This window comes from Allobosea sp. P4_E12, from assembly GCF_056401655.1.
In genome coordinates, this window is record NZ_JBFUIY010000012.1 from 110,387 (window position 1) to 166,862 (window position 56,476).

The following is a 56,476-nucleotide window of genomic DNA, read 5'->3' on the forward strand; positions in this document are numbered from 1 at the left end:
CGAAGTCCGTCGCCCAGGTGCTGAAGGAAGCCGAGGGCAAGGTCGGTGCTCCGGTCAAGCTGACGGGCTTTGCTCGCTTCGCGCTCGGCGAGGGCATCGAGAAGGAAGAGACCGATTTCGCTGCCGAAGTCGCTGCGGCTGGTGGCACGACGGGCTGAGAAGCCGGTTGATAGGATCTGAAAAAGGCCGCGCTCTGCGCGGCCTTTTTTGTAAGAAGACGATGTTGGTGCCGAATCGCGCCGTCCCAGTCCATGGAGAAAGCCGGTGAGACCCAAACGCGTTCTTGTGAAGCTCTCCGGCGAAGCCCTTGCGGGGAAGGCCGGATCCGGCCTCGACGGTACGACGCTGACTGCGCTCGCCGCCGATATCGCAAAGGCCGCGCATGAAGGTGTCGAGATTGCGATCGTCGTCGGCGGCGGCAATTTCTTTCGCGGCGTCCAGGGCTTGAACAAGGGCCTCGACCGACCAAGCGCCGATTCGATCGGCATGCTCGGCACGGTGATGAACGCTCTTGCGCTAGAGCATGCCATCGAGATCGCCGGCGCCCCGGCCCGCGCCATGTCGGCTGTGCCCATGCCCTCGCTCTGCGAGAGCTACGCTCGCCGGCGCGCGCTCGACCATCTCAGCCACGGCAAGGTCGTCATTCTCGGGGGCGGCACGGGCAATCCCTATTTCACCACCGATACCGGAGCTGCCCTTCGGGCGGCCGAGCTCGACTGCCAGCAATTGCTGAAGGCGACGCAGGTCGATGGCGTCTACACCGCCGATCCGAAGAAGGATCCGAACGCCAAGCGCTATGAGAGCCTGACCCATGCCGAGGCGATCAGGCATGATCTCAAGGTGATGGATACGGCTGCTTTTGCGCTGGCGCGCGACGCCGGGCTGACGATCGTCGTCTTCTCGATCGCCGAAACTGGCGCGCTTGCGGCCGTTCTGCGCGGCGAGGGCAGGGCAACCTACGTGACGCCCTGACCGCCGGATTCCCTCGCGGTTGCAAGGCTCAGTAGTTCGGCCAGATCCCCGGCGTCATCAACTCAAGCAGATGGCCGTCGGGGTCACGGAAATAGAGGCTGTTTCCGCCGCGATCCCAGCTCATCCGGCCCTCGATATCGATTCCATGCTGCTGCAACCGCTCTTCCCAGGCTGTGAGTTCGCTGGTGTCGATCGCGAAGCAGATATGGAGGGGGCCGCTGCCGTCATGCGGTGGAATATTGCCCTTCGCAGATGATTGGGTGAGGAGAGATTGCCCCCGAAGGAAGAGCAGAAGGACACTCTCTCCGCCAACATCATAGGCGAACAGCGTCCTCGTCTTCAGCATCGGCTTCAATCCGAGCTTCGTCTCATAGAACTCCTGCGCGCGATCGAGATCGTCGATGTAGAGCGCAGTTTCAATGATGCGGTTCAGACGGGGCAAGGGGCCTCCTCGTGGTTCGGTTGTGCTCGGCCGTGACGTCTCGACCGAGGCCCGACCTTAAAGCTAGGAAGCGGCGCCCGGTCTTGCCACCRTTCCGGATCACCCGTCCGCCATGCCCGGCCTGCCTCAGGCGTTTTTCCCTTGCAGATTGTCCCGGGAAGGTGCTGTTGGAACATGAAATCCTTGACCCTGAGCGGGGCCGCGGCCATGGTCGCGCCGGTTTTCGATTATCTGCAAGGTCTTGACTAAAATGGCCCAGACGACATTCGACCTCGCCGACGTGAAGCGTCGGATGCAAGGCGCGGTGCAATCCTTCAAAGGCGATCTCGCCTCCCTGCGCACCGGCCGCGCCTCCGCCAACGTTCTCGATCCGATCCAGGTCGAGGCTTATGGTGCACGTACACCCTTGACTCAGCTTGCCACCGTCAGCGTGCCTGAAGCACGCCTGCTCAGTGTCCAGGTCTGGGACCGCAGCATGGTCCAGGCGGTGGAGAAGGCGATCCGCGAATCCGATCTGGGCCTCAACCCCCAGACGGAAGGGCAGGTGCTGCGCATCCGAATTCCGGAGCTGAACGAGCAGCGCCGCAAGGAGATGGTCAAGGTCGCGCATAAATATGCCGAAGAATCCAAGATCGCTGTGCGCCATGTCCGCCGCGACGGGATCGACGTGATCAAGAAGCTCGAGAAGGACGGTCACCTGACCAAGGATGACGTGACGCGCGAGTCGGATCAGGTCCAGAAGGTCACAGACCAGCATATCGCCGAGATCGATCAGGCGCTGGCGACGAAGGAAAAGGAAATCCTGCACGTCTGATCCTGTCGCCCGGCGGGTTTGAGCCGCTGGCTATGATCCGGGACGCAACGCCGAAAGAGGCACGAGAATGTCAGCAGGCCAGCGTCCGGAGGTCCAGGCTGCAGGGCCCTCCCATGTCGCAGTGATCATGGACGGCAACGGGCGCTGGGCTCAGTTGCGCGGCCTGCCGCGACATGAAGGGCATCGGCGCGGGCTGGAGGCCTTGCGCCGGACCGTCCGCAACGCCAGCGATCTCGGCATCGAGATTCTGACGGTCTACAGTTTCTCGACGGAGAACTGGCGCCGGCCTGCTGCCGAAGTTTCGTTTCTGATGACGCTGCTCAAGCATTTCATCGAGAAGGATCTTACCGAACTCGGTGCGGCTGGGGTCCGGGTCCGGGTCATTGGCGGCAGGAGCGATCTGGCGCCCGATCTGCGCCGTCTGGTCGAGCACGCCGAGGCGACCACGCGCAACAACACGGGAATGACGCTCGTCGTCGCCTTCAACTATGGCTCGCGCGACGAGATCGTCCGAGCGGCGCGCCAACTGGCCTCGGATGTTGCGGCAGGCCTTGTCGACGCAACCACCATTGACGAGAGCAGCATCTCTGCGCGGCTCGATACCGCAGATCTGCCCGACCCCGAGCTCGTCATCCGCACATCGGGCGAGACACGGATCTCGAATTTTCTGCTTTGGCAGGCCGCCTATGCGGAGTTCGTCTTCACCCCGGTACTCTGGCCCGATTTCGATCGCGCGGCGTTGGAAGAAGCGCTGGCCGAGTATCGCCGCCGCGAACGCCGTTTCGGCGGCGTGTCGGAGCCATCCGGCCGCAATGTGGGCGTAGCGTGAGTGACCAACCTTCCGGCGGTCCGGCCGCCGGCCCGAGCGAACTGAAGCTGCGTATCGCATCCGCGCTGGTGCTGGCCGCGGGCATTGTGGCTGCGACATTTGTCGGGGGCTGGCCGTTCAGGCTCATCTGGGCGCTGGCTGCCGGATTGGTCGCCTATGAGTGGCTCGCGATCGTGAGCCGCCGGAACGCGGTGCCCGCAGGTATCGGCGTTACGATTGCCGGCCTGGCGCTTGGCTTCGCCCCGATCAGTCCAGTGGCGCTCGCCGGTGTTTCCGCCTTCGCTGCGTTCTTCGGGGCGCTCCTGACCCCGGTTCTCGAGAAGCGGAACTGGCTGGAGGCCTGCGGTGTCGCCTATGCGCTCGCCTTTGCCCTGATCACGCCGGCGCTGCGTGCACTCCCGGATTTCGGGTTTGCTGTGATCATCTGGACCTTTGCGGTCTGTTGGCTGACCGATATTGCCGCCTATTTTACGGGGCGGGCTCTTGGTGGGCCGAAGCTCATGCCTGCGATCAGTCCGAAGAAGACCTGGTCCGGCGCACTCGGCGGAACCGCTGCCGGCACACTCGGTGGTTATGTCGTCTGGGTGTTGACCCCGGGGGCGGCCGCAGTCGTCGGTCCGGCCTTTGTGATCGCCGCCTCGCTTTCGGCCTCGATCGTGAGCCAGGCTGGCGATCTCTTTGAATCGGCCGTCAAGCGTCGCTTTGGCACCAAGGACTCAAGCAAGTTGATCCCGGGCCATGGTGGCTTTTTCGATCGGCTTGACGGCTACTGGGCCGTCCTGGTCCTCGCTGGTGCTGCACTGTTCCTGGCGCATCTGGAGTTCTGAAGACGTCATGCGCCGTCTCGTCACTCTTCTTGGAGCCACAGGCTCCATCGGCCGGTCGACGCGCGACGTCGTGTCGGAGAATCCTGAACGCCTGAAGATCGATGTCGTGGTTGGCGGGCGGGACGCTGCGAGCCTCGCCCGGGTGGCGGTCGAAACAGGTGCCCGCTTTGCCGCCTTGGCGGACGAGGCGGGAGGCGAAGCTCTGGCGCAGGCCCTGGCCGGTAGCGGTATCGACAGCGGGGCGGGGCGGCAGGCCGTTCTCGATGCCGTCGCGATGCCAAGCGACATTGTCGTCAGTGCCATAGCAGGAGCTGCAGGTCTGGAAGCGACTTTTGCCGCGCTGACACCTGGCCGCGTGATTGCCCTCGCCAACAAGGAGAGCCTGGTTTGCGCCGGTGCCGCCGTGATGGCGCAGGCCACGGCCGTGGGCGCGCGCATCCTGCCGCTGGATTCGGAGCATAATGCTCTCGTCCAGGCTCTTGGAGCCGAGCCGATCTCGGCGATCCGATCCATGACGCTGACGGCATCGGGGGGGCCCTTCCGCACCTGGTCGGCAGAACGAATTGCGGCGGCCAAGCCGGAGCAGGCTCTGGCCCACCCGAATTACGCAATGGGCGCCAAGATCACGGTCGACTCCGCCAGCATGATGAACAAGGGCCTTGAGCTGATCGAGGCCTGTTTCCTGTTCGGGCTGAAACATGATCAGCTCGATGTTCTGGTACACCCCCAGCAGATCGTGCATGGCCTCGTCACCTTCCGCGATGGCTCGGTCACTGCAGGCATGGCAATTCCGGATATGCGGGTTGCGGCCGCGCATTGCCTCGGCGTCGACGGCCGGCTCGATGCGCCGGCGACGCGCTTCGTCGATCTCGTCACGACCGCGCCGCTGGCCTTCGAACGCCCTGATCTTGCCCGCTTTCCGGCGCTTGCTCTGGCGATGGCAGCGTTGGAGACCGGAGGAGCGGTGCCGGCGATCCTCAATGCCGCCAATGAAGTCGCGGTCGAGGCCTTTCTTGCCGGACGGATCGGCTTTCCCGGCATCCCGGCTCTCGTCGATGCCGTCTGCAGCGGGCTCGGTGCTGACATCGCGGCACCGGTCGATATTGAAGCGGCCCTTGCCATTGACCATGAGGCGAGAAACCGCGCTCGCCTGCTCTTGTCGAAGGGCACCTTCACTGTCACGTAAGGGGCAGGAATCGGGAGAATTTTATGGATATTGCAGCGACCGTCTGGAACTCGGGCAGCTTCCTGCTCAGTTACCTGGTGCCGTTCCTGTTTGTCCTGACCATCGTTGTTTTCGTGCACGAGCTCGGGCACTTCCTCGTCGGTCGTTGGTGCGGCGTCGACGTGAAAGTGTTCTCGATCGGCTTCGGCCGCGAGATTTTCGGATTCGTCGACAAGCACGGCACGCGCTGGCGCTTCGCGCTGATCCCGCTCGGCGGCTATGTGAAGTTCTCCGGTGACGCGGATCCCTCGAGCTCCGCAGCCGATAGCGCTGAAGTCGAGCGCATGACGGAGGAACAGCGAGCGCGTTCCTTCCCGGCTCAATCGATCGCTGAACGGGTGGCGATCGTCGCGGCCGGCCCGATTGCCAATTTCGTACTGGCCATCCTCATCTTTGCCGGGACCGTCTACGCCTTCGGTCGCCCGGTCCTGACGCCCCGGGTCGAGCAGGTGATTGCCGGGAAGGCCGCTGAGCGCGCAGGTCTGCTCGCCGGGGACGTCGTCCTGACGATCGACGGCAAGCAGATCCGCAGCTTCAGCGACATGCAAAGAGTGGTCTCGACACATCCGAACGAGACCCTTTCGGTGACGGTCGATCGCGCGGGCACCATGGTGACCCTGCCTGTCACGCCTGATCTGAACGAGACATCGACGGCTCTCGGCAAACAGCGCATTGGCGTTATCGGGGTCCAGGCTTCCCGCCGGGCCGAGGACTGGACGACCCAGCATTACAGCCTCGGTGAAGCCGTGAAGGTTGGATTCTCCGAGACCTGGTTTGTGGTCGACCGGACCTATGACTATCTGTCCAAATTGATCAGCGGGCGTGAATCGACGGATCAGCTTTCGGGGCCGATCCGCATCGCCCAGGTTTCCGGGATGGTTGCTTCCAATGGAGGCCTGCTCGCGCTGATCAATCTTGCGGCGATTCTGTCGGTCTCGATCGGCCTGATGAACCTGTTGCCGGTTCCGATGCTCGATGGCGGACATCTGATGTTCTATGCGATCGAGGCTCTCCGCGGCCGCCCCTTGAGCGAGCGCGCCCAGGAAATCGGCTTTCGGGTCGGTTTTGGGCTGGTCCTGATGCTGATGCTCTTTGTGACCTGGAATGACATCGTCCACGTCCACTCGCGTCTGTAGACTCCGACTGGCAAGCCCACGAATGCTGTGACCTGCGGCAAGGTTCGTTGCCGATAGGCCCAAAAGCTGCGTCGAATCGGGCGCTTTGCTCAGGGCGCGTGGCCTCCTGGCAACGACGAGGTTAAAAATAATTTGTTAACGACAATGTTCGTTTGCACCTCGTCGGAAACTTTGTAGAAGCGATTGGTCTGCAATGTCGCCATGCACCTGCCCAAAGGCAGGTGTCCCCGGTTGGGGTGGTGACCTACTAAATGGAATAGGCGACCCGATGACGTCGACCCCAAAGAGCCGGTCTTTCAAAATGCGGCTCTCTCGATCAGTCGGACTTTCGGCCTTTATGTTGGCCGTTAGCGGTGGCGTTGTTTTTGCGCAGGCCGTGATTGTCCAAGGCAACCGCCGCGTCGACGCGGAGACCATTCGGTCCTATGCAGGGCAGGGTGGTCCGCAGGAGGTTCGGCAGAGCCTGATGGCGACCGGACTGTTCTCGAACGTCCAGGTCAGCCGCCGCGGCAACCAGACTGTGATCTCTGTTCACGAGAACGACACGATCAATCGCGTCGCCTTCGAAGGCAACAAGCGCCTCAAGAGCGAGATCCTGCTGCAACAGGTCGAATCGAAGGCGCGTGGCCCTCTGAGCCAGGCGCTGATCGACTCCGATGTGCAGCGCCTGAAGGAGGTCTATCGCCGGGCCGGTTACGGCACTGCGACGATCTCCGGGCGTATCGCGCCATTGCCCAACGGTCGTTCGGACGTGGTCTTCACCATTGTCGAGAGCGGCAAGACCGGCATCAAGGAAATCAATTTCGCGGGTAACGGCGCCTATTCGGCATCGCGTCTGCGCGGGTTGATGAGCTCGACGGAATCGAATTTCCTCAGCTTCATCAAGACCTCCGACGTCTATGATCCCGACCGTATCGCGTCCGATCTCGATCTGGTTCGCCGCTTCTACCTGAAGAACGGCTATGCCGACTTCCGGGTCGTTGCGAGCGACGCGCGCTTCGATGACGCCAAGGGTGGCTGGGTTATCGACGTCACGGTCGATGAAGGGCCGCAGTACAAGGTCGGCAACGTCGCGGTGGATTCGCAGCTCAGCGATATCGACTCGGCGACGATGCAAAGGCTCCTCGCGACCTCGGCTGGCGATACGTACAATGCCGAGGCGGTCGAAAAGTCGCTCGTCAACCTCACGACCGAGGTGTCCCGCCGTGGTCATCCCTTTGCGCAGGTTCGCCCCCGCGGTGAGCGTGACGCCGCTGGCCGCCTGATCGGCATCACCTATGTCGTCGAAGACGGTCCGCGGGTCTATGTCGAGCGCATCAATGTGCGCGGCAATACGCGGACCCGCGACTATGTGGTTCGCCGGGAGCTCGATCTGGGTGAGGGCGATGCCTACAACAAGGTGATGGTTGATCGCGCCGAGCGGCGCCTGAACAATCTCGGCTTCTTCAACAAGGTTCGCATCACCAATGAGCCGGGCAGCGCGCCTGACCGGGTGATCATGAACATCGACGTCGAGGACAAGGCCACCGGCTCCTTCTCGATCGCGGGCGGTTATTCGACGTCTGACGGTGTCATCGGCGAAGTCTCGCTGTCGGAATCCAATTTCCTTGGCCGCGGCCAGTTCGTGAAGATTGCCGGCACGCTGGGGCAGCGGACCCAGGGCATCGATTTCTCCTTCACCGAGCCCTATTTCCTCGGTCGCCGTATCGCGGCCGGTATCGATCTGTTCTCGAAGTACAACGACAACTACAATATCGGCCGCTACGAAAGCCGTGTGACCGGCGGTCAGCTGCGGTTCACCTTCCCCATTACGGAAGAGTTCTCGATCACGCCGCGCTACTCGCTCTACACGACCGAGATCAAGATCCCGAATACGTCGAGCCGTCCGTATAACGACTGCTCGTTCCCGATCCCCGGGATTACGCCTGGAGCGCCCGGCTCTGGATTTGCAGCAACGCAGAACTTCAACTGCGTGACGAATGGCGAAGCGACGCTCGCGGTCAAGGAAGCCCGCGGCGAAACGCTGACCTCCCTTGCGGGCGTGACGCTGAACTACAACTCGCTTGATAACTACCAGACACCGCGCAACGGCTTCATTGCGGAGTTGAAGCCGGAATTCGCGGGCCTTGGCGGCGACTCGAAGTTCCTTCGTGTCGCGGCGGATGCGCGCTACTACCGCGAGATCTTCGACGATGTCGTCGGCTTCCTCCGGGTCCAGGGCGGTCACGTCCAGGCGACGGAAGGTACCTTGCGCATGGTCGATCACTACTTCCTCGGCCCGAGCCTGGTGCGTGGCTTCGCTCCGTCGGGCATCGGTCCGCGCGACGTGCTGAACGACCCGACGGCCAACGCTCTCGGCGGCCAGTCGTATTTCGGTGGCTCGGTCGAAGTGCAGTTCCCGATCTGGGGCCTGCCGCGTGACCTTGGCCTGCGCGGCGCGATCTTCGCCGATGCCGGTACGCTGTTCGACTACGATGGCGGCTCGAAGGTGATCACCAGCCCGATCCCGACGACGAACGGGCTTTGCCCGGGCGGGTCGGAGCCCCGGCAGTTCAATGTCCCGAGCACGTCCCAGTTCCAGAGTAACGTGGCCTGCGTTCGCGACAAGAACGTCATCCGCTCCTCGATCGGCGCGAGCCTGCTCTGGCAGTCGCCGCTCGGGCCGATCCGGTTTGACTATGCCTATGCCCTTAGCAAGGATGAGGGCACGCGCGATCCGATCACCGGCGTCCGTTACGGCGGCGACCGTCTGCAGGCCTTCCGCTTCTCCGGCGGCACCCGCTTCTGACGCGGCGGGGCGGCAACGCCCCGCACGGATCCATTGCATGTCAGAACCTCAATTCTTCCCGATCGCGACCTCGCTGAGCTACGGCGAGGTCGCTGCCATTTCAGGGGCTGCTCTGCCTGAGGGCGTGGAGCCCACGCGGCTCGTTACCGGCGCGGCCGCACTCGAGGCCGCCGGGCCCGATGACATCGCCTATATGGACAACCCCAAATATACGGATGCGCTGGCGGGGACTTCGGCGGGGCTGTGCCTGGTTTCTTCCCGGTTCGCTGCCCGTGTTCCCGCGGGCACTGTCGCGCTCGTATCGCCCGCGCCCTACCATGCCTTTGCCCGGATCATGGCGCGCTTCTATCCCGATGCGCTCAAGCCACGGTCGGTCTTTGGCTCGCAAGGGGTCGCGCCGGGCGCCTTCGTCCACGCCACGGCAAGGATCGAGGATAACGTCACGATCGATCCGGGTGCCGTGGTCGGCCCCGGTGCCGAGATCGGCGCCGGTTCCGTGATCGCCTCGCATGCCGTGATCGGCCCCCAGGTCCGGATCGGGCGTGATTGTGCGATCGGCGCTGGCAGCACCTTGCAATCGGCCCTGGTCGGAAACCGGGTCATCATTCACCCGGGTGTCCGGATCGGCCAGGATGGCTTTGGTTTCGCGATGAGCCCGAAGGGCCATATGAAAGTGCCGCAGATCGGGCGGGTCATCATTCAGGATGATGTCGAGATCGGCGCCAATAGCTGCATAGACCGGGGCGCCAGCCGCGATACGGTCATCGGTGAAGGTACCAAGATCGATAACCTCGTTCAGATCGGCCATAACTGCGTCATCGGCCGCCATTGCGTGATCGTTTCGCAGGTTGGCATCGCCGGCTCTACGACTTTGGAAGATTTCGTCGTGCTGGGTGGCCAGGTTGGCCTCGCCGGCCATCTCACGGTCGGGATGGGCGCGCAGGTTGCCGCCCAGAGCGGCGTCGCCGGTGACATCCCTCGCGGCGCGCGCTATGGCGGTTATCCCGCGCAGCCGGCGCTCAGCTGGGCGCGCGAGACAGCGCTTCTCAAATCTCTTGTTGCAAAGCGCGGCAAGTCTTCGGGCGGTTCGGAGAGCTGAGGATACGCGAGAGCGCGAGGCAGCCTTCGCAATCCATGCGAAGAGTGGGCCTCGTGTCGAATTCGCTTGATCGTCCGGTACCATTTCCGGCAAACGGGCATAGAAGCTGACAGGAACCCGGCGCCAGCCGCAACCTCCTGTTCCGGCATCGATTTAAACGATACAACTTTGCGGGCGAAGCCGGCAGGCCTGCGCGGGAGACGGGAGAGCATGACCGACGCGACGACATCGCTGGGTGTGGCCGATATTCAGAAGATCATGGCCTGCATTCCCCACCGCTATCCGTTCCTTCTCGTCGACCGTGTCATCGAGATGAATGGCGACGAGTCCGGCATTGGCATCAAGAACGTCACCGCCAACGAACCCCAGTTCACCGGACATTTTCCTGGCCGTCCGGTCTTTCCGGGTGTGTTGATGATCGAGGCCATGGCGCAGACCGCCGGCGTGCTCGTCGTCAGCGCGCGGGGAATTGACGAGGAAGCGGTACAGTCCGTCCTCTTCACCACGATCGACAAGGCCAAGTTCCGCAAACCGGTCGTGCCGGGCGATACCCTGCGTTTCCACCTCACCAAGGTCGCCCGCAAGCGCAATATCTGGTTCTATCGCGGTGAGGCGAAAGTTGACGGCGTGCTTGTCGCGGAGGCCGAGATCTCTGCGATGGTGGCTTAAGGCCAGCCGCTTTCCGTCGAAATCAGGACAGAACTTTCATGAGTGCGACTATCCATCCGATGTCGGTCGTCGACCCGGCTGCGCAGCTGGGCGAGGGGGTCGTTATCGGTCCGTTCTGCACGGTCGGCCCCCATGTCGTTCTCGGGGACGGCGCTGAGCTGTTGAGCCACGTTGCAATCGCCGGCCGAACCACGATCGGCCCCCGGACCAGGATCTACCCCTTCGCTTCCATCGGCCACCCGCCGCAGGATCTCAAATATCACGGCGAGCCGTCGACGCTGACGATTGGCGCGGATTGCATGATCCGCGAAGGCGTGACGATGAATCCGGGCACCGAAGGCGGCGGCATGAAGACGGTCATCGGCGACCGCTGCCTGTTCCTTGCCAATTCGCATGTTGGCCACGACAACGAGATCGGCAACAACGTCATCTTCTCGAACAACGTGATGAGCGCCGGCCATGTCAAGGTTGGCGACTATGTCATCGTCAGTGGCGGGACGGGGCTCCACCAGTTCGTTCGCATCGGAGAGCATGCCTTCATCGGCGGCGGCGCCGGCGTGATGAATGATGTCATTCCCTTCGGCATGGTGCGGGACAATCCTGCGCATCTGGCCGGGCTCAATCTGGTCGGGCTGAAGCGGCGTGGTTTCTCGCGGGAGCAGATTCATGAGCTGCGGCGCGCCTATCGCCTGCTGTTCGCCGATGAAGGCACCTTGGCCGAGCGCGTCGAAGACGTGGCGACGGAATTTGCGTCGCACCCGCTGATGCTCGAGATCCTCGATTTCATCCGCTCGGGCAGCGACCGCGCCATCTGCATTCCGCGCGACGTCAACGCGCCCGACCGGTGAGCACGGGCAGCGACGCAGCGACCGGCGCCTTTCCTCTCGCGATCATAGCCGGAGGCGGCGAATACCCGCCGCATCTGGCCCGGCTGGCGACAGCGCGGGGGCATCAGCTTTATATCGCGGCGATCGACGGTGCAGCCAACCCCAGCGATTTCGATCCTGAATCCTCGCGTGTCTATCGCCTGGGACAACTCGGGCGATTGCTCGACGAGCTCAAGCGACGCGGGATCGTCGATATCGTCATGATCGGCGCGCTGCCGCGGCCGAGCTTTGGCTCGCTGATGCCCGAGCCCTCGACGCTGAAATACCTGCCCCATTTCGCTCGCGCCTTTCGCGGCGGAGACGATCATTTGCTCAAGGGCGTGGTCCAGTTCTTCGAGGGGCGGGGTTTTCGCGTTCATGGCCCAGCCGAGATCGCTCCGGGCTTGACCGCGCCGCTCGGCCCACTGGGGCGCCGCAGCGTCTCGGCCGTGGCGCGCGACGGCATCGAACATGGCTTCTCCTTGCTGGCGGCTTTGTCGCCCTTCGATGTCGGTCAGGCCGCAATCGTTGCCGATCATCGTATCGTGGCAATTGAGGCTGCAGAGGGTACCGACGCCATGATCAGGCGCGTCGCCGAGCTGGTAAGCGCAGGGCGTCTCAAGATCGACAAGGGCGACGGCGTTCTGGTCAAGGCCCCCAAGGACGGCCAAGACCTGCGCGTCGACATGCCGGCGATCGGACCTGAAACCCTGCGGAACGCGGCCAAGGCTGGACTCTCCGGCATCGCACTTCGCGCCGGCAATGTGCTTGTCGGAGACAGCGTTCGATTGGGCGCACTGGCCGACGAGCTTGGCCTGTTCGTCGAGGGCGTCGCGTGATCCGGCCCTTCCGGCTCGCCGTCATTGCGGGCGAAGCGTCTGGAGATGCTCTGGCGCTGCGTTTTCTCACCGTCCTGCGGCAGCGGTTGGGGGATCGCCCGCTCGAGATCGTGGGCGTCGGCGGCGAGAGCCTGATCGCGCAGGGGCTGCGGCCGCTCTTTCCCCAATCCGATATCGCCGTGATGGGGTTTGGTCCGGTCCTGGCTCGGCTGCCCCTGTTGCTCCGGCGCATGTCTGATGCGGCCAAGGGGGTCGTTGCTTTCGCGCCTGATCTCCTGCTCACCATCGACAGCCCGGATTTCTCGCTGCGCGTCGCGAAAAAAGTCCGGCGGGCATCGTCCGCAATCCCGATTGCGCATTGGGTTTGCCCCAGCGTCTGGGCCTGGCGTTCTGGCCGCGCCCGCAAGATGGCGCCACATGTCGATCGCATCCTGGCGCTGTTACCCTTCGAGCCCGCTGCGCTGGAAAGGCTGGGCGGACCGAAGACGATCTATGTCGGTCACCCCTTGATCGAGCGGCTCGCCGAGCTACGGCCAAGCGCCGAGGAACAGGTGCGGCGCAACGCTCCTTCAACGCCGGACATCCTGGTCCTTCCCGGCAGCCGTCGCTCGGAGATCAGCCACCTCATGCCGGCCTTCGGCGAGACGGTCGCGCTCATCGCGAACGAGGTGCCCGGCGCGCGCTTCGTGCTGCCGGCCGTGCCGCATCTGCGCGGCATGATTGAAGAGGCTGTCTCGACCTGGTCGGTGAAGCCCCGTCTCGTCGATGGCGAAGACGCCAAGCTTGCCGCTTTTCGCACGGCGCGCGTAGCGCTCGCGGCCTCCGGGACCGTGACGCTCGAGCTCGCCTTGGCACAGGTACCGCTGGTCGCTGCGTATCGCGGCGCGGCCTGGGAGGCGATGCTGGCGCGCAGGCTGATCAAGCTACCGACTGTGATCCTGCCCAATCTCGTCGCCGGCACGCGCATCGTTCCCGAGTTCATCCAGGACGAGGCCTCGCCCGAAGCGCTCAGCGCAGCTGTGCTGGCGGTCCTCAGCGAGGGGCCTGCGCGCGAGGCCCAGCTTGCGGGTTTCGCAGATGTCGAGCGCATCATGAAATCGGCCGGGGCGAGCCCGGCCGAGAACGCGGTCAATGCCGCCCTGGGACTGCTGGCAGCTTGATCAGCGCGGTGCAGCGCTCATTCAAGCGCCGCACCGGATGCCTTGGCGATGGGCCCCCATTTCGCGAATTCGACTTTGACGTGTTCGCCCAGCGCCTCCGGTGTCGAGCCGACGATGACGGCACTGACATCGTTCAGGCGCTGCTTCACATTGGGGTCTGTCAGGGCCTTGTTGGCTTCGGCGTTCAGGCGCTCAACGACTGCCCTTGGCATATTCGCCGGGCCAAACAGCGCGTTCCACGTATAGGTTTCATAGCCGGCAAGACCGCCTTCGGCGATGGTCGGTATCTCCGGGAATGAGGGCACGCGCTCCTTCGTGGTAACGCCGATCGCGCGGAGCTGGCCGCTGCGAATGAACTGCGCGGAGGAGGGCAGGTTGTCGAACATGATCGGCACGGCGCCAGCCACGACATCGTTCAGAGCCGGGCCAGCGCCGCGATAGGGCACATGGTTCATGCTCACGCCGCCCAGCGACTTGAACAGCTCGCCCGAAAGATGCAGCGGCGTACCCACTCCCGATGAGGCGTAGGAGTATTTGCCGGGATTGTCCTTCAGGACCTTGACGACCTCCTGGACCGTCTTGGCCGGAAAGCTCGGGTGCACGACCATGACGTTGGGCACCACGGCCAGCAGGGAGATCGGCGTGAAATCCTTGACCGGATCGAACGTCACCACCTTGAGGATCGCGGGATTGAGGGCATGGGTCGAGATCGTGCCCATCAGCACCGTGTAACCGTCGGGTGCGGCGCGAGCGACCGCGGTCGAGCCGACATTGCCGCCTGCGCCGGCGCGGTTCTCGATCACCACTTGCTGGCCGAGCGAATCCGCCATCTTTGCCCCGACGAGGCGGGCAACGATATCCGTCGAGCCGCCGGCTGCGAACGGCACGACAAGCATGATCGGCCGGGTCGGGAAGTTCTGAGCCCGCGCGGGCCCGCTGCCGGCTACGAGGGCGGATGCCCCGGCCCCAGCGATGAAGGCGCGGCGGTTCGGTGTCGTGAGGCGGTCCATCTGGCGTTTCCCGTCATTGCTCTGCGAAACGCGAGGTTATGGCAGCGCACCATATGATAAACCCCACCGGATTGTTTAATCCGGTGGGGTTCGACCTGCGTCATAAAGACTGTGTCAGATTGTTCTCAGCGACGGCCGATCGGCGTGTAATCGCGCTTCGGCGAGCCGGTATAGAGCTGGCGCGGGCGGCCGATCCGCTGGGACGGATCCTCGATCATTTCCTTCCACTGCGCGATCCAGCCGACGGTGCGGGCGAGTGCGAAGAGCGCGGTGAACATCGAGGTCGGGAAGCCCATCGCCTTCAAGGTGATGCCCGAATAGAAATCGATGTTCGGATAGAGCTTCTTCTCGATGAAGTAGCTGTCGCTGAGCGCGATGCGCTCGAGTTCGATCGCGACATCGAGGAGCGGATCGTCCTTGATGCCGAGCTCGTTCAGCACCTCATGCGTCGTCTTCTGCATGATCTTGGCGCGCGGGTCGTAGTTCTTGTAGACGCGGTGCCCGAAGCCCATCAGGCGGAACGGATCATTCTTGTCCTTCGCCTTGGCGATGTATTTCGGGATGTTGTCGACCGACCCGATCTCCTCGAGCATCTTGAGGGCCGCCTCGTTGGCGCCGCCATGCGCAGGGCCCCAGAGGCAGGCGATGCCGGCTGCGATGCAGGCGAAGGGATTGGCGCCCGAGGAACCGGCAAGACGCACGGTCGAGGTCGAGGCGTTCTGCTCGTGGTCGGCGTGCAGGATGAAGATGCGGTCAAGCGCGCGCGACAGGACCGGATTGACCTTGTACTCCTCCGCCGGCACCGCGAAGCACATGCGCAGGAAATTCGAGGTGTAGTCCAGCGAGTTCAGCGGATACACGAAGGGCTGGCCGATCGTGTACTTGAAGGCCATCGCAGCCAGCGTCGGCAGCTTGGCGATCATCCGCATCGACGCGATCATGCGCTGCTGCGGGTCCGAGATGTCGGTCGAGTCGTGATAGAAGGCCGACATCGCGCCGACCGAGGCCACCAGCACCGCCATCGGATGCGCATCGCGTCGGAAGCCCTGGAAGAAGCGGGCCATCTGCTCGTGCACCATGGTGTGGCGCGTCACGCGGTAGTCGAAATCCGCCTTCTGCGCCGCGGTCGGCAGGTCTCCGTAAAGCAAGAGATAGCAGGTCTCGAGAAAGTCGCCATGCTCGGCAAGCTGCTCGATTGGATAGCCGCGATGGAGCAGAACGCCCTCGTCGCCATCGATATAGGTGATCTCCGACTCGCAGCTCGCGGTCGAGGTGAAGCCGGGGTCATAGGTGAACATCCCGGTTTGTGCGTAGAGCTTGCTGATGTCGATGACGGATGGGCCGATCGATCCGGTCTTGACCGTCAGGTCGACGGTCTTGCCGTCCACACTCAGCTGGCTGTTGGTTCCGCTCATCGATACCGATCCTTTCAGGCTCGCTGCTGATCAATCTTCGTTCCATCCGAGCCGGCACGAATGGGTGCCGGAACGGCAATCATCATCCGAGTGGCTCTGCGTAACGGCCATGTGACGGGATTGCAGGCAAAGGAAGGTACATCCGACTGATATTAAAGCAATATTCATACCGGGGCGCCGCTTCGGACACCCTCGGCATATGCGGCGTCACTAGCCCATTTGCCCTTGGGGTTCAACCAATCACAAAGGCGGGGCTGCCCCGCCTTTGATCACGTTTGATCGCTGAGACGAGCGAGCGTTTCCTCGCGGCCGAGCACCGCCATCACATCGAACAGGCCGGGCGACTGGCTCCGTCCGGTGAGTGCGGCCCGCAGCGGCTGCGCCACCTGTCCGAGCTTGAGGGCATGTTCTTCGGCGAAGGCCCGGACCGCGGCCTCGAGCGGAGCCGGTGTCCAGTCGTTCACCGCGGCAAGCTTCTCTGCCAGGCTGGGCATGCGCTGGCGGGCGCCCTCGTCGAGCAGCGTCGCCGCCTTCTGATCGAGTGCGAGCGGACGCTTGGCAAAAAGATAGGAGGCGCTGTCGAGCAGCTCGATCAGCGTCTTGGCTCGCTCCTTCAATCCCGGCATCGCAGCAAGAAGCTTGGCTTCGAGAGCCGGATCGAGCTCGGGGCCGAGGCCGTGCGCGGGGCCGATTTCCGGCAAGATGCTCTTCAGTGCATCAAGCAGGTCACGGTCATCGGACTGGCGCATGTAGAGCCCGTTCAGGCTCTCCAGCTTCGCGTAGTCGAAGCGTGCCGGGGAACGGCCGATCGAGGAAAGATTGAACAGCGAGACCATCTCTTCGGTCGAGAAGATCTCCTGGTCGCCATGGCTCCAGCCCAGCCGGAGGAGGTAGTTGCGCAGGGCCACCGGCAGATAGCCCATGGAGCGATAGGCATCGACACCGAGCGCACCATGGCGCTTGGAGAGCTTCGCGCCGTCCGCCCCATGGATCAGCGGGATATGCGACATGCTCGGCACGCGCCAGCCCATCGCCTGGTAGATCTGGGTCTGGCGGGCGGCGTTGGTGAGATGGTCGTCGCCACGGATGACATGGGTCACGGCCATGTCATGGTCGTCCACGACGACAGCGAGCATATAGGTCGGGTTGCCGTCGGAACGCAGCAGCACGAGGTCGTCGAGATTCTCGTTCTGCCAGACGACGCGGCCCTGCACCTCGTCCTCGACCACCGTCTCTCCGGTCTGCGGCGCGCGCAGGCGGATGACCGGCTTCACGCCGGCCGGCGCGGTTGCCGGATCGCGATCGCGCCAGCGTCCGTCATAGCGCATGGGACGGCCCTCGGCGCGCGCCTTCTCGCGCATCTCCTCGAGTTCCTGCGGTGTCGCATAGCAATAATAGGCCTTGCCGGCGGCGAGCATCTGCTCGGCGACCTCGCGGTGYCGGGCCGCACGGGCGAACTGGTAGACGGTCTCGCCGTCCCAATCGAGGCCAAGCCAGGACAGGCCGTCGAGAATCGCCGCGATGGCCGGCTCGGTCGAGCGTTCGCGGTCGGTGTCCTCGATGCGCAGCAGCATCTTGCCGCCATGGCGACGGGCATAGAGCCAGTTGAACAGCGCGGTACGCGCGCCGCCGATATGCAGGAATCCGGTTGGAGACGGCGCGAAGCGCGTAACGACCGCATCACTCATGAAAGGCAGGCTCCGGCAGGACGGGAAATGAGGCCGACAGAGCGGCAGAGGAACAAGACGTCGAAGGGACATGACAACCGACGCCGCCCCTGTAACATGCTGATGGGGCCGACGTTAAGCGCAAGATCGCATCTGGTTGGCTGACCGAGGGACGGCCTATGCGCGAGGCGCCGCCAGACCCGAGCCGGCTGCGCGGCGCGCGTGTTCGCGCCGTACCATTCCGCATTCCCGAGATATGGTTTCAGGACGCTGCCATTCGGTTGTTTCTCGCCGAATGGCGCGCGCGCTTCCTGGGCGCCATCGCGATCGAGGCCGGACGAAGAAGGCTGTTTCTCTGGCTGCCGGTGCTGATGGGAGCCGGCATTCTGCTCTATTTCGCGGCTGATCGCGAGCCATCCTTCTGGGTCCCGCTCTCCGGCTTTGGCGTCTCCGCTGCGATGGCAGCGCTGTCGCGCGCCCGACGCCCGGTCATGCTCGCTTGCGTCGGCCTTGCTGCCATCTTCGCCGGCTTTGGTGCCGCGGCCTGGCGCACGGCGACGATCGCAGCACCGATGCTCGATCGAATGCGCGTGGGACAACTCACCGGCTTTGTCGAATCGGTCGAGGCGCGCGACGCCGGCGCGCGCCTCGTGATCCTGGTGACCGGCATTGCCGGGGTGGAGCCTGAACGCCTGCCACGGCGGGTTCGGGTCAACGTCAAAGGTGGTTCGGTTTCGCCGGGCGATCACATCGCTGCCGTCGCGCGCCTCCTGCCGCCGCCCGGTCCAGTGCGACCAGGTGGCTACGACTTCGGGCGCGACGCCTTCTTCCGAGGGCTTGGTGCAGTCGGGACCATCCCCGGAAAGATCACGCTCGCCCCACCACCCTTGCAGCCACCGCTCGAGCTTCAGATACGCGCGACGGTCGACCGGGCGCGCAATGCCCTGACGGAGCGCATCGCCGGGATCGGGGGAGGGCAGGCTGGCGCGATGGCGGCGTCGTTGGTTACTGGCAAGCGCGGCCTCATCACGGAGGCGACCAATATCGACCTCCGCGCGGCCGGAATCTATCATATCATCTCGATCTCGGGCCTTCACATGGTGCTGGCCTCCGCCACGATCTTCGGCCTGGTCCGTGGCCTGCTGGCGCTATCGCAAACGCTGGCATTGCGCTGGCCCATAAAGAAACTCGCCGCCCTGGCCGCGATGCTCGGCGCCACGGCTTATTGCATCTTCTCGGGAGCCGAGGTCGCGACGGTGCGCTCGCTGATCATGACATTGGTCATGCTCGGTGCGATTCTCGTCGATCGCCCGGCGCTCAGCATGCGCAATCTGGCTCTCGCTGCGATGATCGTTCTGCTGCGCGAGCCTGACGCGCTGCTTGGTCCAAGCTTCCAGATGTCCTTTGGCGCTGTCGCGGCGCTGATCGCCTTTGCCGAGCGCTGGGAGGATCGCGGCCACTCCGAGGCGCCGGCGAACCTGCCTTGGCCGCTACGGCCGATCTGGATCGCGGTGGTCGGGCTCACGGTCACGACCGTGCTGGCGACGGTCGCAACCGCACCGTTCGGTGCCTATCACTTCCAGACCTTCAACCCCTTCGGTCTGCTCGGCAATGCGCTCGCCTTGCCCTTCGTTTCCCTGATCGTCATGCCTGCCGCTGTCTTCGGCGTGCTCGCCTATCCCTTCGGCCTGGATTGGCCGGCTTGGGCGCTCATGGGAGTCGCTTCGGACTATGTGCTGCAATCCGCGCGCTGGGTTGCGGGATTCGACCACTCCGCGGTGATCATTCCTGCATTCGGGGCCGCGGCGCTCGCATGCTTTGCCGCTGCGCTTCTCTGGATCACGCTCTGGACGACACCGCTGCGCTTCCTGGCCGTCGCCCCCCTGATCGCGGGACTGCTCGTGGCAGCGAAGCCCGACAGGCCCGACATCCTGATCGAACGCGATGGTTCCGGCATCCTGGTCCGCGGGGGCGATGGTCGCATGATCCTGGCGGGGCAACCGAGCCGCTTCGTGCTGCAGCAATGGCTGAACGCAGATGGCGATAATCGCCGGACTGACGACAACAGCCTGCGGGAAGGCGCGGCCTGCGACACGTTGGGTTGTGTCGTCCGCAGCAAGGATGGACGAAGCGTTGCCTTTGCACGTGATCGCCTGGCCATCGTCGAGGACTGTCGGCGCGCCGATCTCGTCATCACGCCGATTCCGTGGAACGCTCCGTGCGCAGCACGACTGATCGACCGCAGGGCATTGTCGCGCGATGGCGCGACCGCCCTTGTCGGCAACAAGGGCGGCTGGCGCGCCCATCTATCAGAGCAGGATGGTGTCGATCGTCCCTGGAGCCGCAAGCGGGAGCGGCCTGCAAGCACGCCGGCTTTGCCGCTGGCGGCTGTCGAAGAACACGAGCCGCTTCAGTAGCGCCGCATCAGGTTGACCAGGCGGCCCTGAATCTTGACGCGGTCCGGTCCCAGCACCCTTGTCTCATAGGCGGGATTGGCAGCCTCGAGCGCGATCGAGGAGCCGCGCTTGCGCAGTCGCTTCAGCGTTGCTTCCTCGTCATCGATCAGAGCCACGACGATATCCCCGGTATTGGCCGTGTCCTGACGCTTGATCACCACCGTATCGCCGTCGAGAATGCCGGCTTCCACCATCGAGTCGCCGCGAACCTCGAGGGCAAAATGTTCACCGGGGCCAAGCATGTCGGCAGGCAGTGCCACGGTATGGCTGCGGCTCTGGATGGCGGAAATCGGTGTACCGGCGGCAATCCGCCCCATGACCGGAATCGCAACCGTGGAGCGCACATCTTCGTCCGGGGGCGGTGCGATCGGCCGGACCTTGCCAAGCCCCCCTTGGACGACGGAGGGGCTGAACCGTCCGCGCGTCGCCTGAGGGCCGCCGGCCCCTTCGGGCAGCTTTATGATCTCCAGCGCTCGGGCTCGATTGGGAAGGCGGCGAATGAACCCGCGCTCCTCCAGCGCCATGATCAGGCGATGGATACCGGACTTGGAGCGCAGATCGAGCGCGTCCTTCATCTCGTCGAAGGAGGGGGGCACCCCTGTCTCGCGCAGGCGTTCCTGGATGAAACGAAGCAGTTCGAACTGTTTGCGTGTCAGCATGGTTCCCGCCGGCGCTCTTTGTATGGAATCGAAACAAAGCACGAACACCATACAGGTTCGCGTTGTGTTCCGCAAGCGCGCTCAGCGTAGGCGGATGATCCGGCAGTTGTCGCCTTTGTTTGCCGGCGCAGCAAACGATTCGCGAATGAGTAGCGCGTCGGCGCGGGCAAGAGTGGCCAGCATCGACGAATCCTGCTTGGCGAAGGGCGTTGCCAGCCATCCTTCCGGAGTGAGCGTCAGTTCCGACCTCATATAGTCTCGCCGCTCATCATTTGCCGGCAAATTTCTTCCGACGATTGCAGGCTCACTCAGATCGCGCTCCGGTTCCGGTACGCCCAGGAGGGTCCTGAGCAGGGGCACGACGAAGAGATGTCCGCAAACGATGGACGAGACGGGGTTTCCGGGCAGGCCGAGCGCGACCATGCGGCCGAGGCGGCCCATCATCATCGGCTTGCCCGGCCGCATGGCGATCTTCCAGAAGCCGAGCGCCATGCCTTGACCGATCAACGCTGCCTGGACGAGATCGTGCTCACCTACCGAGGCTCCTCCGAGGGTGATCAGCACATCGGCATCGGCCTTCCGTGCCTGGCCAATCTTGTCGGCGAGATCGGCATGATCATCGCGGGCAATCCCGAGATCGAGCGCCGTGCCGCCGGCCTGCTCGACCAGCGCGGCGAGCGCAAAACTGTTGGACGCGACGATCTGGTCGGGTCCAACCGGCTCGCCGGGCTGGACCAGTTCGTCGCCAGTCGCGAGGATCGCGACCAGTGGCTTGCGACGCACAGTGAGCATGGGGTGGCCCATGGCTGCCGCGAGGCCGAGGCTCGCACTGTCGAGCCGGCTGCCGGCGAGAAGCAACACCTCGCCCTCGGAGAAGTCCAATCCTGCCTGACGAACGAACTTGCCGCGCTCGGCGTCCTCGCGCACGCGGATCGTCGCAGTGCCGACGCCGTCCGCATTCTCCTGAATCAAGATCGTATCGGCGCCCTCCGGAATCGGAGCACCGGTGAAGATGCGAACAGCCTCATTGGAGCGGACCATCCCTGAGAAGGAACGACCGGCAGCCGATTCGCCGATGACACGCAATTCATTTGCCGGCGCAATATCGTCTGCGCGAACGGCGTATCCGTCCATTGCGGAGTTGGCAAAGGGGGGCTGGGTCCGAAGCGCCTGCAGGTCGGCGGCGAGCACGCGCCCTACGCATTGTGCGAGTGGCAGGGTTTCTGATGGTGTCGGTGCCGGAACGCTGTCGATTAGCGCCTTCAGGGCGACGGGGACGGGCGTGAGGCTCATCGCGCAGTTTCCGGGAGATCGAAGGTGCCGGATTTTCCACCTGACTTGTGGACGAGCCTGATGCCTTCGATCCGCATCGCCCGGTCGACCGCCTTGACCATGTCGTAAACTGTGAGGCAGGCGACGCCGACAGCGGTCAACGCCTCCATCTCGACGCCGGTCTGTCCCTTCATCTTGACCTCAGCGCTCACGCGCACCCCGGGCAATGTCTCGTCCAGGGTGAGGTCGACGCTGATCTTGCTGATCAGCAGCGGGTGACAGAGCGGGATCAGTTCATGCGTGCGCTTGGCGGCCATGATTCCAGCCAGGCGCGCCGTGCCAAGCACGTCGCCCTTCTTGGCGTCGCCATCGCGCACGATCGCCAGGGTCCCGGGCTGCATGACGACACAGCCCTCGGCGACAGCGATGCGCGAGGTCTCCTCCTTGTCGCCAACATCGACCATATGGGCCTGGCCGCTGGCGTCGAGATGGCTGAGCTTGCTCATGCTGCGCTGCGCGCAGAACCGGTCAGGAGATCACGGGTCGCAGCGGCGACATCGTCCTGCCGCATCAGGCTCTCGCCGACGAGGAAGGTGTTGACGCCGGCGCGCTGCAACCGTGCGATGTCGGCATGACTGAAGATGCCGCTCTCGCCAACGATGATGCGGTCCGCGGGGACGCGCGGTGCAAGTCTCTCGGTGACGGCGAGATCGACGGCAAAGCTGCGAAGGTCGCGATTGTTGATGCCGAGCAAGGGGCTGTCGAGCTCGAGGGCGCGATCGAGCTCAGCTTCGTTGTGAACCTCGACCAGCACGTCGATGCCGAGTGACTTTGCCGCCTCGTTCAGCGCGCGGGCTGTCCCGTCATCGACGCCGGCCATGATGATCAGGATACAGTCGGCGCCCCAGGCGCGAGCCTCGAAGACCTGATAGGGGTCATAGAGGAAATCCTTGCGCAGGGCGGGCAGGCCGCTTGCCATGCGCGCCTGCTGCAGGAATTCCGGCTGTCCCTGGAAAGAGGGGGCATCGGTCAGTACGGACAGGCAGGCCGCGCCGCCATCGGCATAGGCGCGTGCCAGCGATGGCGGGTCGAAATCGGCGCGGATCAGCCCCTTGGACGGGCTGGCCTTCTTGATCTCAGCGATCAATGCAGGCTTGCCGGCCGCGTGTTTCGCGGCAAGAGCGGCCGTGAAGCCACGCACGGGGCCGGCAGCCAGGGCGCGCTGCTCGATCTCAGCCTGGGAAACCGCGGCCTTGGCAGCGGCGATCTCCTGGCGCTTATAGGCCTCGATGCGGGCGAGGATGTCGCTCATGACGTCCTCACGCGTTCGAGCTGGCGATAAGTGCGGTCAGCGTCGCCTTGGCCTTGCCGCTGTCGATCGCCGAGGTCGCGCGGGTGAGGCCGTCGCGCAGATCACCGGCCTGACCGGCCACGACGAGCGCGGCGGCGGCATTGAAGGCCGCGATATCGCGGAAGGGCGTCTTCTTGCCGTCGAGAACCGCGCGGAGCGCCTCGGCATTCTGCGCCGGTTCACCGCCGCGCAGATCCTCGGGCTTTGCACGGGCCAGGCCGACATCGTCCGGGCTGATCGAGAAACTCTCGATCTTGCCCTTTTCGAGCGCGACGACGCGGGTCGGCCCGGTGGTGGTGATCTCGTCAAGGCCGTCAGAGCCGTTCACGGCCCAGATGCGGTCGGAGCCCAGAGCAGACAGCACGCGCACCATCGGCTCGAGCCAGGTCTCTGAGAAGGCGCCGACGAGCTGCCTCTTGACACCGGCCGGGTTGGAGAGCGGCCCGAGCAGGTTGAAGATGGTGCGGGTGCCGAGTTCTGTGCGCACCGGTGCTACATGCCGCATCGAGGCGTGATGGGTCGGCGCGAACATGAAGCCGACGCCGGCCTCGGCGATGCAGCGCTCCGTGCCCGCGGGCTCGAGCCCCACCTTGACGCCGAGCGCGGTGAGCACGTCGGCCGCTCCGGAACGTGACGAGGCGGCGCGATTGCCATGCTTGGCGACCGGCACGCCGCAGGAAGCAGTGATGATCGCGGCCAGCGTCGAGACGTTATAGGAGCCCGAAGCGTCGCCGCCGGTTCCGACGATGTCGATCGCGCCGGCCGGTGCTTTTACCGGCAGCATCTTGCCGCGCATGGCGCTGACCGCGCCGGCGATCTCCTCGACGGTCTCGCCACGGACGCGCAGCGCCATCAAGAAGGCGGCCGCCTGCGCATTGGTGACCTCGCCGGACAGGATGGTGTCAAAGGCATCGCGCGCCTCCTCGCGGGAGAGTGAGGCGCCGGTCGCCACCTTGGCGATGAAGGGTTTGAAATCGTCCATGGGTTCTTCGACGTCAGGCTGTTTCGGAAAGGGCGGCACGGTCCTGTGTCTGCGACCATCGTTCCGCCAGGCCGAGGAAATTGCGCAGGATCGTCGCACCCTGTTCGGAGGCGATGCTCTCGGGGTGAAACTGTACGCCATGCACCGGCAGGGAGCGGTGCGAGAGCGCCATGATTTGCCCGTCTTCCGTCGTGGCTTCGATCTCGAGTTCGGTCGGGCAGCTTTCTCGTGCCACGATGAGCGAGTGATAGCGCGTCGCCTGGATCGGCCCGTTGATGCCGTGAAAGAGGCCGCGGGCGTGATGGCCAATGGTCGAGATCTTGCCGTGCATCGGCAGCGGCGCGCGCACGATCTCGCCACCGAAGGCCTGACCGATGGTCTGCAGGCCGAGGCAAACGCCAAAGATCGGCTTCCTGTCGGCACCCTGGCGTACGAGGTCAAGGCAGATGCCGGCCTCGTTGGGGGTGCAGGGGCCTGGCGACAATACGATTGCGTCATGCCCTCCCCCCAGCGCCTCTTCGACGGCAAGGGCATCGTTGCGGCGAACCTCGACCTCCGCCCCAAGCCCGCCGATCAGGTGGACAAGGTTCCAGGTGAAGCTGTCGTAATTGTCGATCAGCAGGATACGCATTGCCGCTAACGAGATCTCCGGTCGCGATGATGGCAAGGTGGTCATGCCCGTTCGGGGGGCAAGTGGTCAAGTTATTGTCGGATCGTGGCTCCATCGCGATTGCGCTCGCAGCTCCGCTGGCGACAAGATGGCGGTGAAGAGACCGCGCAATCTTGCAGGGGCGTTCGGGTGTGGGGCATGGCGATGTTGCGTCGGGCCAAGGCGATCAGGCACGTGCTGCTGGCCTCCGCGCTGCTCGGCCTGGCTGCATGCAATTCCGGGGAACGACCGCAAGCTCTGCCCGCGGAAGGCCTGTCGACAGCCGAGGTCGCCGGATTCGGCACGATCCGCTTCTGGGGGGATGCGGTCGTCCCCACCACAAGCAAATATGTCGATATCCAATACCGGCAGATCGCCGCTTCGGGCTGTGGCAAATGCCAGGCGGCCGCAACATTTCTTGCGATTTCAGGTGGGAGCGGAGAGGGGGCCTATGGCGCGGGTTTCCTGAAGGGCTGGAGCGCGCGCGGCGACAGGCCTCAATTCGAGGTCGTCACCGGGGTCAGTACTGGCTCGCTCGCTGCGCCCTTTGCGTTCCTCGGCTCGCACTATGACGGCGCCCTGGAGGAGATCTATACGCGCTACGGCGATAACGAGCTCTTTCGCAGCAAGGGAGTCCTCGGACTGTTTGGCGAGTCCCTCTACGACACGACGCCACTGCGCCACCTGGTCGAACGCTATGCGACCGAGCAATTGCTCGATGAAATCGCTGCCGAGCACCGCAAGGGCCGCCGTTTATTGGTCCAGACCACCAATCTCGATGCTCAGCGGCCAGTGATCTGGGACGTGGGCAGCATTGCCGCGAGTCAGCGGCCCGACCGGCAGAAGCTCTTTGTCGATATTCTGCTTGCTTCGGCAGCCATACCGGCGGTCTTTCCGGCCGTGCGCCTCAATGTCGAGAGCAACGGCAAGGTCTTCGACGAGCTTCACGTCGACGGCGGTGTCACCTCGCAGATCTTCTTTGCCCCACCGGGGCTCGATCTCAACGGGGCTGCCCGGCGCAATCTCGGTCAGGAACGCAGTCTCTCGCTCTATGTCATTCGCAACGGCAAGCTGGAGCCGGAATACAAGGCCAGCACCCAGACGGTGGCGGGGTTGGCCACACGCTCGATCTCGACGCTGGTGAAATACCAAGCGCTCGCCAATATCGCAGCGATCTCGGAGATGGCGAAGCGAATGCACGCGCGCTTCTCCTTCACCGCCATTCCCAAGAGCTTTCAAGGCAATCAGCGCTCCGAATTCGATACGGAGTACATGAAAGCCCTGTTCCAGCGCGGCTATGAGGAAGGTCGTAGCGGCAAGGCCTGGGAGACACAGCCGCCGCTCTCGCCGACGCTGGCCTCTCGCTGATCGCCAGCCTCTAGCGCCCCGTCGGTGCATAGGGCGTTCCAGTGCCGGATATAGGTCGCAAGCGCGTTGGCGATGACTGGGACCTCGCGTCCCGCGGCGTCGATCCAGGCCGACGGTGCTTCTGCCAGCCAGGAAATCGGCAGGTCGGGATCGAGTGCCTTGCCCTTGCTCGCCGTCATCATACCTGCCAGGAGATGTGTGCGTGGAAGTGCGAAGCTGGCGGGCAGGCGGCCGGCCAGTGCCCTGTCGAAATAGAGACAGGCGTCGAAATCGATCGCGTGCAGCGTACCGCCGGCCCCGCGCAGGAGATTCGGATTCGAGCGCGGCCGGTCGACATTGTGCAGGAAGCAATCCGCCTCCGCGATCGCCAGGAGACTCGCCGCATCGTCGGGGCCAAGGTCCGCGGCTGCGACCGGCGCGGTGTTCGGGATGAAAGCAACGCCGAGATTCCAGCCAAAGCTGCGCTGGATCATCTCGTCGAATTCGTCGGTGCCGACCATCCATGGGAAGCTGTGCGGCAGCAGCAGTGGTTTGGCATCGGGGACCGGTGCGCCGAGCAGCTTCGCGAAGCGCAGGGCAAGGAGCTCGATCAGCAGGCCACGAGGCCCTGGCCCGGCGCCGGCGAGCTTCAGGACATGCAGCCTGCCGTCGGTCGTCCGAACCAGGCAGGGGCGTGTGCTCGCATCACTGAAGACCCGCAGGATTTCGACGACCGTAACGGCTTCGTCATCCCGGGGCTCCGGCGAGGCCACTATTGTCCCCGGCCAGCGCGCGCCGCGAACCGGATTGCTTCCTCCGCTGCCTTGAACAGGGCCTTGGCCTTGTTGATGCATTCGAGCTGTTCGGAGGCCGGGTTCGAATCATAGACGATGCCGGCGCCGGCCTGGACATGCATGCGGCCGTCCTTCACCACGGCGGTGCGCAGCACGATGCAGGTGTCCATTTCGCCATTGGCACCGAAATAGCCGATGCAGCCGCCATAGGCGCCGCGTGCGTCATGTTCCATCTCATCGATGATCTCCATGGCACGCACCTTCGGCGCTCCGGAGACGGTGCCGGCCGGGAAGCCCGCGGCGAGTGCGGCCAGCGCATCATGCTGCGGGTCGATCGCTCCCTCGACATTGGAAACGATGTGCATGACCTGGCTGTAACGTTCGATGAAGAAGGAATCGGTGACCTTGACCGAGCCGATCCGTGCAACGCGGCCGACGTCGTTGCGGCCAAGATCGAGCAGCATCAGATGCTCGGCCCGTTCCTTGGGGTCGGCCAGCAGTTCCTCGGCGAGCGCCGCATCCTCTTCGGTCGTCGCGCCGCGCCGCCGCGTGCCGGCGATCGGCCGGATGGTGACGGTATCGTCGCGCAACCGTACCAGGATCTCGGGGCTCGAACAGACGATCTGAAAATCAGCGAAGTCGAGATAGCACAGGAACGGCGCCGGGTTGACGCGCCGCAGCGCCCGGTAAAGCGCAAAGGAGGGCAGGGCGAAGGGCGCCTCGAAACGCTGCGACAGCACGACCTGGAAGATGTCGCCGGCGCGGATATAGTCCTGCGCCCGCGCCACCATGGCGTGAAACTCGGCCTCGGTCGTGTTGGAAACGATGTCGGGCTGCGGCAGCGCGGCGATATCGATGTCGGCTTCCGGGGGGAGAGGACCCTCGAGGATATCCGTGACCCGGTCGAGCCGCTCCTGGGCCCGATCGTGGGCGACGCGTGCGGCAACGCCCGGTTGCTGGCGGACGGGCGTCACGAGATGGATCTCGTCGCGCACGGAATCGAACACCACCATCAGGGTGGGGCGGGTCAGGATCGCGTCGGGGACGCCGGTCCCGGTGTCCTTTGGCTGCGGCAGTCGCTCCATCAGCCGCACCATGTCGTAGCCGAGATAGCCGAAGACGCCGGCCGCCATCGGTGGCAGGCCATCCTCGTCGGGGATAGCGCTCTCGCCGAGCAGAGCCCGCAGGCTCTCGAAGGCGGGGCGCGGATCGGCGACGAAGGCCTCGCCCAAAGCCGGTCGGCAAAGCGAAGCCTCACCGCGATGGCAGCGCCAGATCACATCCGGCTCGATGCCGATCATCGAATAACGCCCGCGTACGGCGCCGCCCTCGACCGATTCGAGCAGGAAACTTGGGCCGGACGTGGCGTGCCTCAGCTTCATGAAGGCGGCGACGGGCGTCTCGCAATCACCGACCAGGACGCGCCGCAGAAGCTGCGGCGCTCCCGCGTCATACGCCTCCGCAAAGGAGGACAGATCGGAGGGCGCAGACATCAGTTCTGCGCGCCGCCGGTGGCGTTCCGGAAGGCCGTCTCGTTGACCGTGACGCCGAGGTTGCTCTGCAGTTTCGCGACATACTGCGCGAGGATATCCTCGCTGACGCTGGAGCCGAGCAGGCGGGCAAAATTCTCCGCCTCCTGCGTCGTCCGGGCATAGGGCGGTACCGTCGCCGAAACGACCTTGAAGAGGACGCGCCCGCTGTCGTCTGCGCCCAGCGCCGAGTTGCTCTTGCCGACAGGCGTTCCGAAGATCAGGCTGATGACATTGGCGGGCAGCTCCGGCTTCTGGTCCTGCCGGCCGAGCTCCGCCGCCTGTTCGACAACCAGGCCGGCCGAGGCGGCCACGGCATCGAAGGCCTCGCCGGAATCAAGACGCTGCACCAGTTCGCGGGCCTTGGCCGAGAGCTTGCTCGCCACCTCGTCTGCCCGCCATTGACGCTCGACCTCGCCCTTGACCTCGTCAAAGGTCCGCTCGCGCGAGGGGTCGATCTTGGTCACATCGAACCAGACATAGCCCGTGTCGCGCGGCAGGCGAATGGCCTCGTTATCGACGCCGATATCCGAGCGGAAGATGGCGGGAAGCGTGGCGTCGCCGCCGGGCAGGGGCTGTGCCTGCGTGCCGTCCGGCTTGCCCAGGCTGGCATCGACCGGGCCGACCGTCAGCAGGGGCAGATTGAACTCGCGTGCGATCTCGGCAAGCGGCTTGGCCGCGGCCCGTTGGTCCTCGATCCGGTCATGCAGGTCCGTGAGCTGGCTCGTGGCCTTGCTGGTCGCGACGTCCTTGCGCACCTCGGCAGCAACCTCCTCAAAGGGCCGGATATGCTCGAGTTCGATCGTCGGGACGCGGAGGAGCACCGAGCCGAAGGCGCTGGCGACCGGAGCGCTGACGGCTCCCTGGGCAAGCGCGAACGCGGCCTCGCGCACGGCCGGATCGAAGACCTGATTGCGCGTGAAGGTGCCTAGCGTCAGGTCCTTCTCGGCGACATTGCGCGCGGCGGCGATCGCCTCGAACGCTTCGCCGGCATCGATCTTCGCCTTGGCGGCCTGCGCCTCCTCGGCATTCGGGAAGGTGATCTGCTGGATCGTGCGCTTCTCGGGGGAACCAAAGCGCTGCGCCTTGACCTGCTCATAACGGGCCTTGGCCTCTTCGTCGGTGACCTTGCTCGGGTCGGCCAAAGCTTCGGTCGAGATCGTCAGCACGTTGGCGCTACGGAACTCGGGAGCCCGGAAACTCGCCTTGCGTTCGTCGAAATAGCCCTTGAGCTGAGCTTCGGTCGGTGCGGCGATCTCACCGGCGGCGGCCGGCGGCAGCTTGGCGAATGTCACTGCGCGGCGCTCGTTGCGCAGGCGATGTCCCAGTTCCTGCAGCGCGACCGGAGCGGTCACGCCGCCGACCACCATCTCGGCGATCTGTTGGCGCAGGATCGTGGCGCGCTGCTCGCGCACATAATTCTGTTCGTTGAGCCCGTTCGAGCGCAGCAATTCGTTGAAGCGGGCCGGCGAGAAGTTGCCGGAGGCATCGCGGAAGACCGGGTCCTGGAAGATCAGGTTGCGGATGGTCTCGTCGGAGACCGCAAGCCGCATCCGGCTCGCGGTCTGATCGAGCACAGCCTCCGTCACGAGGCGCGAGAGCACCTGGCGGTCGAGCCCCAGCGCGCGCGCCATTTCGGGAGTAATCGAGCGGCGCTGCTGGCGCGTCAGGTTCTGGACTTCGTTCTGATAGGCCACGCGCATCTGCTCGAGGCCGATCTCGGTCTTCCCGACCTGAGCGACAGAGTTGCGTCCATACCCCCGGAAGATGTCGCCGATGCCCCAGATCGCGAAGGACAGGATCAGAAATCCGAACATCACTGTGATGATGAGCTTGCCAATGAGGCCCTGACCCGCCTTGCGGATGCGATTCATCATCATGGGGTCGTTCTTTCCCTCTCCGGCCGCATCGCTGCGACGCGAGCCTTCGCGTTTTGTGGCGCTGCTTATAGGAACCGATCACGCTGCCCGCAATCTTCACCGTGGTCTTGCCGGCTGATTGCGGCGCGTTGCGGGCGTTGGTAGAGCCCGGAGCGAGAGAAGAGGAGAAAAATGGTGACGCGCAGCATCAAGCCGTTGGTGGCAGGCAATTGGAAGATGAACGGGCTCAAGGCCGAGCTTGCCATCGCAGCCGAGGTAGCCAGGGGCTATGACCGGGAGCTGAAACACGCTGTCGATCTCGCCATCTGCCCACCGGCGACGTTGCTCTTTGCCATGACGGCAGCCCTGACCGGCTCGCGTATTGCCTCGGGCGGACAGGATTGCAGTGAGCAGGAAAGCGGCGCGTTCACCGGGGAGGTCTCCGCCGCCATGCTCGCCGATGCCGGCGCCGGCTATGCCATCGTCGGTCATTCCGAGCGCCGCACCCTCCACGGCGAGACCAATCCGGTCGTCAAGGCCAAGGCCGAAGCGGCGCAGCGCGCCCTGCTGGTCCCGATCGTCTGCGTCGGCGAGACGCAGGCCGAGCGCGCAGCCGGCAAGGCGCTTGCCGTGGTCAGGAAACAGCTTCGCGGCTCGGTCCCCGATGCGTCGACGCCCTCGACCCTCGTCATCGCCTACGAACCGGTCTGGGCTATCGGCACCGGGCTGACCCCGACCGCCGCCGACGTCGCCGAGATGCACGAGGCGATCCGGAGCGAACTCGGCAAGCTCCTGGGCAAGGCGGCGGCCGCTGGTGTGCGCTTGCTCTATGGCGGATCGGTCAAACCGTCCAACGCGGCCGAACTGATGAATGTCCCCCATGTCGACGGTGCGCTCGTCGGCGGCGCCAGTCTCAAGGCCGAGGACTTCCTCGGCATCGCACGCGCCTGCCGCTGATCCATGCCGTCGCGTTGACGGCGGCATTGCACGAATGACGCAATTGCCGGGTGGTGCACCCGGCAACTGCATGCTATGTGCGCCGCCGAGCCCGCAATTGGCGGACATGCGGCGCGGGGCACCTTGTGGCGGCCCGCGTCATACCTATTTCGTGGGATCATGCAGAACGTTCTCATCGTCATCCATCTGATCATCGTGATCGCGCTCGTCGGCGTGGTCCTGCTGCAGCGTTCCGAGGGCGGCGGCCTGGGCATGGGTTCGGGCGGTGGCGGTGGTGTCGGCGGCTTCATGACCGGCCGCGGCCAGGCCAATGCCCTGACCCGCGCGACGGCTATCCTTGCCGGGCTCTTCTTCCTGACCTCGATCGCTCTGGCGATCATGGCGACCCATGGGCGGACGCAGCGCTCGATCATCGACGGCGCGCCGGGAACGACTGCTCCCGCGGCACCGAACGGTCCAAGCGCTCCCAACGCCGCAGGCGGCGTGCTCGACCAGTTGCGCCAGATGCAGAATCAGGGCGGCTCACAACCGCCGACACCGCCGGCAGCGCCGCAGCAGTGACGAGGACAGGGCAGGGGCCGGGAAACCGGCCCTTCTCTTTTGGGGAAGAGCTGGCGGAAGTCCGGCCCTTCTCCGTTGTGGACAAGCATAAACAGCAGGGCGGGTCTGCAACGGCGCGCTTAGCGAATCGAAACCCTGGCGTTAAAGGTGATCTCCCATGACGCGGTACGTTTTCATCACCGGCGGCGTGGTATCCTCGCTTGGCAAAGGCCTCGCGGCGGCAGCTCTCGCAGCTCTCCTGCAGGCACGTGGCTATACGGTCCGTCTGCGCAAGCTTGATCCCTATCTCAATGTCGATCCGGGCACGATGAGCCCGTATCAGCATGGCGAGGTCTTCGTCACGGATGACGGGGCCGAGACCGATCTCGATCTCGGGCATTACGAGCGCTTCACCGGCAGGCCCTGCAACAAGGGCGACAACATCACCACCGGCCGCATCTATATGGACATCCTGACCAAGGAGCGCCGGGGTGACTATCTCGGTGCGACGATCCAGGTCGTTCCGCACGTCACCAATGCCATCAAGGAATTCGTCCTCACCGGCAATGAAGACTATGACTTCACGCTGGTCGAGATCGGCGGCACGGTCGGCGACATCGAGAGCCTGCCCTTCCTCGAATCCATTCGCCAGATCAGCCAGCAGCTGCCGCGCGGCCAGTGCATCTTCACGCATCTGACGCTGCTGCCCTATATCCCGACGGCCGGAGAGCTGAAGACGAAGCCGACCCAGCATTCGGTTGCGGAGCTGCGTTCGATCGGCATTCAGGCCGATATCCTGCTCTGCCGCACCGACCGCGAGATCCCGCGCGAGGAACGCCGCAAGCTCGCTTTGTTCTGCAATGTCCGCGAAACCGCGGTGATCGAGGCGCGGGACGTTGCTTCGATCTATGACGTGCCGCTGTCCTATCATGCCGAAGGGCTCGACACCGAGGTTCTGGCGGCGTTCGGCCTGGACGCCGGCGAAGCGCCCGATCTGAGCAACTGGCGGCGCATTTCCGAGCGCGTGAAGAATCCCGAGGGCGAAGTCACGATCGCCATCGTCGGCAAATACACCGGCATGAAGGACGCCTATAAGTCCCTCATCGAGGCCCTGATGCACGGCGGCATCGCCAACCGGGTCAAGGTCAATCTCGACTGGATCGAATCGGAGGTCTTCGAGAAGGAAGACCCGGCTCCCTTCCTGGAGCATGTCCACGGCATCCTGGTTCCCGGCGGGTTCGGACATCGCGGTGCCGAGGGCAAGATCAAGGCGGCGACCTTCGCCAGGCAGCGCAAGGTTCCCTATTTCGGCATCTGCTTCGGCATGCAGATGGCGGTGATCGAGGCGGCCCGTTCGCTCGCTCAGATCGAGAAGGCCAATTCGACCGAGTTCGGCCCCACCGAGGAGCCTGTCGTCGGCCTGATGACCGAATGGATGCGCGGCAACGATCTCGAGATGCGTGCGGCCGGTGGCGATCTGGGCGGCACGATGCGGCTCGGCGCCTACGCCTCCAAGCTGGCCCCTGGCTCAAAGATCGCCGAGATTTACGGTTCGACCGAGATTTCCGAGCGCCATCGCCACCGCTACGAGGTCAACATGGGCTATCGCGAGCGGCTTGAGGCAAATGGCCTGAAGTTCTGCGGTGTTTCGCCAGACGGGCTTCTGCCCGAGACGGTCGAATATCCCGACCATCCCTGGTTCATCGGCGTGCAGTATCATCCCGAGCTGAAGTCGCGGCCATTCGAGCCTCACCCGCTTTTCGCCAGCTTCGTCGAGGCGGCGGTGGTGCAGAGCCGCCTGGTCTGATCCGAACCGGGCGGCGCGAGCTGCCCGCCTGATCAAGTGCCTGGATACCTCCGACAAGCCGCTGGTGCAGCCGCGCTGGCGGCTTATAGTCGCGTTGCGACTCGGGGGGAGCGACATGGCGGTCTCGATGGCCGGTTTGCCGGCTTTTTTGCTGTATTTCGTGGTCGGATCGGCGCTGATCACGGGTTTCGCTCTCATCTATATGCGATTGACCGCGCATGACGAAATCGCACTGATCCGGGCAGGCAATCTCTCCGCTGCGATAGCACTAGGCGGCAATCTCGCCGGCTTCTCGATCCCGCTCGAAAGGGCGATCGCTCAGGCGAGCAGCATTGCGGACTGCGTGCTCTGGGCGCTTGCCGCGATGCTGATCCAGTTCGCGGCCTATGGGCTCGCCCGCGTCCTGATCCCTGACCTCTCGAAGAAGATCCAGGAGGATCGCCTCCCGTCCGCCGCAATGCTGGCGGTGATCGCGGTGATCAGCGGCACGCTGGCGGCCGCCAGCATGACGGTTTGAGGGGAGGCGGTCATGAAACGCTCCTCGCAGATCGGATTGGCCGCAGTGGGGGTGGTGCTGGTCGCGATAGCGTGGCCGCGCTCGGAAGACGATGTGGAGGATACCCTCGTTTATAACTCGCTCGCCGATTGTCGCGCCGCCGGGCAGATGTCCGGCAGCCAATGTGAGCAGCGCTTCAACGAAGCCTCCGCAAATCAACTCCGCGACGCGAAGAAGTTCACCAGCACCAGCGCATGCGAAGCCGAGTATGGCTCCGGCTCCTGTCAGAGCGCGGTTTGGAACGGCGCGCAGGCCGTTGTTCCGGCGCTTGCCGGAATCATGCTCGCGCGCAGCTTCGCGCAGAGCGGTGGTGGTGCAGCCCAGCCGCTCCTGCCGCCGACGCGTCAGGCCTGCCCGACTGGCAGTGTGGCCGAGGAATGTCAGCAGGCCCTGTCCTCGTCGTCATCGTCCTCCGGAGGGGGAGGCGGCCGAGTCGGAAGTTCACGCGCCTATTCGACAACCGCGGGACAGGCGCTGGTCGCGCGCAATGTCTCGTCGACCGGGGTCGCCAGCATGCCAAGCGCTGCCTCCCGCGGCGGTTTCGGCTCGACCTCCCGCTCCTACAGTTCCTCCTCGTCGTCCTGAGATGCGGCGGGTTGAACTCTCACCTCGTCGGGATTGGCAGGCTCAGGTCGAGCGTCTGGGCTTCGCTTTCCACACGCTCGACGGCGAGACCTATTGGGACGAGAGCGCTGCCTACGCCTTTACGCTCGAGGAGATCGAGCGCGATATCGAAGCGCCGACAGGCGAGATCGAACAGCTTTGTTTCGCTTTCGTCGAACGCGCGATCGCCGACGAGGAGATCCTGACCCGGCTCGCAATTCCGCCGCCGCATTGGCCACTGATCCGCGACAGCTGGCAGCGCGGCGATCGCAACCTCTACGGCCGGCTCGATCTTGCCTATTACGGCAGCGGGCCGGCCAAGCTGCTGGAATACAACGCGGATACGCCCACCGCACTGTTCGAATCGAGCGTCGTTCAATGGGACTGGCTTGAGCAGGCCATGGCACGGGGTGCCCTCCCGCCGGATAGCGATCAGTTCAACTCGCTGCACGAACGGCTGATCGCGGCCTTTGCTGCCCTGCGCGAGCCATCGCCCTATCGACTGCATCTGACTTGCGTCCAGAACAGCAATGAAGACAAGGGCACCGTCGACTATCTCAAGGATTGTGCCGTGCAGGCCGGCCTCGACGCGCGTTTCACCTTCATCGAGGAGATCGGACTGCTTCCCGACGGACGGTTCTGCGACGGAGCCAATCTGCCGATCGAGACACTGTTCAAGCTCTATCCCTGGGAGTGGCTCTTCCGAGAGAGCTACGCGGATGCTCTGGCCGGCTCGCGCTGCCAGTTCATCGAGCCGCCCTGGAAGGCCCTTCTCTCCAACAAGGGCCTGCTTGCCTGCCTCTGGCAAATGGAGCCCGGCCACCCGAATCTGCTGCCCGCCTTCTTCGAGGGCGATCCGCGTTGCGCGGAGCTCAATCCCCGCTATGTCCGCAAGCCTCTCTATTCGCGCGAGGGCGCCAACATCACGCTGGTCGAACGCGGAACGGTGCTAGACAGCGATGACGGTCCCTATGGGGCGGAGGGTTTCATCCTTCAGGATGCCGCGGCGCTTGCCTCCTTCGCCGGGTATCATGCCGTGCTGGGTTCATGGCTCGTCGCCTCGCAGCCTTGCGGGCTGTGCATCCGGGAGGATGTGACGCCGATCACCAAGAATACGTCGCGCTTCGTGCCGCATTACATCGAGCCGTGACCGCTTCGGCAAAGCTTGCTACAGCCGGCGCCTGAGACCGCAACGCGCGGCCTGAGCAACGGCGATTCGCGACATGTCCCAGCCCAATCGGCCACGTGGCCTCGATCATCTCGTCATCGGCGTGCGTGACCTCGATGCTGCCGGCCAACTCTATGCGAAGATGGGCTTCAGGGTTGGAGCCCGCAATCGACATCCCTGGGGCACGGAGAACCGCATCGTCCAGTTTCCGGGGGCCTTCCTGGAGCTGATCACGATCGGCGACTCCGGGGCCATTCCACCCCATGCCCATCGGCGCTTTTCCTTCGGAGCCTTCGTCCGCGATCAGCTCGCCCGAGCAGAAGGCCTGTCGATGCTGGTTCTCGAAAGTCGCGATGCGAAGGCGGATGCGCAGATTTTCGAAGCAGCCGGCATCGGCGACTACGAGCCGTTTCTCTTTGAGCGTCAGGCGCGCAGTCCTGATGGCAACGAGGTCCGTGTCGCCTTTTCGCTGGCCTTTGCCCGCAACGCATCGGCGCCCGCTTGCGGTTTCTTCGTCTGCCAGCAGCACGAGCCGCAGAATTTCTGGAATCCGGCCTTTCAGCAGCATCAGAACGGCGTACAGGCATTGGCCTCTGCCGTCATGGTCGCGGAGAACCCGACCGACCACCACGTTTTCCTTTCGGCCTACACTGGCGAGCGCAGTCTGAAATCCAATTCGCTCGGCATCAGCGCTGCCCTTCCGCGCGGCCGCGTCGATATTCTGACGCCGCATGCCGCCTACCAGCTCTTCGGCGTCGAGGAGGGGAGAAAGGATCCGCATTTCGCCGGATTCGCGGTCGCGGTGAAGGATCTCGATGGGGTGCGTGGGGTTCTGGACGCGGCTGAGGTCGAGTGGCGACAGATCGGTGGTCGCATCGTCGTGCCGGCCAGCACCGCCATGGGTTGCATGGTTGCGTTCGAGGCGAACTGAAGCGCAGGATCGCGCACAGAATCACTTAGGGGATGACGATGCTCGGCCAAGCTTTGGCGCGACTGCCGGATTTTGCACTTTTCTTTTCAGCGTCGCTCGGGCTCGTCGCCGTTTATCTGCTGATCTACACCCTGGCGACCTCGCATAATGAATTCGGCCTGATCCGCCGCAACAACGTCGCTGCGGCACTCTCGCTGGGGCTGAGTCTCACGGGTTTTGCTCTGCCGCTGTCGAGCGCCGTGGTCCATGCAACGACGATCATCGACCTCGTGGTCTGGGGCATTGTCGCCCTCGTGGTGCAATTGCTGGTCTATTTCCTGGTCAGGCTCGTGCTGCCCAACCTGTCAGCGCGGATCGCTGCCGGTGAGCTGGCCGCCGCACTGTTCCTGGGTGCCGCCTCGCTTGCGGCCGGCGTCATCAACGCGGCGACGATGACTTTCTAGCATATCAGACCGGATTTTATATCCAGTCCGATGGGCTAGCCTTCCTTGATTGCATCGGCTCACCCGAAAACTGCAATCCACTTTTCGGGCCGATGCTTTAGAGCTGGTTGGCGAGCTTGCTCCCGGCGCGGACAAAGCGCGTCGGGTCGATGGGCTCGCCCTCGATCCGGGTTTCGTAATGCAGATGTGGGCCGGTCGAGCGCCCGGTCGTGCCGACCTTGCCGACCACGGTCCCGCTCGTCACCATTTGTCCGGCCGAAACGCTGATGGCAGACATGTGAGCATAGCGCGTGGTGATGCCGCCCGCATGCTCGATCTCGACCATGTTTCCGTAGCCGCCGGTATATTCAGCTGAGACAACCTTGCCGGGCGCGGTGGCGCGGATCGGCGTGCCGGTTTCGGCGCGGAAGTCGATGCCGGTATGCATCGCCGGGCTGCGGGTGAACGGGTCGACGCGATAGCCATAGTTCGAGGTCATGTCGACTTCGCCCTGCATCGGCTTGCGAAGGGGCAATTGCTCGACAAGACCGCGCAGCCGGTAGACCGCCGATATGCGCGGTTGCAGGGCGCTCAATGTGGCCTCGAAGGGACCGGCGGACGCATCGACCTTGAAGGGGACGAAGGGGCCGCCGACACCCTTGGCGATCGTCGTCGTGGCGGCAAGCTTGTCGGTGTCGAGCCCGGTCTCCGCCAGCGCCCCGCGCAGTGTTTTCTGAGATTCGGCGAGCGACTGTTCCATATGGCGTAGCGCGGCGAGTTGCGCCGTTGCGGTCTCCGACAGCGACTGGTCAAGCCTGGTGAGCGATTCTGCGACGCGTTGCGCGGGTGCTTGCGGAGCTTCCTCCGCCTCGCCCGATTGCCAGGGGACGCTCTTGTGCTCTTCCGAGCTGCGGAGCCCGGGAGCGTCGGGAGCGGGCATCGGCTTGCTTGAGGTGATCGGCGCGAAGCTTGAGACGCTGGAGGCGCGGATCGGTTCCTCCGCCTTGATCAGGCGTGAACGCAGTGGAACCTTTGCAGGCGATGCAATGCCGCCGGCCTGCAGAGTTTCGGTGACGGCAGCGACCAGGGCCTGCTTGCTCTCCAGCTCGGCCTGACGCGTGGCCAGTTCGTCGACACGAGCCTCGACGCCATCCTGATCGAGCAGGGCGCGGCTGGCGAGCCGGTCGATATCGGCGCGCAACGCCGCGATCCTGTCTTCATAGGCATATTGCCGGGTGGTTTCGCGGGCGATCAGCCGCGCCGCGATATCGTCCTTGCTGAGGATGTACCAGCCGGTCACACCGCCCCAGGCGGTCGTAAGGGCCAGAAGCGAGAGCCCCGCGAAGGCTGTCGAACGGCGGATCGTGTAGCTCTTGTGTGAGGCCAGTCCCGTGACGGGAAGGGCCGGGCCAGGCGAGGCGGGATGAGTCATACGCAAAACCGGATGTAACGCTGCCGATGATGCGAGTAGACCTTGTTAGGGTTAATCCTTTGCAAATCGCCAGCGCCGGCTCAGCATTCTGCGGCGAGTGTCACATCTCCCGAACGGCCGCCAGCACCTCTTCGGCATGGCCGGCGACCTTCACCTTGGGCCAGATCCGCACGATGCGGCCGTCCTGATCGATCAGAAAGGTGGTTCGCTCCACCCCCATATACTTGCGGCCATACATGCTCTTCTCGACCCAGATGCCGTAGTTCTCGAGCACCGCGCGGGCTTCATCTGCGACAAGCGGGAAGGTGAGGGCATATTTCTGCTTGAAGCGATCGTGACGCTTGATCGGATCGGGAGAGATCCCGACGATTTCGGCCCCAGCTGCGGCAAACTCCGCATGCAAGCCATTGAAGGCAATGGCTTCCTTTGTGCAGCTCTCGGTATCGTCCTTTGGATAGGCATAGAGTACGATCTTGCGTCCCCTAAGGTCGGCGAGCGAGATCGTGCCTGCGCCATCCCTTGGCAATGTGAATTCGGGTGCGAGATCGCCCACCTGCAAGCCCATGAATTGCCTTCCTTTCGTCGCGATCGCGCTGCAAGGAGCGCACGGAATCGATGGGCAGGGTGTGCCGCCCGTTCATGCGCCAGCCAGCCTGGATGGAGCAGAAGCCGAATCGGTTAGTCTGGCCGCAACATCCGTGTAACCCGCATACGGCCATTCAGAGCCGGCGAAGACTCATAGAATCTGGTGAAGCCGGACCGAAGTCGCATTTCGGCCCCTTTCAGAACGCGAAAGTCCTTGGTGAACGAAGGTAACGACAAGGTCGGTCAGGAGCCGCCGCGGGTTGTGGCACCCGAAAGCACGACCTGCGACGAGGTTGCTGCGGTCGCGCGGCGCGCGAAGGCTGGGCTTGTCACGATCGTGGTGGCGGTGGCTGTCGCTGTGGTGACGCTGGCGGGCGCGGCTGGCGCTCTGCTGGTCACCGGGATGATTCCGCTCTCGGGCCTGGAGGGCCGCATCTCGGCCGCGATTGCAGAACGGCTCGGTCCTGACTGGCAGGTCGAGGCTGGCAGCGCAGAGCTCAGCCGGATCGACGGGCGTGCCCAGCTCCGGGTCAGGCAGGTTTCGTTCCGTCACCGTAGCGGTGCGGCCTTCCGTGCTCCGGAGGCCGTGCTCGGTTATGTGCCGCTGGCGCTGCTGCGCGGCGAAATCCGGCTGGTGTCGGTCGACCTGCGTGGCGTCAACATGCGCCTCGGCGTCAATCATGACGGCGCATTGATCGTGAATGCGGATGCGGCCCCTCCGGAACCGGTGGTGCAGCCGCCCGCCATTCCAGATGCCAGCCATTGGAACGTCTTTACCAACATCATGGAAGCCGTCGCGACGGTTGCGGCCGGAGACGGTCTTCTCGGCGCGCTCGAAACGGCAGGCATGCGCGGAGCGAGGCTGGCGCTGGTCGATCCCGATGGTCGACAGAGGACCAGTCTCGAGGATGTCGACATCAGATTGTCGCGTGTCGGCAACGGAGTCAGCCGCCTCACGATGAAGGGCCGGACCGGCTCGCGCTGGAAGGAACTCGCTATCGACCTGTCGGCCGATCCGGATGGAACGCGGCGGGCGGAGATCGATGTCGTTCGCTTCGAGCCCGCCGAGGCTGTTGCTCTCGCCGTGGGCACGTCCAGTGTCGCGATCAACGGGCTGCCGATGAAGGGCAAGATCTCCTTGGCTCAGCGCCCGGGCGGCGAAAGCAAGATGTCGGCGCGGTTCGACATCCTTCCTGGCACGATCACGTTTCGCGACAGCCCGGTCGCACCGATCTCGGTCGATACTGCCCATGTCGAGTTGGAGAGCGGAACGGGGCTGGCTGATCTCCGTGTGACCTCGGCGGAGTTCAAGGCTGGTCCGACGGTTCTGCGTGGTTCCGGCAGCTTGCGGGGAGAGAATGGTGTCTGGCGCGTGGGGCTGGATGCCAAGGGACAGATAGCCGGGGTCGGTTCGGATCCGGCGGTCGCCATCGACAGCATTCAGAGCGGCATCGTCCTCGACAGCTCGGCCGGGGAGGTCCGTATCGAGAGTTTCTCACTGCGCGGCCCGCTGATCGCGGTCGACATGACCGGGCTTGTGCAGAAGCGGGGCGAATCGCCCTATCAGCAGTTCTGGATCCGGGCGACGGATTCTGACGCGCGGGCCGCCCTTGCAATCTGGCCGGAGTGGACTGCGCCCCATCTGCACGCTTCGCTGAGCCGGGAGGTGGCCGCAGGCCGTCTCACTGCGGTGGATGTCAAGGTCGACCTGCCGGCAGAAGATCACGCCCGAATGCTGCAAGGTGCAGGCATGCCCGACAAGGCGCTGCTCGTAACGGTGGACGCGACGAATGTACGCTATCTGCCGGGGCCCGGTTTGCCGCCGCTGATCGACGGCACGGTCAGCGGCACCGCGACCGGCCGGACGGTCCAGCTTACCATCCCGAAGGCGACAGCCGATCTGCGTGATGGCCGAAAGCTCGCGTTGAGCGAAGGCAGCTTTGGCATTCTCGATACCTGGGCGCCGCGTCCCCAGGCCAAGATCGGCTTCCGCTCCGTCGGGCCGGCTGACGCGGTTGCGGTACTCTTCACCTTTCCCGCGCTCAAGGAGTTCAATCCCGGAGCAGGCGATCCGGCCTCGATCCGGGGCAGCAGTGACCTGAAGACCGTCATCACCTTGCCGATGGCCGACGATATCCAGCCTTCCGATGTCGTGGTCCAGACCTCCGGCACGCTCTCCAACATTGCCTCGGATACATTGCTCGCCACCGAGAAGCTCGAAGCGGCCAATTTCACGGTCGGGTTCGATCGAACTGGCCTTTCGATCCGGGGCGAAGGCCGCGTCGGCGGCGAACGCGCGCAGATGGAGATCCGCCAGAACACGAAGGGACAGGGCGAGGCGACGCTCGCCTTCACGCTCGACAACGCTGCCCGCCAGAAGCGCGGCTTCGGGCCGGAGCTCGGCGTCAACGGCCCCGTGCAGGTCAAGGTATCGAAACAGCTTGGCAAGGGCGCGGAAATCGCGCCGCGTGTCGAACTCGATCTGACCAAGGCGGCGATCGACGGAGTAATCCCCGGATTCGCCAAGCCCGCCGGGCGCGCGGGGCGGGCGACCTTCAATTACTTGGTCGATGCCGATGGTCCCGATCTCGATGATTTCACGCTCGATGCGTCGCCGGTCCTGATCCGTGGCAAGATCGAGCTCAACAAGCAGAGTGGGTTCGAGGGGGCCAGCCTCTCGCAGTTTCGGATATCCCCAGGCGACAATCTCAAGGTCGAGGCCAAGCGTGACGGAACGGTAACGAAGCTGGTGATCCGCGGGCAGGTTGCCGATGTACGGCCCTTCATTCGTGACCTGCAGGTCGGCGCGGCTCCGACGGCGCGAGGCGACAAGAACGCCGCGCGCGGCAACGATGTCGACGTCGATCTCGACGTGCCGATCCTGACCGGATTCAACAACGAGGCGATCGGCAACGGAGTGCTGAAGTTCTCAAAGCGAAATGGTGACCTGCGCTCCCTGAGTTTCGACGGTCGTATCGGCCGGGCAAGCGTTTCCGCAAGGCAGGCCCGTCAAGGTGAGGGCGCCGGCACACTTGTCCTGCAGTCGGAGAATGGCGGCTCGGTGCTGCGCTTCTTTGACTTCTACCGTCGGGCTCACGGCGGCGATCTGGTGCTGACGCTGGGCCCGGGCGACACGCGCCAAAGCGGAGAGCTGCTCTTCCGCAACTTCGTCGTGCGCGACGAACCGGCGTTGCGGCGGGTCCTCGGAGAGCAGGCAGTGACGGCCCTGTCCGGCGATCGCGTTGGCGGAGCGGGAGGACGCATCGACGCCAGCGAGGTCGCCTTCACCAAGCTGAGGGCAGAATTCACCCGTTCTGCCAGCCGCCTGGATGTCTCGGACATGGTGATCTGGGGTCAGCAGATCGGGTTCACGCTTCAGGGGAATGTCGATTACGGCCGCGACAAGGTCGATATAGGCGGCACCTTCGTGCCGAGCTATGCCTTCAACAACGCCTTCGCGCAGGTGCCGGTCGTCGGAATGATCCTCGGCGGAGGTCAGTATGGCGGCTTGTTCGCCCTGAATTTCCGGATATCGGGATCTGCCAGCGCGCCGACCATGTCGATCAATCCGCTCTCCGCGATTGCGCCCGGCATCCTGCGTCGTTTCGTCGATCCGCTCGGGGGCGCCCCTCTGGAGCGCCCCGCCAGGCTACCGGTCCCTGCGCCGAGCCAGGCCCAGCGCTGAGCCTGGCTCGGCGCCGCGACTTGGTGTCGCGACTTGGGGCGTCTATTCCGGCCGCAGCAGGACGTGCTTCTTGCGGCCGAAGGAGAGCTTGATCACGCCCTCCGGCGAGAGATGGCCTGCCCCGAGCGCCGCGCGCTCATCGGTGACGACCTCGTCATTGACGCGAAGACCACCGGACTTGACCTGCCGGCGGGCTTCGCCGGTCGAGGGCACCAGGCCGGCGGTGACGAAGGCGGTCAGGACGCCGAGACCTGCGTCGAGAGCGGTCCGCGAGACTCCGACACTCGGCAGGTCCTCTGCGAGCGTGCCCTCCTCAAAGGTCCGGCGCGCCGTCTCGAAGGCCGCTTCCGCAGCCTCGCGGCCATGCAGCAATGCGGTGGCCTCCGTCGCGAGTACCTTCTTGGCGTCGTTGATCTCGGAACCGCCGAGGGCTGCCAGACGGGCGATCTCGTCCATCGGGAGCTTGGTGTAGAGCTTCAGGAAGCGCTCGACATCGGCGTCCTCGGTATTGCGCCAGAACTGCCAGAACTCATAGGGGCTCATCAGATCGGCATTGAGCCAGACGGCGCCATTGGCGGTCTTGCCCATCTTGCCGCCCGAGGCCGTCGTCAGCAGCGGCGACGTCAGCGCATAGAGCTGCACATTCGCCATGCGGTGGCCGAGGTCGATGCCATTGATGATATTGCCCCACTGGTCGGAGCCGCCCATCTGCAGCACACAGCCCGTGCGCTTGTTCAGCTCCACGAAGTCGTAGGCCTGCAGGATCATGTAGTTGAATTCGAGGAAGGACAGCGACTGCTCGCGGTCGAGCCGCATCTTCACGCTGTCGAAGGACAGCATGCGGTTGACCGAGAAGTGACGGCCGACATCGCGCAGGAACTCGAGATAGTTGAGCCCGAGCAGCCAGTCGGCATTGTTCAGCATGCTCGCCGCACCGTCGAAGTCGAGATAGCGGGCAAAAACCTTGCGGATACCCGTCAGGTTGCGCTCGATGTCTTCGACCGTCAGCAGCTTGCGCGCCTCGTCCTTGAAGGACGGGTCACCCACCATCGAGGTGCCGCCGCCCATCAGCGCGATTGGCTTGTGGCCGGTCTCCTGCATCCAGTGCAGCATCATGATCTGAATCAGCGAGCCCGCATGAAGAGACGTCGCGGTCGCGTCGAAGCCGATATAGGCGCTGATCGGCCCCTTCAGCGCAGCCGCATCAAGCCCTTCCGGATCGGAGATCTGATGAACATAGCCGCGCTCGGAGAGAACGCGCAGAAGATCGGATTTGAAAGTCGTCATGGCGAAAGCTCGTTTGCATAATGCGACCTCATCTCCGAGGAGCAACCGCGGATTGCGTCCCGAAGGATGTCTCCAGCATGCGCTGGAGCGCCCTTCGGGATGCCGCTTCGCGACTCCCTGGGATGAGGGCTGAATTCAGACCTGTTCCTGTTCGGCCTTGCTGATCTCGGGGCCGACCTTGCGGTCGAGATAGAGGCTGACCGCCTCCATCAGCTGGTCGACGCGACCATCGAAGAAGTGGTTGGCGCCCTCGACCACGGCGTGTTCGATCTGGATGCCCTTCTGGGTCTTCACCTTCTCGATCACGGCCATGACCTCCTTGACCGGCGCCACGCGGTCTTCCGAACCGTGCACGAACAATCCGGAGGAAGGGCAGGGTGCCAGGAAGGAGAAATCATAGCGGTTCGCCATCGCGGCGATCGACATGAAGCCCTCGATCTCCGGGCGGCGCATCAGCAGCTGCATGCCGATCCAGGCGCCGAAGGAGACGCCGGTGATCCAGCAGCTCTTGGCCTCGGGGTTCAGCGCCTGCATCCAGTCCAGCGCAGCGGCGGCGTCCGACAGTTCACCGGCGCCATGGTCGAAATGGCCCTGGCTGCGGCCGACGCCGCGGAAATTGAAGCGCAGCGCCGAAAAGCCCCGGTTCACGAACGTGTAGAACAGATTGTAGACGATCTGGTTGTTCATCGTGCCGCCGAACTGAGGGTGCGGGTGCAGGATGATGGCGAGCGGGGCGCCCTTCTTCTTTGCGGGCTGGTAGCGACCTTCGATCCGTCCGGCCGGTCCGTTGAAAATCACCTCGGGCATATCACACTCGCCTTTTGTTGGGGCAGAGCCGCGCGCAACCGGCAAATCGGCGGCAAACTGCCGTCCAAAATGTCCCGCTGCCCTTGACGGACCTGCCGCTCGCGCCCTACATCAAGCGCTTAGAATAGTTCTAACAGCCGTGAACAAGACCGGAACAAACGAGCGGTTTGCCGTTTTGGCGAACCTGCGGTCCCGGAACACGGCCGGTTGGATGGGCGGCTATAGCACGGCGCAGGGGTGCAATTTCAAGCATTTCGTGCCGGCCAGGCCGCCGCTGGATCGGAGCTTCGCAAACGTGACCGGGTCAGCCCGCAGCTATCTCGACCACAACGCCACCACGCCGGTTCGCCCGGACGTGGCGGAGGCGATGCTGGCCGCGTTGCGCATGCCCGGCAATCCATCCTCCGTCCACGGTGAGGGCAGGCTGGCGCGGGCTGCTGTCGAGAAGGCACGGGAACAGGTCGCACGCCTTTGCGCTGCCAGCCCGGCCAACGTCGTTTTCACCAGCGGCGGCACGGAGGCCAATGCCACGGTGCTTTCGCCGGGGTTGATGGAATGCAGTGGCGGACGCGATTGCATCCGCGTGCCGGGCTCGCTTCTGCTCTATGGCGCGACCGAGCATGCCTGCGTCCGCGACGGTCATCGCTTCGCAGGTGGTGCAGCGGAAACCATCCCGGTCGATGCCACGGGGCTTGCCGATCTGGCCTGGCTCGAGGCGCGGCTGCAGAGATTGGCCAGCGAGCAACCCGGCGCGCGGGCGCTCGTTTCGCTGCATCTTGCAAATAACGAAACCGGCGTCATTCAGCCGATTGCCGAAGCAGCGGTCATTGCCAGGCGTTACGGCGCGCTGCTGCACTGCGACGCGGTTCAGGTCGCCGGCAAAATTTCTATCGATATCAACGCATTGGGCGCAGATGTTCTGGCTCTGTCTGCGCACAAGATCGGCGGTCCGAAGGGAGTTGGCGCCATCGTCCTCCGCAGTGGTGCCTACGAACTCGCCGACAAGCCGGTTCGCGGTGGTGGGCAGGAACGTGGCTGGCGTGCCGGCACAGAAAACGTTCCCGGCATCGTCGGCTTCGGCGTCGCTGCCGAGATCGCCGGCGAGGCCATCGCGACCGAGGCGGCCAGGCTTTCGGATCTCCGCAACATGCTGGAAGCCGGTATCCTGTCCCTCGCACCGGAGACGGTTCTATTCGGTGGCGCTACCCCGCGTCTGCCGAATACCAGCGCCTTCGCGACGCCGGGGATCAAGGCGGAAACGGCGTTGATCATGCTGGATCTCGCTGGCATAGCGCTCTCGTCCGGCTCGGCCTGCTCCTCGGGCAAGGTCAAGCGCTCGCATGTCCTGGATGCCATGGGCGTCGACCCTGTCATGAGTGCAGGGGCCTTGCGGGCGAGCCTGGGATGGACCACTTCCGAGGCCGATATCGCTCATTTCCTTGCGGCATACGCGAAGGCGCTTGCCGCGAAAACCGGTCGGGAGAGGCAGGCGGCGGCCTGACTGTTCCGGCGACTATCTTGAAAGAACCGGCGGGCCTTGAACCCGCGACTGGAGACTGAATATGGCAGCGGTCCAGGAGACCATTGATCAGGTCAAGTCGATTGACGTGACCGAGTACAAATACGGCTTCGTCACCGAGATCGAAGTCGATAAGCCCGCCAAGGGGCTGACCGAAGACACGGTCCGCTACATCTCGGCGCGCAAGAACGAGCCGGCATGGATGCTGGAATGGCGGCTGGATGCCTTCCGGCGCTGGAAGACGATGACGGAGCCAACCTGGTCGCGCGTCAACTACCCGCCGATCGATTATCAGAACATCTATTACTACGCCGCGCCGAAGATGGGCGCGCAGCCGAAATCGCTCGACGAGGTCGATCCGGCGATCCTTGAGACCTATAAGAAGCTCGGTATTCCGCTCCGTGAGCAGGAGATTCTCGCTGGCGTCGCGCCGGAGAACCGCGTTGCGGTCGATGCCGTCTTCGACTCCGTTTCGGTTGTCACCACCTTCAAGAAGGAGTTGGCCGAGGCCGGCGTGATCTTCTGCTCGATCTCCGAGGCGATCCAGGAGCATCCCGAGCTCGTCAAGAAGTACCTCGCCACCGTCGTTCCGGTGACCGACAACTACTTCGCCACGCTGAACAGCGCGGTCTTCACCGATGGCTCCTTCGTCTACATCCCCAAGGGCGTGCGCTGCCCGATGGAGCTGTCGACCTATTTCCGCATCAACGAGCAGAACACCGGCCAGTTCGAGCGCACGCTGATCATCGCCGAAGAGGGCTCCTATGTGAGCTATCTCGAAGGCTGCACGGCGCCGAAGCGCGACGAGAACCAGCTCCACGCGGCGGTGGTCGAGCTGATCGCGCTCGATGATGCCGAGATCAAGTACTCGACCGTGCAGAACTGGTTCCCCGGCGATGCCGAGGGCAAGGGCGGCATCTACAACTTCGTCACCAAGCGCGGCGATTGCCGTGGCAAGAACTCGAAGATCTCGTGGACGCAGGTCGAGACCGGCTCCGCCATCACCTGGAAATACCCGTCCTGCATCCTGCGCGGCGACGGCTCGCGCGGCGAGTTCTACTCGATCGCCGTGTCGAACGGCATGCAGCAGGTCGATAGCGGCACCAAGATGATCCATCTCGGCCGCAACACGACCTCGAAGATCATCGCCAAGGGCATCGCGGCGGGAAAGTCGGACTCGACCTATCGCGGCATGGTCTCGGCGCATCGCAAGGCGACGGGCGCGCGCAACTTCACCAACTGCGATTCGCTGCTGATCGGCGACCAGTGCGGCGCGCACACGATCCCCTATATCGAGGCCAAGACCGCCACCGCGATCTTCGAGCATGAGGCTACGACCTCGAAGATCGGTGAGGACCAGCTCTTCTATTGCCAGCAGCGCGGCCTCTCCGAGGAGGAGGCGGTGGCGCTGATCGTCAACGGCTTCGTCAAGGAGGTGCTGCAGCAACTCCCGATGGAGTTCGCCGTCGAGGCGCAGAAGCTCATCACTATCTCGCTCGAAGGCTCCGTCGGCTAGCGCGACATCATGGTCTGGCATGTCCAGACCAGCCACGCCCTTCTTGAACAGACACCAGCCGCGGATGCTTGGCACAAGACCGAGCGCGACGCGGCAGAAACCGGAACTCTGACCAATGCTCGAAATCCGCAACCTGACCGTCAAGATCGCCGACGAGGACACCCAGATCCTGAACGGCCTGAACCTCACCGTGAATGACGGCGAAGTCGCTGCCATCATGGGGCCGAACGGCTCCGGCAAGTCGACCCTGTCCTATGTCATCGCCGGCAAGGAGGACTATGAGGTCCTCGACGGCGAGATCCTGCTGAATGGCGAGAACGTGCTGGAGATGGAGGCCGATGCCCGCGCCGCCGCCGGCATCTTCCTGGCCTTCCAGTATCCGCTGGAGATCCCCGGCGTCGCCACCATGACCTTCCTGAAGGCGGCGATGAACGCGCAGCGCAGGGCTCGCGGCGAGGACGAACTGCTGACGCCAGACTTCATCAAGCGCGTCAACGCTGCAGCTGATGGCCTTGGCATCAATCGCGAAATGCTGCGCCGCCCGCTCAATGTCGGCTTCTCCGGCGGTGAGAAGAAGCGCATGGAGATCCTGCAGATGGCGCTGCTCGCGCCCTCCATGTGCATCCTTGACGAGACCGATTCCGGCCTAGACATCGACGCGCTGCGCATCGTTGCCGAAGGCGTCAATGCCTTGCGCGACAAGAGCCGCGGCTTCCTGGTGATCACCCACTACCAGCGCCTGCTCGAGCACATCGTGCCCGACACCGTGCATGTCATGGCCAGGGGCCGCATCGTCCGCACCGGCGGCAAGGAACTGGCCCTGGAGCTCGAGAAGAGCGGTTACGCAGCCTATGGGGAGGCCGCCTGATGGCCATCGTCACCCCGCTGAAGACCGCGGCCGAGCAGGTCCTCGCCCAGCAGTTCGCCAATGTGAAGGCTGAGCTGCCGGGAGCCGGGCCGGTTCGCAAGCTGCGCGAAGATGCCTTCGCCGGCTTCGAGGCCAAGGGCCTGCCGCATCGCCGCCTCGAAGCCTGGCGCTATACGGATCTGCGCATGATGCTGCGCGAGGCGAAGCCTCTCGCCGGCGGCAATGCTGCAACCCAGGCCGTGCGCGACCGTCTTTCCACGCTGAAGCTGGACGGTCTCAGGCTCGTCCTGATCGACGGCGCCTTCAATGCCGAGCTTTCGGGCCTCGCTGCCTTGCCCGAGGGCGTCACGGTTCATGCCCTGGCCGACGCGCTGGTTTCGCCGCGCGAGGATCTGACGCGGATCCTCTCCGGTCCCGCCGTCGCGGAAGGCGATACCGGCCTGATGCTCAACACGGCGTTGATGCGTGACGGTGTCCTGGTCGAGATCGCGGAAGGCACCGAACTCGCGGCGCCGATCGCGATCATCTCGCTCGCCTCCGGCGAAGACGAGCAGGCGATCTTCAGCCGCTCGGTCGTGCTTGCCGGCAAGGGCGTCAAGGGCTCGATCGTCGAGATCAGCGAGAGCGCCGGGGCGAAAGCTGCGCAAATCAACACGGCGATCGTCTTCGAAGCCGGCGACGAAAGCGAGATCCAGCACATCCGGCTCGTGACGCGCCAGCCGGCCGAGACAGTGCAGGTGCTGAGTCTGCTCGCGACTGTTGGCGCCCATGCCAGGTTCGACTCCTTCGCGTTGATCTGCAATGCGGGCACGGTGCGTCAGCAGCATTTCGTGCGTTATGCCGGAGAGCACACTGAGGTCGGGCTACGCGGCGTCAACCTGCTCGGTGGCCAGGAGCATTCCGACGTCACGCTCGTGGTCGACCATGAAGTCCCTCACGGCACCAGCCGCGAGCTGTTCAAGTCGATCATTGGCGGCGAAGGCACCGGCGTCTTCCAGGGCAAGGTCATCGTGCGTCAGCATGCGCAGAAGACCGATGGCAGCATGAAGAGCAATGCGCTGCTCCTGAACGACGGCGCGACCATGTTCAACAAGCCCGAGCTCGAGATCTTCGCCGACGACGTGGTCTGCGGCCATGGCGCCACCGTGGCGCAGATCGATGGCGAGCAGCTGTTCTATCTGATGGCGCGCGGCCTGCCGCGGCCTCAGGCCGAGGCGCTGGTTCTGCAGGCCTTTGCCGGCGAGGCGGTCGAGTTCGTTGCCGACGAGGCGTTGCGCGACCTGATCATGGGCGAAGTCGAAGGTTGGCTCGCCAACCGCGAGCACACAGCCGAGAAGGCAGCCTGATGCCATACGTCAATCTCCAGATCACCAAGGGTGCGACCCGTGAACAGAAGGCCGAGATCGTCAAGGAGTTCACGCAGACCCTTGTCCGCGTGCTCGGCAAGAACCCGGACAACACCCATATCGTGATCCAGGAGATCGAGCGCGAGGACTGGGGCCATGCCGGCGTGCTCGTCGCCGACAGGCCAAGCAATCCTGGAAAGGCCTGACCATGAATGCGCCGGTGAAGCCTTATGACGTTGCGGCGATCCGCCGGGATTTCCCGATCCTGAGCCGGGAGGTCTACGGCAAGCCGCTGGTCTATCTCGACAATGCGGCCTCGGCGCAAAAGCCGAATGTCGTCATCGATGCGATGAGCCGGCTGATGCGCGAGGACTATGCCAATGTCCATCGCGGGCTGCACTACCTCGCCAACGCGTCGACTGAGGCCTATGAGGCGGCGCGCGAAAGCGCGCGCCGCTTCCTCAATGCCGCCCATCTCGAAGAGATCATCTTCACCCGGTCCTCGACCGGCGCGCTGAATCTCGTTGCCTCGTCTCTCGGGCGCCATCTCGGCATCCAGGAGGGCGACGAGATCATTCTCTCGATCCTGGAGCACCATTCCAACATCGTGCCCTGGCACTATTGGCGCGAGCGGCATGGGGCGGTGATCAAATGGGCGCCGATCGACGAGGACGGCAATTTCCTCATCGAGGAATTCGAGAAGCTGATCTCGCCGCGCACCAAGATCGTGGCACTGACCCATATGTCGAATGCGATCGGCACGATCGTTCCGATCGCCGAGGTTGCTGCCATCTGTCAGGCCTATCGGATTCCGCTGGTCGTGGATGGCAGCCAGAGCGCGGTGCATCTGCCGGTCGACGTGCAGACCCTCGGCTGCGATTTCTACTGCTTCACCGGCCACAAGACCTATGGACCGACTGGCTCCGGCGTCCTCTGGGGCAAGCGCGAATGGCTGGAAAAGCTGCCCCCCTATGAGGGCGGCGGCGAGATGATCGTCACCGTCAGCGAGGACGCGATCACCTATAACGACCCTCCGCATCGCTTCGAGGCGGGGACGCCGGCGATCGTCGAGGCCGTGGGGCTTGGTGCCGCGCTCGACTACATGATGGCGCTGGGGCGCGAGAATATCGCCGCCCACGAGGCCAAGCTCACCAGCTATGCCATGCAGCGGCTCGGCGAGATGAACTCGATCCGGATATTCGGCAGGGCTGCGAACAAGGGTGCGATCGTCTCCTTCGAGTTGAAGGGCGCGCATGCGCATGACGTTGCGACCGTGATCGACCGCGCAGGTGTCGCAGTCAGGGCCGGTACCCATTGCGCGATGCCGCTTCTGGCCCGATATGGAGTGACGTCGACCTGCAGGGCTTCTTTCGGCCTCTACAATACGCTGGAAGAAGTCGACCATCTGGTCGAGGCGTTGCGGAAGGCCGAGAGCCTTTTCGCCTGAACGGGATTGTTGTGATGAGTGAGAGCGCCACCGAAGAGCTGAAGCCGAACGCCCCCAGCATGGGCGCGAGCTCGGGCCTGCCGCCGGAGGAGATCGATCGTCTCACCGACGATATCGTTGCAGCGCTGAAGACGGTCTACGATCCGGAGATTCCGGCTGACATCTATGAGCTCGGCCTGATCTACCGGGTCGATATCGCCGATGACCGCCAGGTCGCGATCGACATGACTCTGACCGCGCCAGGGTGCCCGGTTGCCGGCGAGATGCCCGGCTGGGTCGAGAACGCGGTGAGCGCCGTGCCCGGCGTCGCTGCGGTGACGGTGAGCATGACCTTCGATCCGCCCTGGGACCAGTCCCGGATGTCGGACGAGGCCAGAGTAGCGCTCGACATGTGGTGACAAGGGCAGGCGGGCTTCCGTGCGGGGACAGCGCAGGACGAACGAGCGGGAGCTCGCGATCGCGCGGCGCGCATATGCCCGGCAGATGCTCGCCAGCGTCGGCGTCGCCGATAATCCTGCGCTCGAGAGCGCCTTTGCGGCAGTCGCGCGCGAGTGCTTCATCGGCCCGCCGCCATGGCATATGTCGCGCGGCGGCAGCTATGCGATCCTGACATCCAGTGATCCGACCGTCGTCTATCAGGATGTCCTGATCGCCTTGGCGCCGGAGCGCGGCGTCAACAACGGCAGCCCAAGCCTGCATGCCCATTGGCTGAATGCGCTGAGGCCGCGTGCGGGCGAGCGCGTCGTCCATATCGGTGCTGGCACCGGATATTATACGGCAATCCTGGCGCAGCTTGTCGGCCCCGCGGGACAGGTGCTGGCGGTCGAGTACGATCCGGTCTTGGCCGAGCGTGCCGCCGCCAATCTGTCGGACCAGCCCTCGGTCACGGTCGTCAAGGGCGACGGCGCCGAATGGCCGCGCGAGCCGGTCGATTGCATCTACGTCAATTTCGCCGCCGCCCGCCCTGCCGAGGCATGGCTCGATCGCCTCGCGCCCGGTGGCCGGCTGATCTTTCCGCTTGGCGTGCCCGGGCCGGTCGATGCAAGGGGCAGGAGAGGGCGACATTCCTTTCGCGGTGCGGGCTATCTGGTTGAACCTCAGGGCGAGGGCTTCAGCGTCTCCTGGCTCGGAATGGCATCCTTCGTCTGCGCTGAAGGCGCCCTTGCCGGGACGCCGGCCGAGCAGGCGGCCCTGTGGGCGGCCTTTGGCGGCGAAGATGCGGAATTCGTGCGCAGCCTCAGGCGCGGCGACGAAAAATCCTCTGCGCGGCTCTGGCTGCAGGGCAATGGCTGGAGCCTGAGCTACGACACCGCCACGAAGGAGCACTGATCTCCGCCGAGCTAAAGCTCTGCGAGCATCGCTGCCTTGGCAGCGCAGATGCGCTCCTCATTGCGCCGGTAGAAGGTCCATTGCCTGATCCGCCTCGGCGTCACCAGCCGTGCCCGCACGAGAACCTTCATGTGTTCGCTCAGCGTCGGCTGGCTGATACCGAGCTTCTCGGCGATGAAGACCCCGCAAACCCCATCCTCGACCAGATCTCCGTCGACCTGTGGCGGAAAATGCGCGCGCGGATCCTTCAGCCAATCCAGGATCTGGAGGCGGCGCTCATTGGCGAGCGCGCGGAACAGGTCAGCCGGGTTCATTCTGGCACTTTGCCAAATCCCTAATTCATGGCAAGAGGAATCCCTCTGAGCCATCGGATTCCAGCGTCGATCGGAGCCGCCATGCCGTCCTACCCCTTCGAAACCGTCGATGTCTTCACGGACCGTCGCTTTGGCGGAAATCCGCTGGCCGTCTTCACCGATGCGCGCGGCATGTCGGACGCGCAGATGCAGTCCTTGGCCGCGGAGATGAATCTCAGCGAGACGACCTTCGTGCTGCCGCCAGACGATCTGGCTCATACCGCACGTGTCCGCATCTTCCACCGCACCGGCGAAATGCCCTTTGCGGGCCATCCCAACGTGGGTACGGCCTGTGTGCTGGCGCGGCATGGCCACGACCGCGATGGCGTGCTTCTTTTCGAGGAAATCGCGGGCCTCGTCGAGGTGAAGGTTGAGCGAGATCCCAATGGCACGGTGACGGGCGCCACGATCGCTGCGCCGCAGCCGCTCTCGACAGGCATCACGCTCCCCGTTGCCGGGATTGCCGCCTGTGCCGGTCTGAACCCCTCGGATGTGGTGGTCGTGTCGCACCAGCCGCTCCAAGCCTCGGTCGGCGTGCGCTTCGTGCTGACCGAAGTGAAGGCGGAGGCTCTGTCACGGGCCGTTCCCGATCTCGCATCGTTCCGGGCGCTTGAAGCAGCGCACCCGGAGCTGGAGAAGCGGTTATCGCTCTTCCTCTATGTGCGTAATGGGCAGAGCATCCGCGCCCGCATGTTTGCGCCATTGGCCGGTACATGGGAGGACCCGGCAACGGGTTCGGCGAGTGCCACGCTGGCAGCGTTGCTGCTATCGCTTGGTGATGGCGAGAGTGCACGCTTCGAACTCACCCAGGGCGTCGAGATGGGGCGCCCGAGTCTGCTGCAATTGACGGCGCGGCGCAGTGAGGACGGCATCCGCGCGACCGTCGGCGGCGGATGCGTACCGGTGCTGCGCGGCGAGGCGCAGCTTTAGATCATCGGACCGGATCTCGTATCCGGTCCGATGGCCTCATCTCCTGTGTTCGCGTCGGCTTTTCCGAAAATCACGATCCACGTTTGGGGCCGACGCCTTAGATCATCGGACCGGATATCGTATCCAGTCCGATGATCTAACCCTTTGTCTTTGCATCGGCTTTCCCGAAAACCGCAATCCACTTTTCGGGCCGATACTTTAGCCGTTCAACCCCAATTGCTGGCGCAGCGTCTTTGTCAGTTTGAGCGCAATCAGACGATGGCTTTCGCGGAGATAATCCCGAAGCGCATCGTCGGCCATGCTCTCATCGGATTGCCGCTGGATCCAGGTCATTCCCCGTGAGGCGAGATAGGGGGCAGGCCGCAGGCCGGGCTGCTCCTGGAGGATGGTGTAGGCCATATCCGAGCATTTGAAGGTGACGGCCAGCGGCTTGCCGCCGCTCCAGCCGGCAATGGCAAAAACCTTGCCGCCGACCTTCCAGACATGGGCGCCGCCCCATTGCACGACATGGCTCGTCGCTGGCAACGAGGCGCAGAACGCGTTGTAGTCATCAAGCGTCATTGGCGCCCCCGTGCTCCCATTGCGAGCCTGAGCGCTCAGTACTGCTCTGCATCAATCCCGTAGCGCGCCGCTGCCCCCTTGATCTGCGACCAGGTCTCATCGTCAAGGGGAATGCCGGCGCGAGCGCGCTCGGCGCGGACCGCGCGCTCCTTGTCGCCCGGCGCCAGCACGGGATTGGCCGGGTCCTGCGGCTTCGCGGCGCGAACAAACGCGAGATAGCTCTCGGTCCGGCTCTTGCGGAGCGCGGCGTCCGGCTCCAGCCGCGACGGGTCGATCAGCACGCCGAACAGCGAATTGATGATCCAGCTCCTCTGTGGCTTTTCGTCGATACGGGCAGCGCCCATCAGTCCGGCTGAGAGCAGTTCGGCAATCAGCGACAGGCCGGCGCCCTTGTGATCGCCGAAGGGCAGCAACGCGCCGAGCGGCAGGTCCGGAATGGCGTGCTGGAAGACATGGGAGGGATCGGTCGTTGGCCTGCCCTCGCCATCGATGATGTAGCCCGGAGGCACCTCAACGCCCTTGTTCAGCGCGACGCGAGCCTTGCCATGCGCCATGCGGCTGGTGGCGAAATCCAGGATGATCGGCTGACCATCAGGCACGGGAATGCCGATGGCGTGCGGATTGGTGCCGAAACGGGCTTCCTTGGCGGCATAGGGCGCGACGATCGGCGGGCGGCCGGCGACATTCACCCAGAAGAACGAGATCAGCCCGGCTTCCGCGGCGATCTCGGCATAGTGGCCGATGCGGCCGATATGGTGCGCGTCCAGCAGATTGACGATGGCGACGCCACCGTCTTGCGCCATCTTGGCTGCGCGTTCGACCGCCTCGCGCGCGGTGGGCTGCCCGAGCGCGACCTGGCCGTCGATGATCAGGAAGGGAGCGCTGTCGAGTTTCGTGACGGGCGCTGCGTCCGGTTTCAGGTTCCCGTCCGCCAGCGAGGTGAAATAGAGCGGGATCATGCCGACACCATGGCTGTCATGGCCGCTCAGATTGGCGAGCACGAGATGGTGTGCCGTCTCCTGTGCCTGCGCCTCCGTCCAGCCGGCCCTTGTGACCATCTCGCGGACGAGGGCATGGAGCGATTCCGGGCGGTGCAGGCGATAGGTCATGTGTGTTCGAGCCGCTTCTGGTGAGAATGTCACAGTGCATGCCCCGGTCCGTCATGCAATGC

Annotated in this window: 53 protein-coding genes (1 of these 53 only partly in view); 33 read left to right on the forward strand and 20 right to left on the reverse strand. The window is 64.4% G+C overall.

What is annotated here, in order from left to right:
• On the forward strand, window positions 1-158 hold the 3' end of the coding sequence (gene tsf, locus AC1DW9_RS17215) for a translation elongation factor Ts (RefSeq protein WP_113518499.1). Its footprint begins 766 nt before the window's first position; 158 of the gene's 924 nt are visible here — the last part of the coding sequence; its start codon lies off the left edge, out of view; it ends in the stop codon at window positions 156-158.
• Between the two features lie 106 nt (window positions 159-264).
• Window positions 265-972, forward strand: coding sequence for a UMP kinase (gene pyrH, locus AC1DW9_RS17220; RefSeq protein WP_069880715.1), 708 nt, complete (start codon window positions 265-267; stop codon window positions 970-972).
• A gap of 28 nt (window positions 973-1,000) precedes the next feature.
• Here the strand turns inward: pyrH and AC1DW9_RS17225 are convergent, their stop codons facing one another.
• Window positions 1,001-1,414 (reverse strand): VOC family protein, encoded by a 414-nt coding sequence (locus AC1DW9_RS17225; RefSeq protein ID WP_476770096.1) that lies wholly within the window; start codon window positions 1,412-1,414, stop codon window positions 1,001-1,003.
• A 250-nt stretch (window positions 1,415-1,664) separates the two neighbouring features.
• Between AC1DW9_RS17225 and frr the strand changes: the two genes are divergently transcribed.
• The 11 genes from frr (at window position 1,665) to lpxB (ending at window position 13,666) form a co-directional block, all read left to right on the forward strand.
• The gene (gene frr / locus AC1DW9_RS17230; protein WP_069880717.1) at window positions 1,665-2,228 is read left to right on the forward strand and encodes a ribosome recycling factor; all 564 of its coding nucleotides are present in this window, start codon (window positions 1,665-1,667) and stop codon (window positions 2,226-2,228) included.
• Window positions 2,229-2,295: 67 nt separating this feature from the next.
• Entirely contained in the window at window positions 2,296-3,057 is a 762-nt protein-coding gene (locus AC1DW9_RS17235) for an isoprenyl transferase (protein WP_441491824.1), read from the forward strand.
• Entirely contained in the window at window positions 3,054-3,884 is an 831-nt protein-coding gene (locus AC1DW9_RS17240; RefSeq protein ID WP_441505535.1) for a phosphatidate cytidylyltransferase, read from the forward strand. The genes AC1DW9_RS17235 and AC1DW9_RS17240 overlap by 4 nt, the downstream gene beginning before the upstream one ends.
• A 7-nt stretch (window positions 3,885-3,891) precedes the next feature.
• Window positions 3,892-5,070, forward strand: a complete 1,179-nt coding sequence (gene dxr / locus AC1DW9_RS17245; RefSeq protein WP_476775408.1) for a 1-deoxy-D-xylulose-5-phosphate reductoisomerase — start codon at window positions 3,892-3,894, stop codon at window positions 5,068-5,070.
• 23 nt (window positions 5,071-5,093) lie between these two features.
• Window positions 5,094-6,245: an RIP metalloprotease RseP gene (gene rseP, locus AC1DW9_RS17250; protein ID WP_441505537.1), complete on the forward strand. Its 1,152-nt coding sequence runs from the start codon at window positions 5,094-5,096 to the stop codon at window positions 6,243-6,245.
• A 268-nt stretch (window positions 6,246-6,513) separates the two neighbouring features.
• Window positions 6,514-9,033, forward strand: a complete 2,520-nt coding sequence (gene bamA, locus AC1DW9_RS17255; protein WP_441491820.1) for an outer membrane protein assembly factor BamA — start codon at window positions 6,514-6,516, stop codon at window positions 9,031-9,033.
• 37 nt (window positions 9,034-9,070) lie between these two features.
• Complete coding sequence (gene lpxD, locus AC1DW9_RS17260; protein ID WP_441505539.1) at window positions 9,071-10,132, forward strand: UDP-3-O-(3-hydroxymyristoyl)glucosamine N-acyltransferase; 1,062 nt, start codon at window positions 9,071-9,073, stop codon at window positions 10,130-10,132.
• Between the two features lie 210 nt (window positions 10,133-10,342).
• Window positions 10,343-10,801, forward strand: a complete 459-nt coding sequence (gene fabZ / locus AC1DW9_RS17265) for a 3-hydroxyacyl-ACP dehydratase FabZ (protein ID WP_043236894.1) — start codon at window positions 10,343-10,345, stop codon at window positions 10,799-10,801.
• Between the two features lie 38 nt (window positions 10,802-10,839).
• A complete protein-coding gene (gene lpxA, locus AC1DW9_RS17270) occupies window positions 10,840-11,649 on the forward strand; it encodes an acyl-ACP--UDP-N-acetylglucosamine O-acyltransferase (protein ID WP_113518509.1) in 810 nt (269 codons plus the stop codon).
• Window positions 11,646-12,506, forward strand: coding sequence for an LpxI family protein (locus AC1DW9_RS17275; protein ID WP_162768454.1), 861 nt, complete (start codon window positions 11,646-11,648; stop codon window positions 12,504-12,506). The genes lpxA and AC1DW9_RS17275 overlap by 4 nt, the downstream gene beginning before the upstream one ends.
• On the forward strand, window positions 12,503-13,666 hold the full coding sequence (gene lpxB / locus AC1DW9_RS17280) for a lipid-A-disaccharide synthase (protein WP_476775407.1): 1,164 nt from the start codon (window positions 12,503-12,505) through the stop codon (window positions 13,664-13,666). Before AC1DW9_RS17275 ends, lpxB begins: the two co-directional genes overlap by 4 nt.
• A 17-nt stretch (window positions 13,667-13,683) precedes the next feature.
• On the opposite strand, the gene AC1DW9_RS17285 is transcribed toward lpxB, so the two are convergent.
• From AC1DW9_RS17285 to gltX, 3 genes are all read right to left on the reverse strand, one after another.
• Complete coding sequence (locus AC1DW9_RS17285) at window positions 13,684-14,676, reverse strand: Bug family tripartite tricarboxylate transporter substrate binding protein (RefSeq protein ID WP_476775406.1); 993 nt, start codon at window positions 14,674-14,676, stop codon at window positions 13,684-13,686.
• 125 nt (window positions 14,677-14,801) lie between these two features.
• Window positions 14,802-16,091: a citrate synthase gene (gene gltA / locus AC1DW9_RS17290; protein ID WP_441491816.1), complete on the reverse strand. Its 1,290-nt coding sequence runs from the start codon at window positions 16,089-16,091 to the stop codon at window positions 14,802-14,804.
• A 269-nt stretch (window positions 16,092-16,360) separates the two neighbouring features.
• Window positions 16,361-17,779, reverse strand: a complete 1,419-nt coding sequence (gene gltX / locus AC1DW9_RS17295) for a glutamate--tRNA ligase (protein ID WP_441505542.1) — start codon at window positions 17,777-17,779, stop codon at window positions 16,361-16,363.
• A 158-nt stretch (window positions 17,780-17,937) separates the two neighbouring features.
• Between gltX and AC1DW9_RS17300 the strand changes: the two genes are divergently transcribed.
• Window positions 17,938-20,175, forward strand: a complete 2,238-nt coding sequence (locus AC1DW9_RS17300; RefSeq protein ID WP_476775405.1) for a ComEC/Rec2 family competence protein — start codon at window positions 17,938-17,940, stop codon at window positions 20,173-20,175.
• On the opposite strand, the gene lexA is transcribed toward AC1DW9_RS17300, so the two are convergent.
• From lexA to AC1DW9_RS17330, 6 genes are all read right to left on the reverse strand, one after another.
• Window positions 20,169-20,873 (reverse strand): transcriptional repressor LexA, encoded by a 705-nt coding sequence (lexA, locus tag AC1DW9_RS17305; RefSeq protein WP_441505544.1) that lies wholly within the window; start codon window positions 20,871-20,873, stop codon window positions 20,169-20,171. The genes AC1DW9_RS17300 and lexA overlap by 7 nt on opposite strands.
• 81 nt (window positions 20,874-20,954) lie before the next feature.
• A complete protein-coding gene (locus AC1DW9_RS17310) occupies window positions 20,955-22,166 on the reverse strand; it encodes a molybdopterin molybdotransferase MoeA (protein ID WP_476775404.1) in 1,212 nt (403 codons plus the stop codon).
• A complete protein-coding gene (moaC, locus tag AC1DW9_RS17315) occupies window positions 22,163-22,651 on the reverse strand; it encodes a cyclic pyranopterin monophosphate synthase MoaC (RefSeq protein ID WP_441505546.1) in 489 nt (162 codons plus the stop codon). Before moaC ends, AC1DW9_RS17310 begins: the two co-directional genes overlap by 4 nt.
• The gene (trpC, locus tag AC1DW9_RS17320; protein WP_476775403.1) at window positions 22,648-23,457 is read right to left on the reverse strand and encodes an indole-3-glycerol phosphate synthase TrpC; all 810 of its coding nucleotides are present in this window, start codon (window positions 23,455-23,457) and stop codon (window positions 22,648-22,650) included. The genes moaC and trpC overlap by 4 nt, the downstream gene beginning before the upstream one ends.
• Before the next feature lie 7 nt (window positions 23,458-23,464).
• Window positions 23,465-24,478, reverse strand: a complete 1,014-nt coding sequence (gene trpD, locus AC1DW9_RS17325) for an anthranilate phosphoribosyltransferase (RefSeq protein ID WP_476775402.1) — start codon at window positions 24,476-24,478, stop codon at window positions 23,465-23,467.
• A 13-nt stretch (window positions 24,479-24,491) separates the two neighbouring features.
• Window positions 24,492-25,109 carry an anthranilate synthase component II gene (locus tag AC1DW9_RS17330; RefSeq protein ID WP_476775401.1) on the reverse strand — a complete coding sequence of 206 codons (618 nt, stop codon included), beginning with the start codon at window positions 25,107-25,109 and terminating at the stop codon, window positions 24,492-24,494.
• Between the two features lie 177 nt (window positions 25,110-25,286).
• Here AC1DW9_RS17330 and AC1DW9_RS17335 point away from each other — a divergent pair, with 177 nt between their 5' ends.
• Window positions 25,287-26,495 (forward strand): patatin-like phospholipase family protein, encoded by a 1,209-nt coding sequence (locus AC1DW9_RS17335; protein WP_476775400.1) that lies wholly within the window; start codon window positions 25,287-25,289, stop codon window positions 26,493-26,495.
• Here AC1DW9_RS17335 and AC1DW9_RS17340 read toward each other — a convergent pair.
• Genes AC1DW9_RS17340 through AC1DW9_RS17350 form a run of 3 tightly spaced genes read right to left on the reverse strand, consistent with a single transcriptional unit; the run spans window position 26,423 to window position 30,677 of the window.
• The gene (locus AC1DW9_RS17340; protein ID WP_476775399.1) at window positions 26,423-27,247 is read right to left on the reverse strand and encodes a HipA family kinase; all 825 of its coding nucleotides are present in this window, start codon (window positions 27,245-27,247) and stop codon (window positions 26,423-26,425) included. The genes AC1DW9_RS17335 and AC1DW9_RS17340 overlap by 73 nt on opposite strands.
• Entirely contained in the window at window positions 27,247-28,761 is a 1,515-nt protein-coding gene (gene trpE / locus AC1DW9_RS17345) for an anthranilate synthase component I (protein WP_441505552.1), read from the reverse strand. The genes AC1DW9_RS17340 and trpE overlap by 1 nt, the downstream gene beginning before the upstream one ends.
• Window positions 28,761-30,677: a peptidylprolyl isomerase gene (locus AC1DW9_RS17350; protein WP_441505553.1), complete on the reverse strand. Its 1,917-nt coding sequence runs from the start codon at window positions 30,675-30,677 to the stop codon at window positions 28,761-28,763. Before AC1DW9_RS17350 ends, trpE begins: the two co-directional genes overlap by 1 nt.
• A gap of 171 nt (window positions 30,678-30,848) precedes the next feature.
• Here AC1DW9_RS17350 and tpiA point away from each other — a divergent pair, with 171 nt between their 5' ends.
• The 8 genes from tpiA to AC1DW9_RS17390 all read left to right on the forward strand — a co-directional run bounded on the left by tpiA (window position 30,849) and on the right by AC1DW9_RS17390 (window position 37,661).
• Window positions 30,849-31,613 carry a triose-phosphate isomerase gene (gene tpiA, locus AC1DW9_RS17355; protein ID WP_441505554.1) on the forward strand — a complete coding sequence of 255 codons (765 nt, stop codon included), beginning with the start codon at window positions 30,849-30,851 and terminating at the stop codon, window positions 31,611-31,613.
• Between the two features lie 159 nt (window positions 31,614-31,772).
• Entirely contained in the window at window positions 31,773-32,174 is a 402-nt protein-coding gene (gene secG / locus AC1DW9_RS17360; protein ID WP_441491803.1) for a preprotein translocase subunit SecG, read from the forward strand.
• A gap of 157 nt (window positions 32,175-32,331) precedes the next feature.
• Entirely contained in the window at window positions 32,332-33,960 is a 1,629-nt protein-coding gene (locus AC1DW9_RS17365) for a CTP synthase (protein WP_441491802.1), read from the forward strand.
• Between the two features lie 115 nt (window positions 33,961-34,075).
• A complete protein-coding gene (locus AC1DW9_RS17370; protein WP_476775398.1) occupies window positions 34,076-34,477 on the forward strand; it encodes a DUF350 domain-containing protein in 402 nt (133 codons plus the stop codon).
• 12 nt (window positions 34,478-34,489) lie between these two features.
• On the forward strand, window positions 34,490-35,101 hold the full coding sequence (locus AC1DW9_RS17375; RefSeq protein WP_476775397.1) for a DUF1190 domain-containing protein: 612 nt from the start codon (window positions 34,490-34,492) through the stop codon (window positions 35,099-35,101).
• A 1-nt stretch (window position 35,102) separates the two neighbouring features.
• Entirely contained in the window at window positions 35,103-36,269 is a 1,167-nt protein-coding gene (locus AC1DW9_RS17380) for a glutathionylspermidine synthase family protein (RefSeq protein WP_441491799.1), read from the forward strand.
• A 73-nt stretch (window positions 36,270-36,342) separates the two neighbouring features.
• A complete protein-coding gene (locus tag AC1DW9_RS17385) occupies window positions 36,343-37,218 on the forward strand; it encodes a VOC family protein (protein ID WP_441491798.1) in 876 nt (291 codons plus the stop codon).
• 38 nt (window positions 37,219-37,256) lie between these two features.
• Window positions 37,257-37,661: a DUF350 domain-containing protein gene (locus AC1DW9_RS17390; RefSeq protein ID WP_441491797.1), complete on the forward strand. Its 405-nt coding sequence runs from the start codon at window positions 37,257-37,259 to the stop codon at window positions 37,659-37,661.
• A 97-nt stretch (window positions 37,662-37,758) separates the two neighbouring features.
• Here the strand turns inward: AC1DW9_RS17390 and AC1DW9_RS17395 are convergent, their stop codons facing one another.
• Window positions 37,759-39,072, reverse strand: coding sequence for a M23 family metallopeptidase (locus AC1DW9_RS17395; protein WP_441491796.1), 1,314 nt, complete (start codon window positions 39,070-39,072; stop codon window positions 37,759-37,761).
• 100 nt (window positions 39,073-39,172) lie between these two features.
• Window positions 39,173-39,637: a peroxiredoxin gene (locus AC1DW9_RS17400; RefSeq protein WP_441491795.1), complete on the reverse strand. Its 465-nt coding sequence runs from the start codon at window positions 39,635-39,637 to the stop codon at window positions 39,173-39,175.
• A gap of 237 nt (window positions 39,638-39,874) precedes the next feature.
• On the opposite strand from AC1DW9_RS17400, the gene AC1DW9_RS17405 reads away from it, so the two are divergent.
• Complete coding sequence (locus AC1DW9_RS17405) at window positions 39,875-43,342, forward strand: hypothetical protein (RefSeq protein ID WP_476775396.1); 3,468 nt, start codon at window positions 39,875-39,877, stop codon at window positions 43,340-43,342.
• Between the two features lie 42 nt (window positions 43,343-43,384).
• Here the strand turns inward: AC1DW9_RS17405 and tyrS are convergent, their stop codons facing one another.
• A complete protein-coding gene (gene tyrS / locus AC1DW9_RS17410) occupies window positions 43,385-44,629 on the reverse strand; it encodes a tyrosine--tRNA ligase (protein WP_441491793.1) in 1,245 nt (414 codons plus the stop codon).
• Between the two features lie 135 nt (window positions 44,630-44,764).
• Window positions 44,765-45,436 carry an alpha/beta hydrolase gene (locus tag AC1DW9_RS17415; RefSeq protein ID WP_113515436.1) on the reverse strand — a complete coding sequence of 224 codons (672 nt, stop codon included), beginning with the start codon at window positions 45,434-45,436 and terminating at the stop codon, window positions 44,765-44,767.
• 295 nt (window positions 45,437-45,731) lie between these two features.
• Here AC1DW9_RS17415 and AC1DW9_RS17420 point away from each other — a divergent pair, with 295 nt between their 5' ends.
• From AC1DW9_RS17420 to AC1DW9_RS17455, 8 genes are all read left to right on the forward strand, one after another.
• The gene (locus tag AC1DW9_RS17420; protein WP_441491792.1) at window positions 45,732-46,937 is read left to right on the forward strand and encodes a cysteine desulfurase family protein; all 1,206 of its coding nucleotides are present in this window, start codon (window positions 45,732-45,734) and stop codon (window positions 46,935-46,937) included.
• Window positions 46,938-46,998: 61 nt separating this feature from the next.
• Window positions 46,999-48,471, forward strand: a complete 1,473-nt coding sequence (gene sufB, locus AC1DW9_RS17425) for a Fe-S cluster assembly protein SufB (protein ID WP_441491791.1) — start codon at window positions 46,999-47,001, stop codon at window positions 48,469-48,471.
• A gap of 115 nt (window positions 48,472-48,586) precedes the next feature.
• A complete protein-coding gene (gene sufC / locus AC1DW9_RS17430; protein ID WP_441491790.1) occupies window positions 48,587-49,339 on the forward strand; it encodes a Fe-S cluster assembly ATPase SufC in 753 nt (250 codons plus the stop codon).
• The gene (gene sufD / locus AC1DW9_RS17435) at window positions 49,339-50,685 is read left to right on the forward strand and encodes a Fe-S cluster assembly protein SufD (protein WP_441491789.1); all 1,347 of its coding nucleotides are present in this window, start codon (window positions 49,339-49,341) and stop codon (window positions 50,683-50,685) included. Before sufC ends, sufD begins: the two co-directional genes overlap by 1 nt.
• Complete coding sequence (locus AC1DW9_RS17440; protein WP_069880753.1) at window positions 50,685-50,891, forward strand: tautomerase family protein; 207 nt, start codon at window positions 50,685-50,687, stop codon at window positions 50,889-50,891. The genes sufD and AC1DW9_RS17440 overlap by 1 nt, the downstream gene beginning before the upstream one ends.
• A gap of 2 nt (window positions 50,892-50,893) precedes the next feature.
• Entirely contained in the window at window positions 50,894-52,132 is a 1,239-nt protein-coding gene (locus AC1DW9_RS17445; protein WP_441491788.1) for a cysteine desulfurase, read from the forward strand.
• Window positions 52,133-52,146: 14 nt separating this feature from the next.
• Entirely contained in the window at window positions 52,147-52,530 is a 384-nt protein-coding gene (locus AC1DW9_RS17450) for an SUF system Fe-S cluster assembly protein (RefSeq protein ID WP_441491787.1), read from the forward strand.
• A gap of 19 nt (window positions 52,531-52,549) precedes the next feature.
• The gene (locus tag AC1DW9_RS17455) at window positions 52,550-53,461 is read left to right on the forward strand and encodes a protein-L-isoaspartate O-methyltransferase family protein (protein WP_476775395.1); all 912 of its coding nucleotides are present in this window, start codon (window positions 52,550-52,552) and stop codon (window positions 53,459-53,461) included.
• 11 nt (window positions 53,462-53,472) lie between these two features.
• Here AC1DW9_RS17455 and AC1DW9_RS17460 read toward each other — a convergent pair whose 3' ends face one another.
• Window positions 53,473-53,775 carry an ArsR/SmtB family transcription factor gene (locus tag AC1DW9_RS17460; RefSeq protein WP_441491785.1) on the reverse strand — a complete coding sequence of 101 codons (303 nt, stop codon included), beginning with the start codon at window positions 53,773-53,775 and terminating at the stop codon, window positions 53,473-53,475.
• An 81-nt stretch (window positions 53,776-53,856) separates the two neighbouring features.
• On the opposite strand from AC1DW9_RS17460, the gene AC1DW9_RS17465 reads away from it, so the two are divergent.
• Entirely contained in the window at window positions 53,857-54,744 is an 888-nt protein-coding gene (locus AC1DW9_RS17465; RefSeq protein WP_441491784.1) for a PhzF family phenazine biosynthesis protein, read from the forward strand.
• 198 nt (window positions 54,745-54,942) lie between these two features.
• Here the strand turns inward: AC1DW9_RS17465 and AC1DW9_RS17470 are convergent, their stop codons facing one another.
• Both AC1DW9_RS17470 and AC1DW9_RS17475 read right to left on the reverse strand, forming a co-directional pair.
• Window positions 54,943-55,305, reverse strand: coding sequence for an MmcQ/YjbR family DNA-binding protein (locus tag AC1DW9_RS17470; RefSeq protein WP_441491783.1), 363 nt, complete (start codon window positions 55,303-55,305; stop codon window positions 54,943-54,945).
• Window positions 55,306-55,340: 35 nt separating this feature from the next.
• Window positions 55,341-56,414, reverse strand: a complete 1,074-nt coding sequence (locus AC1DW9_RS17475) for a malate/lactate/ureidoglycolate dehydrogenase (protein WP_441491782.1) — start codon at window positions 56,412-56,414, stop codon at window positions 55,341-55,343.
• Window positions 56,415-56,476 lie beyond the last annotated feature (62 nt).

What these genes read in the sequence shown, in the direction of transcription:
- AC1DW9_RS17375 (WP_476775397.1), top strand. Translation starts at nt 34,490, where the DNA reads ATGAAACGCTCCTCGCAGATCGGATTGGCCGCAGTGGGGGTGGTGCTG.
- sufD (WP_441491789.1), top strand. Translation starts at nt 49,339, where the DNA reads ATGGCCATCGTCACCCCGCTGAAGACCGCGGCCGAGCAGGTCCTCGCC.
- AC1DW9_RS17460 (WP_441491785.1), bottom strand. Translation starts at nt 53,775, where the DNA reads ATGAACCCGGCTGACCTGTTCCGCGCGCTCGCCAATGAGCGCCGCCTC.
- AC1DW9_RS17400 (WP_441491795.1), bottom strand. Translation starts at nt 39,637, where the DNA reads ATGGGCTTGCAGGTGGGCGATCTCGCACCCGAATTCACATTGCCAAGG.
- AC1DW9_RS17310 (WP_476775404.1), bottom strand. Translation starts at nt 22,166, where the DNA reads ATGAGCCTCACGCCCGTCCCCGTCGCCCTGAAGGCGCTAATCGACAGC.
- AC1DW9_RS17285 (WP_476775406.1), bottom strand. Translation starts at nt 14,676, where the DNA reads ATGGACCGCCTCACGACACCGAACCGCCGCGCCTTCATCGCTGGGGCC.
- AC1DW9_RS17370 (WP_476775398.1), top strand. Translation starts at nt 34,076, where the DNA reads ATGGCGGTCTCGATGGCCGGTTTGCCGGCTTTTTTGCTGTATTTCGTG.
- AC1DW9_RS17470 (WP_441491783.1), bottom strand. Translation starts at nt 55,305, where the DNA reads ATGACGCTTGATGACTACAACGCGTTCTGCGCCTCGTTGCCAGCGACG.
- sufB (WP_441491791.1), top strand. Translation starts at nt 46,999, where the DNA reads ATGGCAGCGGTCCAGGAGACCATTGATCAGGTCAAGTCGATTGACGTG.
- rseP (WP_441505537.1), top strand. Translation starts at nt 5,094, where the DNA reads ATGGATATTGCAGCGACCGTCTGGAACTCGGGCAGCTTCCTGCTCAGT.
- lexA (WP_441505544.1), bottom strand. Translation starts at nt 20,873, where the DNA reads ATGCTGACACGCAAACAGTTCGAACTGCTTCGTTTCATCCAGGAACGC.
- AC1DW9_RS17385 (WP_441491798.1), top strand. Translation starts at nt 36,343, where the DNA reads ATGTCCCAGCCCAATCGGCCACGTGGCCTCGATCATCTCGTCATCGGC.
- frr (WP_069880717.1), top strand. Translation starts at nt 1,665, where the DNA reads ATGGCCCAGACGACATTCGACCTCGCCGACGTGAAGCGTCGGATGCAA.
- AC1DW9_RS17365 (WP_441491802.1), top strand. Translation starts at nt 32,332, where the DNA reads ATGACGCGGTACGTTTTCATCACCGGCGGCGTGGTATCCTCGCTTGGC.
- AC1DW9_RS17335 (WP_476775400.1), top strand. Translation starts at nt 25,287, where the DNA reads ATGGCGATGTTGCGTCGGGCCAAGGCGATCAGGCACGTGCTGCTGGCC.
- trpE (WP_441505552.1), bottom strand. Translation starts at nt 28,761, where the DNA reads ATGTCTGCGCCCTCCGATCTGTCCTCCTTTGCGGAGGCGTATGACGCG.
- AC1DW9_RS17380 (WP_441491799.1), top strand. Translation starts at nt 35,103, where the DNA reads ATGCGGCGGGTTGAACTCTCACCTCGTCGGGATTGGCAGGCTCAGGTC.
- bamA (WP_441491820.1), top strand. Translation starts at nt 6,514, where the DNA reads ATGACGTCGACCCCAAAGAGCCGGTCTTTCAAAATGCGGCTCTCTCGA.
- moaC (WP_441505546.1), bottom strand. Translation starts at nt 22,651, where the DNA reads ATGAGCAAGCTCAGCCATCTCGACGCCAGCGGCCAGGCCCATATGGTC.
- AC1DW9_RS17475 (WP_441491782.1), bottom strand. Translation starts at nt 56,414, where the DNA reads ATGACCTATCGCCTGCACCGCCCGGAATCGCTCCATGCCCTCGTCCGC.
- trpC (WP_476775403.1), bottom strand. Translation starts at nt 23,457, where the DNA reads ATGAGCGACATCCTCGCCCGCATCGAGGCCTATAAGCGCCAGGAGATC.
- secG (WP_441491803.1), top strand. Translation starts at nt 31,773, where the DNA reads ATGCAGAACGTTCTCATCGTCATCCATCTGATCATCGTGATCGCGCTC.
- gltA (WP_441491816.1), bottom strand. Translation starts at nt 16,091, where the DNA reads ATGAGCGGAACCAACAGCCAGCTGAGTGTGGACGGCAAGACCGTCGAC.
- lpxA (WP_113518509.1), top strand. Translation starts at nt 10,840, where the DNA reads ATGAGTGCGACTATCCATCCGATGTCGGTCGTCGACCCGGCTGCGCAG.
- AC1DW9_RS17350 (WP_441505553.1), bottom strand. Translation starts at nt 30,677, where the DNA reads ATGATGATGAATCGCATCCGCAAGGCGGGTCAGGGCCTCATTGGCAAG.
- sufC (WP_441491790.1), top strand. Translation starts at nt 48,587, where the DNA reads ATGCTCGAAATCCGCAACCTGACCGTCAAGATCGCCGACGAGGACACC.
- AC1DW9_RS17465 (WP_441491784.1), top strand. Translation starts at nt 53,857, where the DNA reads ATGCCGTCCTACCCCTTCGAAACCGTCGATGTCTTCACGGACCGTCGC.
- AC1DW9_RS17395 (WP_441491796.1), bottom strand. Translation starts at nt 39,072, where the DNA reads ATGACTCATCCCGCCTCGCCTGGCCCGGCCCTTCCCGTCACGGGACTG.
- AC1DW9_RS17235 (WP_441491824.1), top strand. Translation starts at nt 2,296, where the DNA reads ATGTCAGCAGGCCAGCGTCCGGAGGTCCAGGCTGCAGGGCCCTCCCAT.
- AC1DW9_RS17330 (WP_476775401.1), bottom strand. Translation starts at nt 25,109, where the DNA reads ATGCGTATCCTGCTGATCGACAATTACGACAGCTTCACCTGGAACCTT.
- AC1DW9_RS17390 (WP_441491797.1), top strand. Translation starts at nt 37,257, where the DNA reads ATGCTCGGCCAAGCTTTGGCGCGACTGCCGGATTTTGCACTTTTCTTT.
- tyrS (WP_441491793.1), bottom strand. Translation starts at nt 44,629, where the DNA reads ATGACGACTTTCAAATCCGATCTTCTGCGCGTTCTCTCCGAGCGCGGC.
- AC1DW9_RS17300 (WP_476775405.1), top strand. Translation starts at nt 17,938, where the DNA reads ATGCGCGAGGCGCCGCCAGACCCGAGCCGGCTGCGCGGCGCGCGTGTT.
- AC1DW9_RS17445 (WP_441491788.1), top strand. Translation starts at nt 50,894, where the DNA reads ATGAATGCGCCGGTGAAGCCTTATGACGTTGCGGCGATCCGCCGGGAT.
- AC1DW9_RS17415 (WP_113515436.1), bottom strand. Translation starts at nt 45,436, where the DNA reads ATGCCCGAGGTGATTTTCAACGGACCGGCCGGACGGATCGAAGGTCGC.
- fabZ (WP_043236894.1), top strand. Translation starts at nt 10,343, where the DNA reads ATGACCGACGCGACGACATCGCTGGGTGTGGCCGATATTCAGAAGATC.
- lpxD (WP_441505539.1), top strand. Translation starts at nt 9,071, where the DNA reads ATGTCAGAACCTCAATTCTTCCCGATCGCGACCTCGCTGAGCTACGGC.
- dxr (WP_476775408.1), top strand. Translation starts at nt 3,892, where the DNA reads ATGCGCCGTCTCGTCACTCTTCTTGGAGCCACAGGCTCCATCGGCCGG.
- tpiA (WP_441505554.1), top strand. Translation starts at nt 30,849, where the DNA reads ATGGTGACGCGCAGCATCAAGCCGTTGGTGGCAGGCAATTGGAAGATG.
- AC1DW9_RS17450 (WP_441491787.1), top strand. Translation starts at nt 52,147, where the DNA reads ATGAGTGAGAGCGCCACCGAAGAGCTGAAGCCGAACGCCCCCAGCATG.
- trpD (WP_476775402.1), bottom strand. Translation starts at nt 24,478, where the DNA reads ATGGACGATTTCAAACCCTTCATCGCCAAGGTGGCGACCGGCGCCTCA.
- AC1DW9_RS17440 (WP_069880753.1), top strand. Translation starts at nt 50,685, where the DNA reads ATGCCATACGTCAATCTCCAGATCACCAAGGGTGCGACCCGTGAACAG.